This window comes from Azospira sp. MPR-E4 (genome assembly GCF_058809645.1).
Genome location: NZ_JBXAST010000022.1, coordinates 1 through 50,054, shown reverse-complemented (window position 1 = coordinate 50,054; position 50,054 = coordinate 1). Strand labels below are relative to the sequence as shown.

Genomic DNA, 50,054 nt, shown 5'->3' with positions numbered 1-50,054 from the left:
GCATACTTCATGTGCGAAAGTAGGTCACCGCCAGGCTCCCCTTACAACACCCCAGCTACCTCGTGGCTGGGGTGTTTCTATTTGTACCTCACTAAATTCCCTCCATCCCAAATTGTTTAGATTTCTGTGCCGCCGGCTCTTGCCGAGTCCAGATATCGGCTTGCGACATCGAGATTTCGCGGAGGACTGGTTACTCGTTCGAGTGACGGAAAAAAAGCGCTGGTGGGCGAGAAACGCCGATCAGCTATGTTAGAATTCGCACCGGCGGGTCTCCCCGCATTGCAGGGTGGTGAACCTGGTCAGGTCCGGAAGGAAGCAGCCACAGCTACTTACTGCAAGTGCCGGGGGTAAGGCTCGCCACTTTCATTTCCGGCAGCCGCCATGGGCGGTCGGGTGCCGCTGTCGTGCGAGACTATTCGGCATGAGCTATCAGGTTCTGGCGCGCAAATGGCGCCCTCGAAGCTTTTCCACCCTGGTCGGCCAGGAGCATGTGGTCCGTGCGTTGACCCATGCCCTCACCGAGCAGCGGCTCCACCACGCGTATCTCTTCACCGGCACCCGAGGTGTCGGCAAGACCACCTTGGCCCGCATCCTGGCCAAATCCCTCAATTGTGAATCCGGCATCTCGGCGACTCCCTGCGGGCAATGTTCTGCCTGCCAGGAAATCGATGCGGGTCGTTTTGTAGATCTTCTCGAGGTCGATGCGGCCACCAATACCCGGGTCGATGAGATGCGCCAGCTGCTCGAGAACGCGGTGTATGCGCCTACCCGGGGCCGCTTCAAGGTCTACGTGATCGACGAAGTGCACATGCTCTCCAATTCGGCCTTCAACGCCATGTTGAAGACCCTGGAAGAGCCACCCGAGCACGTCAAATTCATCCTGGCGACCACCGATCCCCAGAAAATTCCGGTGACGGTTCTTTCCCGCTGTCTGCAGTTCAATCTGAAGCAGATGCCGCCCCAGGCCATCACCGGCCATCTTTCCCACATCCTTGAGGCTGAATCCGTCCCCTTCGAGGCGCCGGCGTTGGCTCTGCTGGCCCGCTCTGCCAACGGCAGTATGCGTGACGCCCTTTCGCTGCTCGACCAGGCGATTGCCCATGGCACCGGCAAGGTGGAGGAGTCCCTGGTGCGCGACATGCTCGGCACCGTGGATCAGGATTACCTGTTCACCCTCTTGGAAGCCATGGCCCAGGGCGATGTCAGTGCCATGCTGAGTGTGGCCGATCTGATGACGGAGCGCAGCCTATCCTTCGACAGTGCCCTGCAGGATCTGGCTGCCATGCTGACCCGTCTGCAGGTGGCCCAGCTGGCCCCGGCCGCCATTGCCGAGGATACGCCGGACCGCAGCCGCTTGCTCGCACTGGCAGGTGCCATCGACGCCCAGACGGTGCAGTTGGCCTACCAGATCAGCGTGCATGGTCGCCATGAACTACCCATGGCGCCCGACCCCCATGCCGGTTTCGTCATGACCCTGTTGCGTCTGCATGCCTTTGCGCCGCGCCAGCCTGGGGAGGGCCCATCCCCGGGAAAAGCGTTGGCCGCCCCGCGGGCGCAGGCTCCCGCGGTTAAGGCGGCTCCTTCCCGAATTTCCGTCCCGGCCCGAGCTGCAGAAGCCCCCGTCGTACAGCCGGTAACCACTCCTGCGGAGATGATGCCGGCGGCACAGGTTGTCGCCGCTGATAGCGAGGCTCCAGGTGACTGGCAGTCGATTCTTGACAGCTTGCAGTTGTCCGGTATGGCGCGGGCCCTGGCCCAGCACTGCGAGTTGCTGAAGCTGGGCGGGGAGGTGGTGCAATTGCGCTTGCCGCCGGCCCATCGCCACCTGATCATGAAGGCGGCCCAGGATCGGCTGCAGCAGGCCCTGGGCGAATACTGCGGCCGACCGCTGCAGTTGCAGATCGAAGTGGCCGAGGTGAGCACGCTGACGCCGGCGGCGATCCTCCAGCAGGAGCGGGAGGAGCGCCAGGACCGGGCTGTCGCCGCCATCGAGCAGGATCCCTTTGTGCGCGAGGTGATCGACATCTTCGACGCCACGCTGATTGAATCATCCATCAAACCCATCTAGTCGAGGACCACGAAAATGATGAAAGGCGGCATCGCCGGCCTGATGAAGCAGGCCCAGCAAATGCAGGAAAACATGAAGAAGGCCCAGGAAGAGCTGGGTCGCGTCGAGGTGGAAGGTCAGGCCGGTGCCGGCATGGTCAAGGTGCTGATGACCTGTTCCCACGACGTGCGCCGTGTCACGATCGACCCCTCGGTCATGGACGACAAGGAAATGCTGGAAGACCTGATCGCCGCCGCCGTCAATGACGCAGTGCGCCGTGGCGAGGAGCTGAGCAAGGAACGCATGTCCGGCTTCACTGCCGGCCTCAACCTGCCCCCCGGATTCAAGCTGCCCTTCTGATGAGCACCCCATCCAGCCTCGAAGAACTGATCGAGGCCCTCCGCTGTTTGCCGGGGATCGGGCCGAAATCGGCCCAGCGCATGGCCTACCATCTGCTGCAGCGGGACCGCAAGGGCGCCCGCCGCCTGGCAGACGGCATGTCCCATGCGCTGGAGGCCATTCGCCATTGCAGCCGCTGCAACACCTTCACCGAGTCCGATGTCTGCGAGCGCTGCGCCTCCACCAAGCGGGATGCCAGCCTGCTGTGCGTCGTCGAAACGCCGGTGGACATGAACATGATGGAGCAGACCCAGGCCTACAACGGGCTCTACTACGTCATCATGGGGCGCTTGTCGCCGCTGGACGGTGTCGGTCCCCGGGAGCTGCAGCTGGACCGTCTGCTGGCCCGGGCCTGCGATGGCGAGGTCCAGGAGGTCATCCTGGCCACCAATTACACCAACGAAGGCGAAGCGACCGCTCACTACGTCAGCGAACTGCTGCGCAGCAGGGGCATCAAGGTGACCCGGATCGCCCGGGGGGTGCCGGTGGGTGGGGAGCTGGAGTACGTGGATGCCGGCACCCTGGCCCAGGCCATGCGGGAGCGGAAAAACGTGGAAGCCTAGCCCTGGCGGGTCCGATTCTTGACCGGGCTCAGGTTTGGAGCGGCTTTCGACGCATTTGACGACATTGAGTTCCCGGCCCGGTTCCAGTCCGTAGGTGGATTCGAGTATAATCTTCCGGTTTTGTTCGGCCAGGATCATTTTTGCCTCGCCGAAGGCGTTACCGAATTGCTGTTCTGAATTTTAATTTCAACGTTCTAGGGATCTGCGCTATGAGCAAAGAGAACAAAGTGGACTGCGGCAGGCGGCGTCTGATCGTCGCTACCGCGGCCGTGGGCGGGGCCGGGGCGGTGGCGGCACTCGTGCCGTTCGTCGCCAGCATGCTGCCGTCCGAACGCGCCAAGGCAGCCGGCGCTCCGGTGGAAGTGGATATTTCCAAGCTGGAACCGGGTCAGATGATGACCGTGGAATGGCGTGGCAAGCCGGTGTGGATCATCAACCGCACCAAGGACATGCTGGACACCCTGCCCAAGCTGGCCGATGCCGTCGCCGATCCCAAGTCCGAAAAAGAGCAGCAGCCCGCCTACTGCCAGAACGAAACCCGCTCCATCAAGCCCGAAGTGCTGGTGGCCGTGGGTATCTGTACCCACCTGGGCTGTTCTCCTTCCGCCAAGTTCAAGCACGGCGCCGAAGAGGGCATGTCCGGTGACTGGCTGGGCGGCTTCCTGTGCCCCTGCCACGGTTCCACCTTCGACTTTGCCGGCCGCGTTTACAAGGCCAAGCCGGCTCCGACCAACCTGGAAGTTCCGCCGCACATGTATCTGTCCGATACCCGCATCCTGATCGGCGAAGACAAGAAGGGGGCGTAAGGAATGGCTGCCAATACCAATTTCGAAAAGTACAAGTCCGACGGTTCCATCGGCGGCAACGTGCTGGAGTGGGTCGATGCCCGCTTCCCCGCCACTTCCATGTGGAAGGGCCACCTGTCCGAGTACTACGCACCGAAGAACTTCAACTTCTGGTACTTCTTCGGCTCCCTGGCCCTGCTGGTCCTGGTGCTGCAGATCGTCACCGGCATCTTCCTGGTGATGCACTTCAAGCCGGATGCTTCCCTGAACGCCGCCGGCGTGCCCGTGGCTTTCGCCTCCGTCGAGTACATCATGCGCGACGTGCCCTGGGGCTGGCTGATCCGCTACATGCACTCCACCGGTGCTTCCGCCTTCTTCATCGTCGTCTTCCTGCACATGTTCCGCGGCATGCTCTACGGTTCCTACCGCAAGCCCCGCGAGCTGATCTGGCTGTTCGGCGTCGGCATCTTCCTGTGCCTGATGGGCGAAGCCTTCTTCGGCTACCTGCTGCCCTGGGGCCAGATGTCCTTCTGGGGCGCCCAGGTGATCGTGAACCTGTTCTCCGCCATTCCCCTGATCGGACCGGACCTGTCCGTCTGGCTGCGCGGTGACTTCGTGGTGGGCGATGCAACCCTGAACCGTTTCTTCTCCTTCCACGTGATCGCCATGCCCCTGGTGCTGATCGGCCTCGTCGCCGCCCACATCCTGGCCCTGCACGAAGTCGGTTCCAACAACCCCGACGGCGTCGAGATCAAGAAGCTGAAGGACGAGAACGGCCATCCCCTGGACGGCATTCCCTTCCATCCCTACTACACCGTCAAGGACATCGTCGGCGTCGTGGTCTTCCTGATGGTCTTCTCCTGCGTGGTGTTCTTCGCACCCGAAGGCGGCGGCTACTTCCTGGAATACAACAACTTCATTCCGGCCGATCCCCTGAAGACCCCGCCCCACATCGCTCCGGTGTGGTACTTCACCCCCTTCTACTCCATCCTGCGCGCCATGGTGTGGCCGATCCTGGGTCTGGATGCCAAGTTCTGGGGTGTGGTGGCCATGGGCGCTTCCGTGGTGATCTTCGCCTTCCTGCCCTGGCTGGATCGCAGCCCGGTCAAGTCCATCCGCTACCGCGGTCCGATCTACAAGACCTTCCTGACCCTGTTCGTGATCTGCTTCGTGATCCTGGGCTACCTCGGTACCCAGCCGCCCTCCTACTGGGGCGAGAAGGTCTCCCAGGTTTGCTCCCTGATCTACTTCGGCTTCTTCCTGCTGATGCCGTGGTATTCCAAGGTGGACAAGTACACGCCGGAACCCGAGCGTGTGACCATGAAATAAGGACGAGAGCGACATGAAAAAACTGCTTACTGCATTGCTCTTCGCGCCCCTGATGGCGCTGGCCAGCGGCGCCGCCGTGCATCTGGACAAGGCTCCGGACGTTTCCGGCGACAACGCGGCCCTGCAAAACGGCGCCAAGCTGTTCGTGAACTACTGCCTGAACTGCCACGGCGCCTCCTTCATGCGCTACAACCGGCTGACCGGCATCGGTCTGACCGAGCAGCAGATCAAGGACAGCCTGCTGTTCACCGCCGACAAGGTGGGCGAACCCATGCGCGTCGCCATCCGTCCGGACGAAGCCAAGCAATGGTTCGGCGCCACCCCGCCCGACCTGACCCTGATCGCCCGTGCCCGCGCTTCCGAAGCCGGTCCCGGCGCCGACTGGCTCTACACCTACCTGCGTTCCTTCTACCGTGACGACAAGCGTCCCACCGGCTGGAACAACGTGGTGTTCGAGAACGTCGGCATGCCGCACATCCTGTGGGAACTGCAGGGTCAGCAAGTGCTGAACCACGAGACCCACAAGCTGGAACTGGCCGTGCCCGGCAAGCTGTCCGCCGCCGAGTACGACAAGCAAATCGCTGACCTGGTCGGTTTCCTGGTGTACATCGGTGAACCCGTTTCCGGTCTGCGCAAGCAGCTGGGCATTGCCGTCCTGCTGTTCCTCGGCGTGCTCTTCGTCGTTGCTTACGCTCTCAAGCGCGAGTACTGGAAAGACGTGCACTAATCCGCCTGACATTCAGGCTACGGCATCGCCGATCGGGGCTTTTCCCGGCGGCGGTGCCGATTCCTTTTTGAGGTAACGAGTCATGATGAACCTCTACTCCGGCACCACCGATCCCTTCAGCCACCGCTGCCGCATCGTCCTGTTCGAAAAGGGCATGGACTTCCAGGTGATCGATGTGGACCTCTTCAACAAGCCCGAAGACATTGCCGTCATCAACCCGTACAACCGGGTGCCGGTGCTGGTCGAGCGCGAGTTGATCCTGTACGAACCCAACATCATCAACGAATACATCGATGAGCGTTTCCCCCATCCCCAGCTCATGCCGGCCGACCCCATCATGCGGGCCCGGGCGCGCCAGCTGCTGTCCACCATGGAACGGGAAATCTTTGCCTACATCGAGCCCCTGGAAAAGAACGCCAAGACCGCCGACAAGGCGCGGACCGAAATCCGCAACCGCCTGACCGAGCTGGCTCCCATGTTCGCCAAGCAGAAGTTCATGCTGGGCGACGAGTTCTCCATGCTCGACGTGGCCATCGCCCCCCTGCTGTGGCGCCTGGACCACTACGGCATCGACCTGCCGAAGACCGCCGCGCCGCTGATGAAGTACGCCGAGCGCATCTTCAGCCGCCAGGGCTTCATCGATGCCCTGACGCCTTCCGAAAAGGTGATGCGCAAGTAACGAACTGACGGGGGCGCCGCCACGGTGTCCCCGTCTTTTCTCCAGGCCGGCGCCTGCGGTGCCGGTGCGTCGGCCGGACCGGTCGGCGCCATTCAGCGGAAGACTGTCATGCAACTGCCCTCCACCAAGCCCTACCTGATCCGCGCCATTTACGAATGGTGCGTGGACAACGGCTTTACCCCCTACATCGCAGTGGCCGTGGATGACCGGACCCTGGTGCCCCGCGAGTACGTGCGGGACGGCCAGATCGTCCTCAACATCAGCGGCGACGCCACTTCCCACCTCAACATGAGCAACGAGCTGATCAGCTTTGCCGCCCGTTTTGGCGGTGTGGCCCGGGATCTGTCGGTGCCGGTGGGCAATGTGGTGGCCATCTACGCCCGTGAAAACGGGGCCGGCATGGCCTTCGAGGTGGATGAAGAAGTGGAAGGCGAGGGCGAAGTGGTGGCGGATGTCGGCGACGAGACCCCGCCGGAGCCGCCGGCTGCACCGCCCAGCGGCCGTCCCCACCTGCAGCGGGTGAAGTGAGCGGGGGCTTTCCCTCCCGGGTACTCCCCGCCGCTCCACCGGAAACCGCCTCGCGCCCCAAGCCGAGGCGGTTTTTCTTTGGCGCACCAAGCTGGCGCGGGATGCGCCAAGCTGGGGCCGAAATCCAGCCGTTCGCCTGGCGGATTCGCTGTTGTTTATTAGTAACCCATTGATTATTAATGGTGGCATGGCTGTTGCTGTGTTGGGGCAGGAGCCCAGACCATGCCAAATGAAAGCCACTTCCCCCCCAGTGTCACCCCTTCCACCTGCTGCTACTGCGGCACCGGCTGCGGCGTCCTCATCGACAGCCGCGACGGCCGCATCACCGACGTGCGCGGCGACCCGGAGCACCCGGCCAACCAGGGGCGCCTCTGCGCCAAGGGGGCGACCCTGCACCTCACCGCCGCCCCCGGCACCCTTCAGGCCAACCGGGCCCTCTATCCGGAAGTGCGCACCCGCCGCGACCAGCCGCGCCAGCGGGTGAGCTGGGAGCAGGCCATGGCCGTGGCGGCCCGCCGTTTCGCCGCCGTCATCGCCGAGCACGGACCGGAGGCGGTGGCCTTCTACGTCTCCGGCCAGCTGCTGACCGAGGACTACTACGTCTTCAACAAGCTGGTGAAGGGCTTCATCGGCAGCAACAACATCGACACCAACTCCCGCCTCTGCATGTCCTCCGCCGCCTCCGGCTACAAGCTGACCCTGGGCGTGGACGCGCCGCCCAATTGCTACGAGGACATCGGCCTGGCCCAGTGCCTGTTCATCACCGGCGCCAATCCGGCCGCCGCCCATCCCATCGTCTTCCGCCGCATCGAGGATGCCCGGGCAGCCAATCCCGAACTCAAGATCATCGTCGCCGACCCCCGCCGCAGCGAGACGGCCGCCATCGCCGACCTGCACCTGGCCCTGAAGCCCGGCACCGACATCGCCCTCTACAACGCCATGCTGCACGTGCTGCTGGCCGAGAACCTGGTGGACCGGGACTACATCGCCGCCCACACCGAAGGCTTTGCCGCCCTGGAGGCGATTGCGGCGGACTACAGCCCCGCCGCGGCGGCCCAGATCTGCGGCATCCCAGCCGAGGACATCGTCCAGGCGGCGCGCTGGTTCGGCCTCTCCAAGGCCAGCCTGTCCCTCTGGTGCCAGGGCCTCAACCAGTCCCGCCACGGCAGCCACAACAACGCCGCCCTGATCCACCTGCACCTGGCCACCGGCCACATCGGCCGGCCCGGCGCCGGCCCCTTCTCCCTCACCGGCCAGCCCAACGCCATGGGCGGCCGGGAAGTGGGGGGCATGGCCAACCTGCTCTCAGCCCACCGGGATCTGGGCAACGCCGAGCACCGGGCCGAAGTGGCCCGCTTCTGGGGCGTGCCCGAGGTGCCGGCCAAGCCCGGCCTCACCGCCGTGCAGCTGTTCGAGGCCGTGGGCCGGGGCGAGGTCAAGGCCCTGTGGATCGCCTGCACCAACCCGGCCCATTCCCTGCCGGACCAGGCCCGGGTGCGGGCTGCCCTGGAGACGGCGGAATTCGTGGTGCTGCAGGAAGCCTACGGCGACACCGACACCGCCGCCTACGCCGACCTGCTGCTGCCCGCCGCCAGCTGGGGCGAGAAGGAGGGCACGGTGACCAATTCGGAGCGCCGCATCTCCCGGGTGCGGGCTGCCGTGGCGCCGGCCGGCGAGGCCCGGGCCGACTGGGCCATCGCCGTCGATTTCGCCCACCGCCTGGGGGACGAGCTGGGCCGGGGCGAAGAGGCCCGCCGCCTGTTCCCCTACCGCCGTCCCGAAGCCATCTTCAACGAGCACCGGGACAGCACCCGGGGCCGGGACCTGGACATCACCGGCCTCTCCTACGGCCTCCTGGAGCAGCGCGGGCCCCAGCTGTGGCCCTTCCCCGAAGGGGCCGAGGCCGGCCTGCCCCGGCTTTACGCCGACGGCCGCTTCCCCACGCCTTCCGGCCGCGCCCGCTTCGTCCCGGTGCAGCACCAGGAGGTGGCCGAGCCCACCGATGTGGATCAGCCCATCAGCCTTCTCTCCGGCCGCCTGCGGGACCAGTGGCACGGCATGAGCCGTACCGGCACCGTACCGCGCCTGTTCCACGGCGCCGAGGAGGCGGTGCTGGCCATGCATCCCTGCGACCTGCGCCACCGGGGTCTGGAGGACGGCGACCTGGCCCGGGTCAGCAACGGCCGCGACAGCCTGGTGCTGCGGGTGGCCGCCGTGGCCGGCCTGAAGCAGGGCCGGGCCTGGCTGCCCATGCACTGGGGCAGCCGGTTCATGCACGGCGCCGGCGTCAACGCCTTCACCGGCCCGGCCTGCGATCCCATTTCCCTGCAGCCCGAGCTGAAGCACGCCCCGGTGCAGGTGGAAAAGGCCGACCTGCCCTGGCCCCTGGCCGTGGTGCGGGCCGGAGAGGGGCCCGACGCCCTGGCCTCCAGCCTGGCCCTGCTGCAAAGGGCGCGCCGCCTGTTGCCCCGCTTCCCCTACGCCAGCGTCGGCCTCTATGGCCGCGGCCAGCCCCTGGTGGTGTTCCGCGCCGCGGCAGAGGCGCCCCTGGACGAGGCCCAGATCCGGGAGATCGACGCCCTCTTCGACCTGGAGCGGGAGGAGGGCGCCATCGTCTACGCCGACCGCCGCCGCCACATCGGCAAGCGGGCCCTGGCCCGGGACGGCCACCTGCTCGGGGTGCGCCTGGCCGGCGAGACCCAGGCCCTGGCCTGGCTCAAGGACGCCATCTCCGACGACGTGCTGGACCCGGACCTGCTGCGCTGGGCGGTGGCCCCCATCAGCACGCCGCCGGCCAAGCTGCTGCGCGCCAGCCCGGTGGTGTGCAAGTGCGCCGACATCACCCAGGCCCAGATCGAGGCCGGCATCGCCAGGGGCCTGGACCTGGACGGCCTGCAGAACGAGCTAAAATGCGGAACCTTCTGCGGCGGCTGCCTGCCCGAAGTGAAGAAAATCATCGTTGCCAAGACATCCCCCCAGGCTGCCTGAGGGAAAGACAAGGAAAACCGGGGAGACGCCCATGAATTACGCCCACTTCATCAAGGAACTCGGCCGCGGGGCCGAAGGCCCCAAGGACCTGACCCAGGAGGAGGCCCAGCTGCTCTACGGCGCCATGCTCGACGGCGGTGTGCCCGAACTGGAACTGGGGGCCATCACCATCGCCCTGCGGGTCAAGGGCGAGAGCGCCGAGGAAATGATCGGCTTCCTGGCCGCCGCCAGCGAGCGGGTGCATGCCCTGCGGCCGCCCCCCGGGCGCATCCGGCCGGTGGTCATTCCCAGCTACAACGGCGCCCGCAAGGGGGCCAACCTGACGCCCCTGCTGGCCCTGCTGCTGCAGCGCTTCGGCGTGCCGGTGCTGGTGCACGGCCTGCTCGAAGGCTATGGCCGGGTCACTTCGGCCCACGTCTTTCGCGAATTGGGCCTGATGCCCTGCGCCAGCCACAGCGCCGTGCAGCAGGCCATGGACGGCTACGGCGTGGCCTTCGTGCCCCTCAACGTGCTCAGCCCGGGGCTGCACAACCTGCTCTCCCTGCGCAGCCGCCTGGGCCTGCGCAACAGCGCCCACAGCCTGGTGAAGATGCTCGACCCCTTCAAGGGCGGCGGCGTCCTGCTGGGGGCCGCCACCCATCCGGCCTACATGGACCTGATGCGCGACATCCTCTCCTACGGCGGCGGCCGGGCCCTGCTGCTGCGGGCCTCGGAAGGGGAGCCCTTCGCCAACCCCAAGCGCCGCCCGCGCATCGAGTACCTGCACGAGGAGCAGTGCGAGGTGCTGTTCGAGGCCGAGCACGAAAGCCTCAAGGCCCTGCCCAACCTGCCGGAGGAGTGCGACGCCAAGGTCACCGCCCAGTGGATCCGCAAGGTGCTGGACGGCCAGGCCAGCCTGCCCCTGCCTTTGGCCAACCAGCTGGCCTGCTGCCTCTACGCCAGCGGCTATGCGGAAGACTTCAACCAGGCCAAGGCCATCGTGGCGGTGGAAGGCAACGGCCTGACCACGGTCTAGACCGTCCCGGCCCTGGCCGTGGCGCGATTGCGCCACCGGCCGCCGCCGTGGGGCCGCGCCCCGCCCGAACCCGCCGCCAGGCGGGTTTTGTTTTTCGGGCTCAGCCCTGGCGCCGCTTCCAGTCGTCGGTGAGCAGGCCGGCAAAGCCCCAGTTTTCCTCGGCGATTTCCTGGATCACGATGTGGGTGTGTTCCGGCTTTTTGCCCAGCACCCGCACCAGGCTGTCGGTGACTTCCGCCACTAGGCGGGCCTTCTGTTCCCGGCTGGCGCCGGCGGTGATCTGGATATTGACGTAGGGCATGGGATCTCCTCGGGTCGGTTGGGGGCCGGCCATGGTGCCATGGAATAGGCGTCGGCGGATGCTCCGGTCATCGCCGCCGGGCCTTGCCGGCCCTCCGCCGCCCGCCGCCGATGCAGGCCCGGCGGGGCCTGGGGCCAATTGTCGTGCAGATGACAATCTCCCGCTGCGTCCCTTCCTAGACTGTGGCCAGCCCGTCAGCGAACGAGGCCCGAACCGGAGCATACCGGTCCCCTACCAGGCGGCATCGAGACACCAAAGGAGATTGTGGATGAAGGCGCTACGGCGAGCCCTCACGGGGCTCTATTTCGTTTGTGGGGCCCTGCTGGCGACGTCGCTTCATGCCCAGCAGGGCAATGTCATCAAGCTGGGCCAGTCCCTGCCCCTCAGCGGGCCCCTGGCCGAACTGGGCAGCGAGTACCGGGACGGGGCCCAGGCCTATCTCAAGTGGATCAACAGCAAGGGCGGCATCCACGGCCGCCGTATCGAGCTGGTGACCCTGGACGACGGCTACGTGGTGGAAAAGAGCGTGGAGAACGCCAAGCTGCTGCTGGACAAGGAGGGCGTCTTCGCCTTTCTCGGCATGTTCGGCAGCGCCAACTACACGGCCCTGATGCCCCTGGTGAACGAGCGGGGCGTGCCCTCGGTGGCGCCATACACCGGGGCCGACGAGCTGCGGGAGCAGGCCTCGCCCCAGACCTTCTGGCTGCGGGCCAGCTACGGCGACGAGACGGAAAAGATCGTGGACCAGCTGACCACCCTGGGCATCAACCACATCGCCGTCTTCTACCAGAACGACGCCTTCGGCAAGGCCGGCCTCAAGGGCGTGGAAGTGGCCCTGAAGAAGCGCAACCTGAAGGTCATCGCCAGCGGCAGCTTCGACAAGGTGAAGAACGACGTCACCGAGGCGGTCAAGGCCATCGCCGCCGCCGACACCCAGGCCGTGGTCATGATCAGCACCTACAAGCCCACCGCCCTGTTCGTCAAACAGATGCGGGCCACCGGCAAGCAGCCCCAGTTCTTCGCCCTCTCCGTGGTGGGCTACAAGGCCCTGCAGGCGGAGATGGGGGCGGAGGCGGCGGGCATCGCCATCTCCCAGGTGACGCCCTATCCCTGGAGCGCCTCCAGCGGCGTGGTGCGGGAGTTCGACGCCCTGCCGCCGGCGCTGAAGCCCAAGGGCGGCATCACCTACACCAACCTGGAAGGCTTCATCGCCGCCAAGGCCATGGTGGAAGGCCTGCGCCGGGCCGGGCCCCAGCCGACCCGGGAAAAGCTGGTGAGCGCCCTGGAATCCATGGCGCCCTGGGATGCGGGGGGCTTCCTCCTGGATTTCTCCGGCAAGCACCTGGGCTCCCGCTTCTCCGAAGTGACCATCGTCGGCAACAGCGGCCGGCTGCTGCGTTGAAAAGTGGCCTGCCCTGGCAGCCAGCAGGGACGGGCTTGAACGACAAGGGGCGGCTGCAAAGGCCGCCCCTTCTGCTTTCCAGGCCGGTGCTCCTCAGCCCCTGGCGTACTGGCGGATGAAGGCGCAGCAGTCGGCCAGGGCCGCCGTGGCTTCGGGGAACAGGGGCGCCACCGCCGGGTAGCAGTGGAACATGCCTTCCCCCAGCTCCAGCCGCACCTCCACGCCCGCCGCCCGGGCCTTGGCGGCGAAGCTGATGGCGTCGTCGCGCATGATCTCGGCACCGCCGGCGTGCAGCAGCAGGGGCGGCAGGCCCTGCAGGTCGCCGAAGAGGGGCGAGATGAGGGGCTCGCGCCGGTCCCGCTCGCCGGCGTAGTAGCGGCTGAAAACCTCCCAGCAGCCGTCCGGCGCCAGGGGGTCCGATTCCTGGTAGGAGGGGCCGCTGCTGGTGAGATCGGTCCACGGCGACAGGGCCACCGCCGCCGCCGGCAGGGGCCGGCCCTTGTCGCGCAGGGCCAGCAGGGCCGCCAGCAGCAGGCCGCCGCCGGCCGAATCGCCGGCAAAGACGGCCCTGGCCGGGTCCTGGCCCCGGGCCAGCAGCCACTCCCAGGCCGCCAGGGCGTCGTCCAGGGCGGCCGGGAAGGGGTGCTCCGGGGCCAGCCGGTAATCGAAGACCAGGGCCGGCACGCCGCTGCCGGCGACAAACTTGGCCACCGCCGCCCGATGGGAGCGGTGGGAGCCCATGACGTAGCCGCCGCCGTGGAAATAGAGCATGGCGCTGCCGCCGGCGTCGTCTCGGGGGCGGATCCACTCCAGGCTCATGCTGCCCAGGTTGAAGCTGTCCACCGCGATGTCGGGGGGCAGCTTGCCGAAGATCACCCCGGATTTTTCCACCTGGGCCCGCAGGGCCGGGATGGAGGTGTCAAAGGTGATGGTCTCGCGCCGGGCCTTGAGGCGGAACCAGTGGCGGTGCTTGAGCAGGAAGATGACGGCGCGGGCTTTGAGGCTGGGCATGGCGGATCCGGTGGGCAGGGCAGGGTACGGCGGTGGCCTCCCGGTTGTGCGGGAGGGGCGGGAAGGGGCATTATCCGCCAGTTTTCCCGGCGTCATGCGCCCCATGCCGAACCTTTGCCGCGAGCCTGCCTTGTCATCCGCCCCGATCCTCTCCCTGCTGCCGCTCCATTACGCCGCCCTCAGCCTGCTCACCCTGCTGGTGTACGCCTGGGACAAGTCGGCAGCCCGGCGCCGTGCCTGGCGCATCAGCGAGGCCACCCTGCACGGCCTGGCCCTGCTCGGCGGCTGGCCGGGAGCCTGGCTGGCCCAGGCCTGGCTGCGTCACAAGAGCCGCAAGCAGCCCTTCCGTACCTGGTTCTGGCTGACGGTGGCGGTCAATCTGGCGGTTTTGGCCTTGCTGCTGTGGCGGCTGGGCCAGGACCGCGGCTTTCCCTTTTCCATGCCGGCCATCCCCGTGCCGGGCTGAGGTCGTGAGGCGCCCATGATGAAATTCCGTGTAGTCCGGTCCCTGGTTTTCTGTCTGCTCCTGCTGGGGGGCGGCGTTGCCGCCCGGGCGGAAACCGCGGACGAACGGCCCGAGTGGGGCGTCTTCTTCGCTGCCGCCGAGGCCCGCGGCACCATGGTGGTGGCGGACCGGCGCGGCGGCGGCCACCGCCTGTGGCGCTACGATGCGGAGCGGGCGGCGCGGCGCTATGTGCCCGCCTCCACCTTCAAGATCGCCCATGCCCTGATGGCCCTGGAGAGCGGCGTGCTGCGGGACGAATTCCAGGTCCTGCCCTGGGACGGGGTGCAGCGCGCCATCCCGGCCTGGAACCGGGACCAGGACCTGCGTTCCTCCATGCGCGCATCCGTGGTCTGGGTGTACCAGGACTTTGCCCGGCAGATCGGCGAGGCCCGGGCCCGGCGCCTGCTGCAGGCCATGGACTACGGCAACGCCGAGCCGTCCGGCGGCGAGGACGGCTACTGGCTGGACGGCAAGTTGCGCATTTCCGCCGAGGAGCAGGTGGCCTTTCTCGAGCGCCTCTACCGCAATCAGCTGCCGCTGGCCCTGGCCCACCAGCGGCTGGTGAAGGACGTGATGATCGTGGAGGCCGGCCGCGACTGGATCCTGCGGGCCAAGACCGGCTGGGACGGCCGCATCGGCTGGTGGGTGGGCTGGGTGGAGTGGCCCCAGGGGCCGGTGTTCTTCGCCCTCAACCTGGATACGCCGGGGCGGATGGCGGATCTGCCGAAACGGGAAGGGGTGGCCCGGGCCATCCTGGCGGCCATCGGCGCCCTGCCGGCGGCGGCGCCGGTTTTGCCGAGTGGGGCGAATGCCTCGAGTGCGATGACCGGGGCCGTGTCTCCCGCCACGCCCGGCACCGCCCTGCCAGGCAAATAGGACTTGCCTAAGGGGCCTGCCATGGCGGTGAGGCCCGCGGGATAAGGCTCCCGGCGATGCTGTCGCCGTCAGGCCCGTCCCGCCTGGTTCCCAGCCGGGTGCTGCCCGAGCCGACGGTTTACAGCCCCAGGCCCTGGCCCAGAGTCGTTTCCCCCACCACGTGCCGGTAGCGCCGGTAGCCGTTGCGGCCGCCGGACTTGGCCTGGTACATGGCCCAGTCGGCGTGGCGCAGCAGGGTTTCCGCGTCCTTGCCCGCCTCCGGGTAGAGGGCGATGCCGATGCTGGCGGAAACGTGGCCCTCGCCGTTCGGCAGGGGGAAGGGCCGGTTCATGGCGGCGACGATCTTTTCCGCCACCTGTTCCGCATCCTCGGCCCCCGCCACCTCCGCCAGGAGCACGGCGAATTCGTCGCCCCCCAGGCGGGCCACCGTATCGGCCTTGCGCAGGCAGCCCCGCAGGCGGGCCGCCGCTTCCTGCAGCAGCCGGTCGCCGGCGGCGTGGCCCAGGGTGTCGTTCACTTCCTTGAAATGGTCCAGGTCCACGAAGAGCAGGGCGAAGGCCCGCTCCTGCCGTTCCGACTGGGCCAGCAGCTGGCCCAGGAGGTCGTTGAAGAGGACCCGGTTGGGCAGGCCGGTGAGGCCGTCGTGCAGGGCCTGCTGGCGCAGCTTCTCCTGGTAGGCCTGGCGCTCGGTGATGTCCCGGGCCAGGGTCAGGATCAGGCGGCGGCCGCCGGAGGCGAAGGCGCCGATGCGCATCTCCACCGGGAATTCGTGGCCCAGGCGGTGGCGGTGGCGGCCTTCCTGGGTCACCGGGGCGTTGGTGTCCAGGTTGTGCCACAGCTGGTGCAGTTCGGCGGCGGGAATGCCGACCTCGAAGGCGTCCATGTTGCTGCCGATCAGCTCCTCCCGGGGCAGGCCCAGGCTGTCGCAGGCCTGCTGGTTCACGTCCTCGATGCGGCCGCCGGGGTCGTGCAGGAAGAGGGCGTCGCCGGCCCGTTCCACCAGGTTGCGGAAGCGCCCTTCGCTTTCCCGCAGGGCCCGGGCCTGTTCCTCCAGGCGCTGCAGCTGGCGCCAGATGAGGCCGATGAAGAGGGAGCAGAGGACGATGCTGCCCAGGCCCATGAGGATGATGTGCAGGGTGGTGGCGCGCCAGGGGCGCAGCAGTTCGCTTTCCTCCTGGGAGACGGAGACCAGGATGGGATAGCGCTTGGCCTCGCGGAAGCTTTTCAGGCGCTGGCGCCCGTCCATGGAGCTGGTTTCCAGCAGGGTGCCGCTGGCGCCGCGGCCGGGAGTGCGCAGGAACAGGTCCTGTTCCGGGTAGGCATGGCCCAGGCTGTCGGGCATTTCCGGGTAGCGGGCGAGCAGGGTGGCGTTGCTGTGGTAAAGGGCCACGGCGCCGCCGGGCAGGTGCAGCACGGAGCGGTAGAAGGAGACCACATCGGCCAGGCTGACGCTGGCCAGGATGACGCCGGCGAAATGGCCCCGGGGCCCCACCAGACGGCGGGAGAAGATGAGCCGCTGGGAGCCGTCGAGCAGGGTGCGGGTGGGGGGCGAGATGAGGGGCTCGGCTTCGGCCGTGTCGCGCAGGCGGCGGAAGTATTCCCGCTCCCGCACGTTCATGGCGGGTACCGGGTGGCGGGCCGAGTGGGCCAGCACATTGCCCTGGGCGTCCACCAGCACCAGGTTGGTGACGAAGGGGGTGGCGGTGACCTGGCTGCGCAGCAGCTGGTGCAGGCGCCGGGCCTGCTCCTCGCGCCGGGCCGGGTTTTTCTCCGCCACCAGGGGCGGCATGGCGGCCACTTCCTGGCGGGCGTTGAGCAGGGCCTGGTCGGTGGCGGTGATGGCCCGCTCCATCTGTTCCAGCAGGGCCAGGTTGAGGGTGCTGAGGTTGTCCCAGGCGGCGTTGTAGAGGCGTTCCCGGGTTTCGCCGATTTCCCGGAAGACCAGGCCGATGATGATGGCCACCAGGAGCAGCCAGCCGACCAGCAGGCTGCGTCCGGGACGCACCAGGGGCGGGCGGCTGGGGGGGGCGGTACTGTTTTCGGGAGCCATGGCGTTCTCCATTGGGATGGGGCGCACGAAGCACTCGTCTGTCGGCCCATTCTGGCATGGGCCCGGACTTCCTCAAATAGGCCTTTGGGCCAGCAGGGGACCGGCGGCGGGCGGCAGCCGAGGGATGGTGCCGGGCGCCCGCTGGCGGGGCAGGGCGGGGCGGCGATGCACCAGTTGTGTGCGGCGGCGCGGGCGGCGGGTTTGGTGTTATCCCATTTAAATCATGCGCTTACGGAATGGCATGGCGATTGCTAAATCTCCGGCGTACTCCTGTCGCCTGGGCGGCGGGACTGCCGGTGGTGTGGCCCTCGGGGTCAACGTGAAGCACTGCCCTTCAATGTTTTCTCTCGCTGCCTGATGGCGTTGCGGGAGGGCACGACGGCGTACCGCAATGGCGCGGGCGCAGTCCGAGGCCCGTCCCGCACCCCGGAAGCCGGCGACCGAAGGAGTGCTTCATGAACAAACCCAAACTGGTGCTGGTGGGCAACGGCATGGCCGGCGTGCGCACCCTGGAAGAGCTGCTGAAGATCGCCCCGGACCACTACGACATCACCGTCTTCGGCGCCGAGCCCCATCCCAACTACAACCGCATCCTGCTTTCCCCGGTCCTGGCCGGCGAGATGACGGTGCCCGAGATTGTCCTCAACGATCTGCAGTGGTACGCCGACAACGGCATCAAGCTGCACCTCAACAAGAAGGTGACCAAGGTGGACCGGGTCAGGCGCCAGGTCGTCGCCGAGGACGGCACGGTGGAGTCCTACGACCGCCTGCTGCTGGCCACCGGCTCCAACCCCTTCATGCTGCCCATTCCCGGCAACGACCTGCCGGGGGTGATCGCCTATCGGGACATCGCCGACACTGACGCCATGATCGAGGCGGCCAGGACCCATCGTCACGCGGTGGTCATCGGCGGCGGCCTGCTGGGCCTGGAAGCGGCCAACGGCCTCAAGCTGCGGGGCATGGACGTGACCGTGGTACACGTCGGCCCCTGGCTGCTGGAGCGCCAGCTGGACGAGGTGGCCGGGCGCATGCTGCAGCAGTCCCTGGAGGAGCGGGGCCTGAAATTCCTGCTGCAGAAAAACACGGAAGCCCTCATCGCCGGTGAGAGCGGCCGGGTGGCAGCCATCCGCTTCAAGGACGGCATGCAGATTCCCGCCGATCTGGTGGTGATGGCGGTGGGCATCCGCCCCAACACGGCCCTGGCCGAGTCTTCCGGCATCCACTGCAACCGGGGCATCGTCGTTTCCGACACCCTGCAGACCTACGATCCCAAAATCTACGCCGTGGGCGAATGCGTCAGCCATCGCGGCATCGCTTACGGCCTGGTGGCGCCGCTGTTCGAGCAGGCCAAGGTCTGCGCCAACCACCTGGCGGGCTACGGCATCGGCCGCTACCAGGGCTCGGTGACTTCCACCAAGCTGAAGGTCACCGGCATCGACCTTTTCTCCGCCGGCGACTTCATGGGCGGCAGCGACACCGAGGACATCGTCCTGCACGACCCGGCCGGCGGCGTGTACAAGCGCCTGGTGCTGAAGGACAACAAGCTGGTGGGCGGCGTGCTCTACGGCGACACGGCGGACGGTTCCTGGTACTTCCAGCTGCTGCGGGAGGGCAAGGACGTCAGCCAGATCCGCGACCACCTCATGTTCGGCCAGAGCAACCTGGGGGACACGGGCCACCAGGGCCACAACAAGGCCGCCGCCATGGCCGACAGCGCCGAGGTGTGCGGCTGCAACGGCGTCACCAAGGGCGTCATCGTCAAGGCCATCAAGGAGAAGGGGCTGTTCACCCTGGACGAGGTGCGCAAGCACACCAAGGCTTCCGCTTCCTGCGGCTCCTGCACCGGCCTGGTGGAGCAGATCCTGGCCTCCACCGTGGGCGGCGCCTACCAGGCCGCCAGCAGCGCCGAGAAGCCCATGTGCGGCTGCACCGAGCACAGCCACGGGGCCGTGCGCCAGGCCATCCGGGAGCGGCACCTGACCTCCATTCCGGCGGTGATCGAAGCCCTGGCCTGGAAGAATCCCAACGGCTGCGAGAAGTGCCGCCCGGCCCTCAACTACTACCTCATCTCCACCTTCCCCCACGAGGCCAAGGACGATCCGCAAAGCCGCTTCATCAACGAGCGGGCCCACGCCAACATCCAGAAAGACGGCACCTATTCGGTGGTGCCGCGCATGTGGGGCGGCGTCACCACGCCCAACGAGCTGCGGGCCATCGCCGACGTGGCGGACAAGTACCAGGTGCCCATGGTCAAGGTCACCGGCGGCCAGCGCATCGACCTGCTGGGGGTGAAGAAGGAGGACCTGCCCCACATGTGGGCCGACCTGGCCCAGGCCGGCATGGTCTCCGGCCACGCCTACGGCAAGTCCATCCGCACCGTGAAGACCTGCGTCGGCAGCCAGTTCTGCCGCTTCGGCACCCAGGACTCCACCGGCATGGGCATCGAGCTGGAGAAGATGTTGTTCGACATGTGGAGCCCCCACAAGGTGAAGCTGGCCGTCTCCGGCTGCCCGCGCAACTGCGCCGAATCCGGCATCAAGGACGTGGGCATCATTGCCGTCGATTCGGGCTGGGAAATCCACGTCGCCGGCAACGGCGGCATCAAGACCGAGGCGGCCCAGTTCCTGTGCAAGGTGGCCACCGCCGAAGAGGTCAAGGAATACTCCGGCGCCTTCCTCCAGCTCTACCGGGAAGAGGGCTTCTACCTGGAGCGCACCGTGCATTACGTGCAGCGGGTGGGCCTGGACCACGTCAAGCGCCTGGTGGTGGAGGACGAGGACAACCGCAAGGCCCTGCACGCCCGTCTGCTCGATTCCCTCAAGGACGCCGCCGATCCCTGGGCCGAGCACCAGGAAGCCCCGGCCCGCCGCGAATTCGAGCCCCTGGCCTTCTGAGCCGGCAGGCCGGCACGATTCTCTCGGTGTTCTCTGTGCCCTCTGTGGCAAAAACGGTTTTAAGGAACGAAAAATGAGCCAATGGAAAAACCTCTGCGCCCTGGAAGACATCCCCCTGCTGGGTTCCCGGGTGGTGCAGCACCCGGGCGGCGATATTGCCGTGTTCCGCACCGACGGCGATGCCGTCTTCGCCCTCCACGACAAGTGCCCCCACAAGGGTGGGCCCCTCTCCCAGGGCATCGTGCACGGCCAGCGGGTGACCTGCCCCCTGCACAGCTGGAACATCGAGCTGGCCAGCGGCGAGGCGGTGGCGCCGGACCAGGGCTGTACCGCCCGCTTCCAGGTGAAGGTGGAAGACGGCCGGGTCTGGCTCCAGGCCTGACGGGGAAACGACCATGCCCGGAGAGGCAGAAGGGACGGGCCTGACGGCCATGCCACGGCGGAAAAGTCCGTCCCTGCTGCCTCCTGGCAATGGCATGGAACCAATGGCCGTTCCGGCGGCCGAAGCAGGGGGCGTCGCGGCCTTTGCCGGCTGCGGCAAAAGGCGATATCGATCAATTCCCTCGCCCCTTGCCTTCACCCATAATCCAGACATGACCCAAACTGCCCTCATCCTTTTCGGCCACGGTGCCCGGGACCCCCAGTGGGCCGAGCCCATGCAGCGCGTGCAGCGCGCCATCCAGGCGCGGGAGCCCCAGCGCCGCGTCGCCCTGGCCTTCCTCGAATTCATGGAGCCGACCCTGGAACAGTGCGTCGCCCAGCTGGCCGACGAGGGCGTCACCAGCATCCGCCTGGCGCCCATGTTCATGGCCCAGAGCGGCCACCTGAAGCGGGACCTGCCCCTGCAGGTGGAAGCCGCGGCACGCCAGCATCCCCAGCTCAGCATCCACATCGCCGGCGCCATCGGCGAAGCTCCGGGCGTGATCGACGCCATGGCCGAGCACATCCTGGCCCTCGACTAGGTCTTTTCAGGAATCCACCTACCCATGCTGCGCGTTCTCGTCATCGATGAATCCCAGAGCCGGGCCGCCGACATCTGCGCCGGCCTGGTCAAGGCCGGCCACCAGGTGGCGGCTGTGCTGGCCTCGTCCCTGGACCTGGCGGGAAGGGTGGAGGAACTGAAGCCCGACGTCATCCTCATCGAAACCGACAGCCCCAGCCGGGACACCCTGGAACACCTTTCCGCCATGAACCGGGACATGCCCCGGCCGGTGATCATCTTCGCCAACGACGACGATTCGGGCCTGATCCGGGAGGCCATGAAGGCCGGCGTCTCCTCCTACGTGGTGGATGGCCTGGACCCGGCCCGCATCAAGCCCATCGTCGAGGTGGCCCGGGCCCGCTTCGAGGAAACCCTGGCCCTGCGCCGGGAGCTGGCGGAAACCACGCAGAAGCTGTCCGACCGCAAGATCATCGAACGGGCCAAGGGCCTGCTCATGAAGACCCGCAAGATGGAAGAGGAAGAGGCCTACCACGCCCTGCGCCGCCTGGCCATGGACCGGGGCCAGAGCATCTCCCGGGTCTCCCAGGACGTCATCGAGATGGCCAAGGTCCTGCTCTGAAGGCCGGGCCGCCGGCCCACCCCTGGCTTTGACCCGGGTGATGCCGGGTTTGATTTGCATCCTGGCCCCGGTTCCCCGTCCGGCGCCATACTGTCTCCCATCACCCTTTCCGGGAGTCCGCCATGAAACGCCATCCCGCCCTGTTGCAGTTGTCCCGCGAACACCACACCGCCCTCAAGCTGTCCCTGGATTGCCGCAAGGCCGTGCTGGCGGCCGACCAGGGGGCCATGAACGCCCTGGCGGGCCAGATGTCGAGCCTCTTCGCCGCCGAGCTGGAACCCCACTTCCAGCGCGAGGAAGAGGAATTGCTGCCCTGGCTGGAAGCCGCCGGCGAGCACCTGCTGGTGGCCCGCACCCTGGCCGAGCACGCCCAGCTGCGGGGCCTGGCCGAGCGCATCGGCCGGGGCGACCGGGGCGCCCTGGAAGCCTTCGCCACAGCCCTGAGCGACCACGTGCGTTTCGAGGAACGGGAGTTGTTCGAGAAGGCCCAGGAGTACCCGGCCTTCGCCGTCGGCTGAGGTTGTGCCGGGGCGTGGCCCCGGCGGGGGCGATGGCGCCCTGGTCTAGTGGATCAGGACCAGGGCCAGGATGACGGTCCACGCCGGCAGGGCGCAGACCATGATGACGCCGCAGAAGAGGGTGGCCAGGCAGTCGTCCTCCACCGCCAGCAGGCGGCGGATGCAGCGGTACATGGCGTAGCTGGAAAGGGCCAGGGCGACCATGCCGGTGATGAGGATGAAAATCAGGCTAGGCACGGCCAGGGCCAGGGAGGCCAGCCACAGGGGAATGGTGCTGAGGGTCACCACCAGGAAGGCCTGGCGCCGGTTCACCGGCACCTGGAAGAAGCGCCCGGCCAGGTGGGCGACGCCCGCCAGCAGTGGCACCATCAGCAGTTCCCAGGCCAGGATGAGCAGCAGGCGTTCCCAGCTGGGGGCAATGAAGCCGGCGATGATGCGGTTGCCGTAGGCGTTGCCGGCGAAGTTGGCCATCACCGGCAGCAGCAGGGAGAGGGGCAGGGCGATGAGGAGAAAACTGACGGCGGCGGAGGGTAGATGCTCCACGTCGTCCCAAAGGATGTCGTGGTTTTCCTGCGTGCCTGCACTGCCCATCATCCAGCCCGACAGTAGACGCGGGGCTTCCATGGGCTGTTGCTGGATATCCATGTTTCCCTCCCGCTCCCGATACGTGCGGGAGCATTGTTTTGTATTGCATGCCATCAACAACCCGATAATCATAAGAACATCGGATGCCAGTGTCTTTAGGCGTTTGGTCATAGATGGGGTCGGCGCTTTCGCCGTTCCCCTTTCCTCTCCCGCGGTCGCTCCCCATTCCGCTGTCCTTCCGCCGCTGTCGCTGCAACCGCCGGCCCGGGTTCCCCCTTCTTGTGCGGCGGTCACGCCATGGCGCACCGCAGCAGTGCGCTCCGGTGCCGCGGATGGATTTTTTCGGGGCGGTGGGAATGTGGCTATCTATATGAAGTAAAGGTGAATTCCAGATATTTTTGCTGCCTGGCACGGTGGTTGCTGAACTAGGTCGTAAGTCGGACCAATGGCGGTTCGAGCAACGCCGGGCAGCGCAGTGAAGCCCTGACCGGCAAACGGACAAAGGCGTCCATCCGCGTGTTCTCTCTCCTCTCACGCGGGTGTGACGCCTTTTCTTTTTTCTGAGGTCAAGGAGCATGGAATGTCCAAGCAAAAGCAATTCGAGGCACCCGATGCCGTGGCGGCGGAACGCCGCGAGTTCGTCAAATCCGCCGGCCTCCTGGGCCTGGGAGCAGCGCTCATGGGCCTGACTCCCGGTCTGCGTGCCGCCGCCTTTGCCGCCGGTTCCGACGCACCGGAAAAGACCGAGGTGAAGATCGGCTTCATCCCCCTGACCGACTGCGCCTCCGTGGTCATGGCCGCGGCCAAGGGCTTCGACAAGAAGTACGGCATCAAGATCGTGCCCACCAAGGAGGCCTCCTGGGCCGCCGTGCGCGACAAGCTGGTGAATGGGGAACTGGATGCGGCCCACGTGCTGTACGGCCTCATCTACGGCGTGCACCTGGGCATCGGCGGGCCGAAGAAGGACATGGCCAGCCTCATGACCCTCAACAACAACGGCCAGGGCATCACCCTCTCCAGCCAGCTGAAGGACAAGGGCGTCACCGACGGCGCCGCCCTGAAGAAGCTGATCAGCAGCGAGAAGCGGGAATTCACCTTCGCCCAGACCTTCCCCACGGGCACCCACGCCATGTGGCTCTACTACTGGCTGGCGGCCCACGACATCAACCCCATGAAGGACGTCAAGACCATCACCGTGCCGCCCCCCCAGATGGTGGCCAACATGCGGGTGGGCAATATGGACGGCTACTGTGTCGGCGAGCCCTGGAACGCCCGGGCCATCATCGACAAGGTGGGCTTCACCGCCGCCACCACCCAGGACATCTGGACCGACCATCCGGAAAAGGTGCTGGGCACCACCGCCGACTGGGCGGCCAAGCACCCGAAGACCGCCGTGGCCGTCACCGCCGCCATCCTGGAGGCATCCCGCTGGATCGACGCCTCCCTGGCCAATCGCCGGGAGACGGCCGAGACCATCGCCGCCAAGGCCTACGTCAATACGGATGTGGATGTGATCCTGGACCGCATGCTGGGCCGCTACAGCAACGGCATCGGCAAGACCTGGGACGACAAGAACCACATGAAGTTCTTCAACGACGGCCAAGTGAATTTCCCCTACCTCTCCGACGGCATGTGGTTCCTCACCCAGCACCGCCGCTGGGGCCTGCTCAAGGACGATCCGGACTACCTGGGCGTGGCCAAGGCCATCAACCAGGTGGCCCTGTACCGCCAGGCGGCGGAGAAGGCCGGGGTGGCCGTGCCCAAGAGCGACCTGCGTTCCTCCAAGCTGATCGACGGCGTGGTGTGGGACGGCAAGGACCCGAAGAAATACGCCGCCAGTTTCAAGGTGCGCGCCTAAGAGCAACCGGCGGCCGTCCCGGCGGGGCCGGGGGCCGCCTCCATCCGTGCATGGGGGAATGATCATGACGACGATGACTTTGATTCAGGGCAACACCGCGCTGGCGGCCAGCCCGACGAACGATGCAACAGACCAGGGAGCAGCCGCCATGGCCATGAATGACAGCAGTGTGGGGAGCGGCCCGGCCGCCTCCGTGACGGCGGCCCCGGTGCCGCCATCGGCGCAGGAGCCGGCCCGGGCTGCCGCCGGCCGGCGCAGCAACGAGACCCTGGTGGGCCTGCTCAAGGTGGTGCTGCCGCCCCTGATCGGCCTGGCCGTCTTCGTCGGCCTCTGGTACCTGGTCTCCATGACCAGCCCCCAGCTGCCTGGCCCGGCCAAGACCTGGGCCTCGGCGGTGCAGCTCTTTGCCGATCCCTTCTACCAGAACGGGCCCAACGACATGGGTATCGGCTGGAACATCCTCAACTCCCTGCAGCGGGTCGGCATCGGCTTCGGCATGGCCGCCCTCATCGGCATTCCCGCCGGCTTCCTGCTGGGGCGCTTCGATTTCCTCAACCGCATGATGTCGCCCATCATCAGCCTGCTGCGGCCCGTCTCGCCCCTGGCCTGGCTGCCCATCGGCCTGCTGGTGTTCAAGGCGGCCAACCCGGCGGCCATCTGGGTCATCTTCATCTCCTCCATCTGGCCCATGATCATCAACACCGCCGTGGGCGTGCAGCGCATTCCCAAGGACTACCTGAACGTGGCCCGGGTGCTGGACCTGCCGGAGTGGAAGGTGTTCACCAAGATCCTCTTTCCCGCCGTGCTGCCCTACATGCTCACCGGGGTGCGCCTTTCCATCGGCGTCGCCTGGCTGGTGATCGTCGCCGCGGAAATGCTCACCGGCGGCGTCGGCCTGGGCTTCTGGGTGTGGGACGAGTGGAACAACCTCAACGTCGAACACATCATCATCGCCATCTTTGTCGTCGGCCTGGTGGGGCTCCTGCTGGAGCAGGCCCTGGTGCTGCTGGCCAACCGCTTCAGCTACGAGGAGAAGTAAGCATGGAAAAATTCGTCCAGATCGAAGCCGTCGGCCAGACCTTCGACACCAAGAAAGGCAAGTTCGTCGCCCTGCGCGACGTGGATCTGTCCATCCGCCAGGGGGAGTTCATCGCCCTCATCGGCCACTCCGGCTGCGGCAAGTCCACGCTGCTCAACCTCATCGCCGGCCTCACCCGGCCTACGGATGGTGCTCTCATCTGCGACGGCCGGGAGATCGCCGGCCCCGGGCCGGAGCGGGGGGTGGTGTTCCAGAACCATTCCCTGCTGCCCTGGCTGACCTGCTTCGACAACGTCTACCTGGCGGTGGAGCGGGTTTTCGCTGCCAAGGAGGGCAAGGCCAAACTGAAGCAGCGCACCCACGACGCCCTGGCCCTGGTGGGCCTGACCCACGCCGAGACCAAGTTTCCCCACGAGATTTCCGGGGGCATGAAGCAGCGGGTGGGCATTGCCCGGGCCCTTTCCATGCAGCCCAAGGTGCTGCTCATGGATGAGCCCTTCGGCGCCCTGGATGCCCTGACCCGGGCCAAGCTGCAGGACGAACTGATGAAGATCTGCGAGGCCACCCAGGCCACCGTGGTCATGGTCACCCACGATGTGGATGAGGCCGTGCTGCTGTCGGACCGTATCGTCATGATGACCAACGGCCCGGCCGCCACCATCGGCGAAATCCTCAGCGTGGAACTGCCGCGGCCGCGCAACCGCCTGGCCCTGGCCAACGACCCGAAATACATCGCCGCCCGGGCGGCGGTGCTGGAGTTCCTCTACGAGAAGCAGGCCCACAAGGAAGTGCTGGCGGCCTGAGGCGTGGTCCCGGATCTCTGCCGCCGGGCGGCGATCCGGGGCTCACGGGCCGGATCGCCGCTGCCGGCGCAGGTGGGTGGAAGCGGCACAAGGACTGCCGCTGGATGCTGGGAAAAGGTGGGATTCGGTCGCCGGGGAGAGTAGAAGGCGCCGAATCCCGGCCGGCTTGGGGCCGGTCAATAGCGCCTCAGGCTCTGGGCGCCAAAGGGTGGCTGGTCTGGAAGTGCTGGTAGGTGCGGGATAGCTCGTTGGCCCGTTCCACTTCCCCGTGTTCCAGGGCGGTGGCGATGTTGTCCAGGAGCATGGAGTGCAGATCGCGCACCCCTTCTTCCGTATGTAGCAGGGTGTCGCACAGCTCGGCGGCGACGATGACGGGAATGTGCTCGTGTTGGGCGATGGCAGAAATTTCTTCCTGCTCCATGTCGCAGAAGTCGAGGCAGTCTTTTAAGGACAGCATGGGATTCTCCTCCTGTGTTGCTAAGACGGTCTGTCGGGCTCGGCCCCGGTGTTGCCGGTCGGGCGGCCAGGAAAGCATTTTGTTGTTGTAGGACCGTCCCCCCTTTGTGCGGGTGTAATGGGTGGGAGAACACCCTCATGTTAGTCCACTGGCGAAGATGTGCAAGGGGTCAGGGGCCCTGTATTCATGCGGCTCTGCAGCAATTCCGCCAGGGCCTGGCGCAGGCGCCCGGCACAGGCAGGGGCCGACCATTCCTGCACGTATTCCCGAGCTTCCCGGGCCAGCCGCTGGCGTTGTTCCGGGTTCTGCAGCAGGTTGGCCAGGGCCTCGGCGAACTCCGCCGGATCGTCGGGCGGCGAGACGGCGCCCCGCGCCGGCATGAGGATGTCCCGGGTGCCCATGATGGAGAGGGCCACCACCGGCACCCCCTCGGCCATGGCCTCCAGCAGTACCAGGCCCTGGGTCTCGGTGCGGGAGGCGAAGACGAAGGCGTCGGCCGCCGCATAGCAGGCCGGCAGCTCGTCCCGGCGGTGCAGGTAGCCGACGAAACGGACCTTGTCGCTGGTGCCCAGGGCCTCCGCCAGCCGCCGCAGACCCGCCAGGGCCGGGCCCTCGCCGGCCACCACCAGATGCAGTTCCGGCAGGCGCAGCAGGGCCAGGCGGTGGGCCTGAAGGAGGAAGTCGATGTTCTTTTCCCCCGCCACCCGGCCGACGAACAGGGCCACCGGCGTTTCTGGCGCCAGGCCGAGGCGCTGGCGGAAGGCGGCGCCGTCGCCCTGGCCGAACTGTTGCAGGGGAATGCCGGTGGGTACCACCCGCAGAGGCGTGGTGACGCCGTAGCTTTGCAGGCGCTCGGCCATGGCGGTGGAGGGCACGATGACCCCGTCCAGGGCATTGCACTGGCGCCGGGAAAAGCGCCGGGTCAGCCCCCGCAGCATGCCCTTGGGCAGGAAGGGGATGTAGTGGTGGAAATATTCCTCGAACAGGGTGTGGTAGGTCTCGACGCAGGGAACCCCCAGCCGCTTGGCCAGGGCGGTGCCGGCGTAGTGGGCGACGAAGGGGGTCTGGATGTGGATCAGGTCGATGTCCATGCCCCGAAGTTGTTCCTCGTGGGCCAGGATGGTGCGCAATTCCATGCGCCGGTCTTCCGGGTCCAGGGGCAGGCGATGGGAGGCGATGCGGATGATGCCGGGCTCGGCCTGGGTGCCCGGGTAGTCGGGCACCATGAGGGTGACCCGGTCCCCGGCGGCCTCGAATTCCCGGCGGAAAGTCTCGATGGAGGTGGAAACCCCGTTGATGCGCGGGAAATACACATCGGAAAGCATCAGTACGTGCATAGCGTCTTCCCAGGGAAAAATCCGACCATACGATGCGGGGGTTACGCTGCCGTTTCCGTTTTGTGGCAGGTTTTTTGCTGCATTTTTTTCCCAGCGCCTGTCTGCTTGCGCCGGATAATCCAGCTTGTCAGCAACCCGTCATATTGCGGCTTGATGATTATGATTCGTATAATGCCTTTCGCTCTGTGTGGTGGTATCCGACCGTGACCGTGGTTTCTTCCCTTGTCCAGCCTCCAGCGCTGTTGCCGGACCTGCCTGTCTTCTCCCATGAAGACGGGCTGGACCTGTTGCACCAGTCCCTGCCCCTGCAGGAGAAGCTGGAACGGATTCACGACCACCTGCGCCAGTCCCTGCCATTCATCGACCGTATCGCCGTCGCCTCCTACGAGCCCCTGACGGACAACCTGAAAACCTTCCTCCATTCCAGCGACGGGGAAGCGCCCCTTTCCTTCTACGAGAGCAAGCTGTCGGCCTCCTCCTCCCTGACGGAAATCGCCACCTCCCGGCGCCCCCGGGTCATCAACGACATGGATGTGCTGTCCCAGGATCTGGTGCGGGAGCATTCCCGGCGGGTGCGCAGCAGCGGCTACGGCGCCAGCTACACCATGCCGGTGGCCCATAACGGCGCTCTCTACGGCTTTCTCTTCTTCAATTCCCGGCAGAAGTGGGTGTTCGACGCCCAGGCCCTGCACCACCTGAATATGGTGGGGCACCAGCTGTCCCTGGTGGTGGTCAACGAACTGGCCTGCCTGCGCACCCTGATGGCCTCGGTGCGCACCGTGACCCAGATCGCCCAGATCCGGGATTTCGAGACGGGGGCGCACCTGGAGCGCATGGCCCACTACTCCCGCATCATTGCCCAGGAAGTGGCGCCCCGCTTCAAGCTGGACGATGCCTTCGTCGAGTACCTGTACCTTTTCGCACCTCTGCACGACATCGGCAAGGTGGCGGTGCCCGATTCCCTGCTGCTCAAGCCGGGCCGGCTGGAACCCGAGGAGTTTGTGCAGATCCAGCAGCACACGGTGAAGGGGCGGCAGATCGTCGATTCCATGCTGGAAAATTTCGGCATCCAGGGCATGCAGCGTTCGGAAATGCTGCGCAACATCGTTCTTCATCACCATGAGTCCCTGGACGGCAGCGGCTATCCCCATGGCCTGCGGGGCGACGACATCCCGGTGGAGGCCCGCATCGTCGCCGTGGCCGACGTCTTCGATGCCCTCACCAGCGAGCGCCCCTACAAGGAGGCCTGGAGCAACGACCAGGCCTTTTCCATGCTGGCCGAGATGGCCGGGCGCAAGTTCGACCACGACTGCGTCGATGCCCTGCTGCGCAACCGCAGCGAGATCGACCGCATCCAGGGCCAGTTCGCCGAGGACTTCCTCGGCTGAGGGGCCGCCCCCTAGTGGGTGGTGCGGGAGAAGAGCTGGATCACGGCGACGCCGGCGACGATCAGGCCCATCCCCAGCAAGGCAGGAGCGTCCAGACGCTGGTCGTACACCAGCCAGCCGATGAGGGAGACCAGGGCGATGCCCACGGCCGACCACACGGCATAGGCGACGCCCATGGGAATGACCCGGAGGGTCAGGGATAGAAAATAGAAGGCGAGGCCGTAGCCGGCCACCACCACCAGGGAGGGCAGGGGCCGGGTAAAGCCGGCGGCGGCTTTCAGGGCCGAGGTGGCGATGACTTCGGCGACGATGGCGGTGGCCAGGTGCAGCCAGTGCATGTCACAGACTCAGGCGTCCGCCGGCCAGGCTGCCGGCCATCTGCAGGCGGGTCACGGTGGGCAGCAGGTTGAGCCCGGTTTCCCGCTTCAGCGTTTCGGCCCGGGACCGCAGTTCGTCCAGACCGACGGCGACCGGATTGCCGGATGCGGCGAAGGCAATGGCGTTGCCGCTGTCGCAGGAGGGGAAGACCAGGGCGCGGCCGTCGAAGGCCTGGCGCAGGCGTTCGGCGCTGGCGGCAAAGCCCCGGTTGCGTCCCAGCAGGTTGATGCTGAGCAGGCCGTCGGCCGTCAGCCGTTCCCGGCAGTGCTGGTAGAAGGGGGCGGTATCCAGGCCGCCGGCCCGGGCGTCGGGGTCGAAGCCGTCCACCAGGATCAGGTCGTACTGTTCCTGGCCGGCGGCCATGAAGGCGGCGCCGTCATCGATGTGGATGGTCAGGCGTGCCGGGTCCTGGGGTAGCTTGAAGTGGAAACGGGCCACCAGCTCCACCTCGGGATTGATCTCCACCACGGTGATGCGGGTCTGGGGCAGGTGGCGGTAGATGTACTTGGTCAGGGAGCCGGCGCCCAGGCCGATCAGCAGGGCGTGGCGGGGCCAGGGCGTTTCCTGCCGCAGCAGCAGGCCGGCCATCATTTCCCGGGTGTAGGCCAGTTCCAGGTTCCACGGCCGGGCGATGCGCATGGCCCCCTGGACCCAGTCGGAACCGAAATGCAGATAGCGGACGCCGGCTTCTTCGCTGACGTCGATGTCATGACGCGGATGGCTCATGGGAGTGGTCGCTGGTCAAAGGGGCCACATCTTGGCCCGGATGGCCGCTTTTGGCTAGTCCCGGCGGGGAGCCGTTCCGCCTCAGTTGATCCGGGGCAGGCCGGTGCTTTGCACGGTGCGGGCCAGGGGCGGCGAGAGCTGGGAGAGGAAGTGGACCTGGATCAGGAGGCCTTCACCCGCCGTGCTGACGGCCAGCATGATGTCCCGGTAACGGGGGCCTTCGGGGCCGTTGAGAGGGTTCTCGTCGAAGACGCACAGGTCGATGCCGCTGCCCGGGGAAAAATCCTCCCGGTTCCTGGTCAGGGGGCCGAAGATGCGGGACTTGATGCCCATTTCCGCCAGCAGTGCCACCGCCCGGTTGGCCGCGGCGGCACTGCGCTCGCGGCAGAGCCGGTTGCGGTACTGCTGCCGCTTGTCGCCCGGGCCAAAGTCGCCGCCGGGCAAGGCTTCCTGAATCAATGGTGCCGGAGAGGTCATGGTGGTATCGCCTAGTTGAGCATGGCCATGGCCGAGAGGGTGAAAAAGGCTCCCCCCAGGGCCAGTAGGACCAGCCAGGTGCGGCGATAGCTCTTGTTCAGCAGCGCGTCGATTTCGGCAAAGTCGAACAGGTGCCCGTCCTTGCCGGTGGCGACCGTTTCATTCCCTTTTCTGCCTTGCCGGTGGCGGCTCCGGTGTTTGGCCATGACTCCCTCCCGTATCTGTGGCGGATGAATCCATAACTGGGTACTCGAACTGCCAGAAGTGTCGTTTTAAGGTGAGTTGCAGGGGCTGTCATTGCCTGCGCCCAGGCTGCTGCGGCCGTGCTCGAGGATGTGCAGGCGCATCTTCGGCGTCAGCTGCTCCAGCCACAGGACACGCACGCCCAGGGGGCCGGCCACGTCGCGTATGGTCTGGCCGACGGTGGAGGCCAGTTCCCCGTCCGCCGCCGCCGGCTCCACGATGCAAAGTTCGATGGGGGAGGGATAAGGCAGTTTTTTGCCGGGCTGGGTCAGTTTTCCGAAAACCCGGGCGGAAACGCCAATATCCTTGAGGGCGTCCAGGGTCTGGTTGGCTGCCACCCGGCAACGCGCGTGGTGGATGCGGTCCCGGTAGGCCAGCACCTGGTCGATCTTGATCACCAGGGGGGAACCCTGGTCGTCCAGCCCCGTCAGTCTTGCGCTTGTGACTGGCATCGGCCGGCTCCTAGCGGAGAACAAAAAGCAGGGACATCAGTCCAAAAGAGGCGAGAAAGCCCGCGATCATGTACCAGGTGTGGCGGATGCACTGCCGCACCATGAGCTCCACCGCCTCCGGGTCCAGAGGGGGATGGGGGAACTGCTGCGGCTTTGTCGCGGAGGGCGGACTGCTGTTCTGCCTGGCGTTCATCGCGGGGACCTCAACTGTCGAAATGTTCTTTTGATCCTGATCTGCGTTCGGTGGTGGCTGGTGGCCTGTTGCTATAATCGATTGCGAATATTCATCTGCCGCTTCCGGTCATCTTTTTCCGTGTTATATGCCGAAGAAATTGGGGAAGCAGTGCCCTGTCTCCCATCGCTGGAAACTGTCGCAACAGTGTGATTCAGGGGAAAAGCCCGTGTTTCTTCGGGATTACCTAAGGTTTACCCGGGTTGTTGGGCGGGGGAAAAAGGCGATACATTGAACTGCCTGCGGAGGCGCAGCGCCGGAGGCCGGCAAACTAGGCTGGCCGGCCTTCCTGTCTGTGCTCCCTTGAACAGTCTGGGAATCGGTGTTGCCGATTCTTGCTGTCTTGCTCTCCCGGTGCCCAGGTAACCCTTGTGCGAAAAGTCGGCATGGGCCGATTTTCCTGATAACAAAGGATAACTATGACCACGATAGTATTTAATGCCAAATATGGAATGTTGTCAATGCCATATTTGGATGCATACGGGTTGGCGCCCGGGGCCTTCATTAATTGTTAACAATCTGATTTATAAAAAGATAATAATGGCTCCTGGAATATTGCTTGGGCAAAGGTTGAAGGAAGTGAGGGCAGTCTTGGGCCTGAAACAGGTCGAGATATGTTCCATATCTGGTATTCCTTTGAGCACCTACCGCAAATACGAGATCGAACTGGCTCTGCCCGGCGCCGAAGCCATCGCCGGCCTGATCCGCGCCGGGATCAATGCCAACTGGCTGCTTACGGGCCAGGGCTCGATGCATCTGAACGACCAGTCTGTGCCGCCCGAATCCCTGCGCCTGGCCCGGGCCATACAGTCCGTGGAGGAGCGGCTGGCGGTCCTGGGGGCCACCATCCCGCTGCAGAAGCGGGTGCATCTGATCCTGCTGGTCTACGACCTGCTGGGGGAGGATGGGGAATTGAAGCCGGAGCGGGTCAACAGCCTGGTCGAGCTGGCCGTGTGAGAGGACAGCCGGCAGGCTGGGCTGCCGACAGGGGCCGGCTGGGGGCCGGCCCGGGGCGCTGTCAGGTGATCTTCACCACGATGTCGTGCAGGGTGTTGGCGCAGTTGGCCATGCGATCGGCAGCGTTGGAGAGGTGACGGTAGATTTCCCGCCGCTTGAACATGGTGATGTAGTCGTTGCCCTGGAAGAGGGCGGCGATGGCGCGGCGGTAGGACTTCTCCGCCTTGCGCTCGGCCTTGCGCGCCATGTCCGCATCGAGGGCGGCGGCGCCGGGCTGGGTGGCCAGCTTGGTGAAGCCGGCGACCAGGGCATCCACCCCTTCCTTCAGGTGCAGGGCCATTTCCAGGTCGAACTTGTCCGGCGTCACTTCCAGCACGCTCATTTCACTGACCGTGGTCTTGCAGTAGTTCACCACCTCGTCCATGTCCAGGATCGCCCGGTAGATGTCCTCCCGGTCGATGGGGGTGGAAAAGGCCTCGTTCAGGGTGTGCAGGTTGCGGATCTTCAGCCGGTCCGCCTCGTGCTCGTCCTGGCGGATCTGCTGGCCGATGGCCGCATCGCCGGTCTCCATGTATTCCACCAGCAGGTTGGCCGTGTGGTTCACCTGGATTGCCTGTTCTGCCAGCAGGCGGAAGAAATCCGGCACCTTGGGAAAGACCCGGTCGAAGAGGCGGCGGAAGATGGGCTTCTGGCGGTCGTCGTCGTTGCTGTCCATGGTGGTTCTCCTTAAGCCGGCCCGAGGAACAGGCGCAGCACGGCGTAGATCAGGATGGCGGCCAGCGCGGCGCCGGGAATGGTGATGACCCAGGTGGTGGCGATTTCCTTGGCCTTGCTCCAGCGCACCGCCCGGGGCCGCTCCGAGGCGCCGATGCCCATGATGGAGGTGGCCACCACGTGGGTGGTGGAGACCGGGGCGCCGGCCAGGGAGGCGGCGAAGATGACGGCGGCCGAGGTCAGCTGGGAATTGAGGGCGTGCAGGGGGCGCACCCGGTAGATGGCGAAGCCCAGGGTGCGCACGATGCGCCAGCCACCGGAAAGGATGCCCAGGGTGATGGCCGAGGCGCAGGCCAGGATGACCCAGAAGGGCACCGTGAAAGTGGGGATGAAGCCGCCCAGGAGAAGCACCAGGGTGAGGATGCCCATGCTCTTCTGGGCGTCGTTGGCGCCGTGGGAGAAGGCCAGGCCGGCGGCGGTGAGGAACTGGGCGCCTTTCAGGCCCCGGTTGGCGGCAGGCTTGGCCGCCAGCAGCAGGGCGTGCATCAGGCGCTGCACGGCGTAGCCGCACCAGAAGCCGATCAGCGGGGAGAGCAGCAGGGCCAGCAGGACCTTCATCACGCCGCTGACATGGCCGTTGTGGAACAGTTCGCGAAAGCCCCACACCACCTGGTCGGCGCCGGCGGACACCACCACCACGCCCACCAGCCCGCCCACCAGGGCGTGGGAGGATGAGGAGGGAATGCCGCGCCACCAGGTCAGCAGGTTCCAGACGATGGCGCCGAGCAGGCCGCACAGCAGGATGGTCAGGGCGCTGGCCGGATCGATGCCGTCGAGGCGGACGAAGGAGCCGATGGTGTTGGCCACCGCGGTGCCGCCCAGGAGTGGGCCGAGGAATTCGAAGATGCCGACGATGATCACCGCCTGGGCCGGGGTCATGGCCCGGGAGGCGATGACGGTGGCGACGATGTTGGCGGCGTCGTGGAAGCCGTTGGTGTAGTCGAAGCAGAGCACCACCACGACGGTGGCGACGGCGAGCCAGAAGAGGAGGTCCACGTTGTTGTTCTCATTGTGTCGGTGGTATGACGGACATTACCCCAGGATGGCCGTCCTGCAAATCCCCCGACCCGGTGCTGCGCCGCACCAGAAGCCGATCTTCAGCGCACGATGGAGAAGCCGACGCGGACCTGGGTCTCCCGTTCCCGGTTGTAGTCCAGCAGGCTCTCGCCGTAGCCGGAGAAGAGCTGGAAGTGGAGGAAGCCGCCGGCCCGGGCGAAGATGCTTTCCCGCAGCGGGTAGGAGAGGTCCAGCTGGGCGTTGCCCTTGCCCGCCGTGCCGCGCCGCACCTGGGCCGCCAGCATCCAGCCGTCGTCCTTGCCGTAGCGGGCGATCCAGTCGGCGTGGCCGCGGTAGCGGGCGATGTCCGGGTTGTCTTCCTTGTCCAGGTAGCCGTAGAACTTGGGCGAGAAACTGAGGCTGGTGCCGCCGTTGAAATCCCAGCGCCAGGTGGGCTGGGCGAAAAGCATGTCGATGGAGCGGGAACTGCTGCCGTCCTTGCCGTTGGATTCGTGCTCGTAGCCGGCCCGCAGGCGGGCGGGGCGCAGGCCCGAGTTGCCTTCCCCCAGGCTCCACTGCCAGAACAGGCTGGGGCGGTAGCTGGTGTCGCGGAAGGGCTTGGATTCCTCCGCCAGGTCCCAGATGGAAGTCTGGGTGTAGCCGAAGTGCAGGTTGCGCAGCCAGGGCAGGGCCTGGCCGATGGCGCCGTCCGGCTCCACCAGGCGGTACTTGAAGCTCAGCTGGAAGCGGGCATTGACGCCGCCGCGGCTGCCCAGGACCAGGTACATGGGCTCGTTGGCGGAGATCACCGGCTCGTCCGGATAGTCGTTGGCGGCGACGCCTTCAGGCTGGGTTTCCGCCGCCGGTGCCGGTGCGCCGGGGGCCGGCGCCGCCGCCAGCAGGGCCAGGCGGTTGGAGTCCCGGTCCGCCAGTTCGACACGCACCAGGCCGGCGATGTCCTCCGGCAGCTGGGCCTGGTAGGGCCGCCGGGCACCGTCGGGCGAGACGGCGCCGGCCGGCCGCAGGGGCAGGTTGAGGATGCGTTCGCCAACCACCAGGCGCAGGCTCATGGCGCCGGGCCAGCCTGCAGCCGCTGCCGGCTTGGCGATCTCCAGGCGCAACTGGCGGCCGGCGGTGGCGTTTTCGTCGTCGCTGGCGATGAGCCAGGCGGGCGCCGCCTGGAGCGGGCCGGCGCCCGCCAGGGCGGCCAGCAGGAACAGGCGGGGAGCGGCGCTCATCTTCTTGGGGCGGCGGGAAGTCATGGCCGGATGATGGCAGAGGATGGCCGTCGGGCAAAGCCCCGACTGCCGTAAAAGCAGGTAATCAGGCCGGCGGCAGGTGCTTGTGCATCAGCACGGCGCTGCTCGGGCAGGTACTGCGAAACTGGGCGTGGGCGGCGATGCCGGCGGGGGCCTGGCTGCGGGGTGCCACGCTGTAGCCGCGGGCGGCGAACCAGTCCCGGGCCGTGGTGGTGAGGAGATAGACATCGGTGATGCCGGCCTGGGCCGCCTCGGCCTCCAGGCGGCCTACCAGGGCCTTCGCCAGCCCAGTGCCCCGGGCCTCCGGGCGGACGGCCAGGGAGCGCAGCAGGGCTGCCTGCTGCCGGTATTCCATGGCGCCGCAGGCCAGCAGCTTCTGGCCCCGGCGATAGAGGCGGAAGGCCGGCATGAGGTCCGGGCCGAGATCGTCCGCGGCCAGGCCGCAGGCCTGCAGCAGGGCTCGCACCGACTCCAGGTCGGGCTCGCCGCCGCGGCGGAAATCAGCTGCGGCGCTCATACCAGTCCTTGCTGCCGTTGGCGATGCGCACCACCAGCAGCATCACCGGCACTTCGATGAGCACGCCCACCACCGTGGCCAGGGCGGCGCCGGAGGCAAAGCCGAAGAGGCTGATGGCCGCCGCCACCGCCAGTTCGAAAAAGTTGGAGGCGCCGATGAGGGCCGAGGGACAGGCGATGTTGTGCTTTTCTCCCAGGGCCCGGTTGAGGCCGTAGGCCAGGGCGGCGTTGAACAGCACCTGGATCAGGATGGGCACGGCGAGCAGGGCGATGACCAGGGGCTGGGCCAGGATGGCCTCGCCCTGGAAGGCGAAGAGCAGCACCAGGGTGGCCAGCAGGGCGGCCATGGACCAGGGGCCGATGCGCGCCATGGCCGCGTCGAAGGCCGCCGGGCCCCGGGCCAGCAGGGAGCGGCGCCAGGCCTGGGCCAGCAGCACCGGGATGACGATGTAGAGCACGACCGAGGTGATGAGGGTGGCCCAGGGGACGGTGATGGCGGATAGTCCGAGGAGAAAGGCCACCAGGGGGGCGAAGGCCAGCACCATGATGCTGTCGTTCACCGCCACCTGGGACAGGGTGAACAAGGGGTCGCCGTTGGTCAGGCGGCTCCAGACGAAGACCATGGCGGTGCAGGGGGCCGCCGCCAGGAGGATGAGGCCGGCGATGTAGCTGTCGATCTGTTCGGCCGGCAGCAGGGGGGCGAACAGCTGGCGGATGAACAGCCAGCCGAGAAAGGCCATGGAGAATGGCTTGACCAGCCAGTTCACCAGCAGGGTGACGCCGATGCCCCGCACGTGCTGGCGCACTTCGCCGAGGGCGGAGAAATCCACCTTGACCAGCATGGGGATGATCATGACCCAGATCAGCAGGCCCACCGGCAGGTTCACCCGGGCCACCTCCAGCCGGCCGACGGCCTGGAAGAACTGGGGCAGGGCCTGGCCGAGGAGAATGCCGGCGACGATGCACAGGCCCACCCACAGGGTCAGGTAGCGTTCGAAGAGGTTCATGGCTGGCCGGGGGGCCGGGCAGGGCTGGTTCATGGCGGGGCTTTCGTTGATGGGGCGGGGCTGGCGGTCAGGGCGGCAGGCCGGTCAGGGGAGGAGCTGGCCGATGCGTTGCAGTTCGGCCTTGAAGCGTTCCGGATCGGTCGCCAGTTGCTGCAGGGGCAGGGTGAAAAAGGCTTCGATGCGGTGGCGCAGGATGCGATAGGCCGCAGCGAAGGCGGCCTCGATTTCCGCCTCGCTGCCGCTGGCATGGGCCGGATCCTCCACCCCCCAGTGACAGCGCAGCGCCGGCCCCAGGTAGGCCGGGCAGGTCTCGCCGGCGGCACTGGCGCAGACGGTGATGACCAGGTCCGGCACCTCGGGCAGCTGCTCCCAGGACTTGCTGTGGCAGGCGGCGGTTGGGATGCCTTCCCGGGCCAGCAGGGCCAGGGAGCGGGGATGGACCTGGCCGGTGGGTTGGCTGCCGGCGCTCATGGCCCGCCAGCCGGCCGGGGCCAGATGGTTGAAGGTGGCCTCCGCCAGGATGGAGCGACAGGAATTGCCGGTGCAAAGGAAAAGGACGTTCATGGCTCAGGCTTGCTCCTGGTCGTTGGGCGGTTGCCCCTGCAGGGCCGGCAGCAGGGCGGGAGAGCAGCCGGCCGCCTGGCCCAGGGCGGCGCACTGTTCCGGATGGCCGCCGCAGCACTCGGCGGTGAGGTAGGCGATCAGTTCCAGCATCAGGGGCAGGTTGGCCCGGTAGCGCTGGAAGCGCCCTTCCTGGGTGACGCTGACCAGCCCGGCCTGGGCCAGGCCTTTGAGATGGAAGGACAGGTTGTTGGGCGGCAGCCCCAGGGTGGCGGCAATTTCCCCCGCCACCATGCCGGCGGTGCCCTGCTTCACCAGCAGGCGGAAGGCCTTCAGGCGGATGCCGGAGGCCAGGGATTCGAAAACGGTGGTGGCGATGTCCTGGTTCATGCTGCAATTGTACAAGAACTATTGAAATGTATGTGTGACGGTGGCGATGAAGGCGGGGACGGCGGCAGGGGCCGACGGTGAATGGCCCGGGCAGGCGGGCGGCGCAGGAGGAAAGATGGCCGGCAACTGGCTCGGCAGCCGGCCCCGCAAGCGGGGCGAGCAATGGGCCGGCAAGTGATCTGCTAGTTGGGCTCAGGCCGGGATGGACTGCAGGGGCAGGCGGATTTCCACCTGAAGTCCGCCGTCGGGGCGGTTGCTGGCCCGGATGCTGCCGCCGTGGGCCTGGATGGCGCGGCGGGCGATGGCCAGGCCCAGGCCGTAGCCCCGCTGCTGCTCCCGGTCGGCGCCGCGGAAGAAGGGGACGAAAATGGCGTCCAGTTCCGCTTCGGGCACGCCCGGGCCGGCATCGGCGACGCGGACCCGGAGGCTGTCCCCGTCCCGTTCGGCCTCCACCGTGACCCGGGTGCCGGGGGCGGTGTATTTGATGCCGTTGCGGATGACGTTTTCCAGGGCCCGGCCGAGCAGTTCCGGGCGGCCGCGGATGAAGGCCGGGGCCTCGCCGCAGCGGTCCTGGAAGTCCACGTGGCGGCCCTGGGCTTCGGCCTCGAAGGCGGCGTCGCCCACGATGCTGTGCAGCAGGGCCGGCAGGTCGATCTCGTCTTCCAGGGGACCGGAGGTGCCCGAGTCGAGGCGGGCCAGGGTCAGCAGTTCATCCACCATCTCGTCCAGGCGCTGGGTTTCCCGCTCGATGCGCTCCAGGGCGCCGGCGATGCGGCTGGGTTCCTGGTGCACCAGGCCCACCGCCGCCTGCAGGCGGGCCAGGGGGGAGCGCAGCTCGTGGGAGACGTCGTGGAAGAGGCGGCGCTGGGTGGCCATCAGGGCTTCCAGCTGCTGAGCCATGGCGTCGAATTCCTGACCCAGTTCGCCGATCTCGTCCTTGCGCTTGGCGAACTCCTGTCCCAGGCGGGTTTCCAGGCGGCCGGCGGCGACGGCGCGGAAACCCTGGCGCAGGCGGCGGATGGGGCCGACGATGGTCCACGCCAGGAGGGCGCTGAAGGCCAGGCTGGCCACCAGGCCGGTGGCGATGAGCAGCCAGGGCAGGGGGGGCTTGGGACCCATGTTCCGGTGGGGCGGCGGCGGGCCGCCGGGTTCCCCCAGCAGGTGCGCTTCCGGCGGGCCGCCGCCGGGGCCGAAAAGGTCCTCCGGGCGGAAGGGGCCGCCGGGCATGAAGAGGAGAATGGGGGAACTCATGGAGCGCTGCGCCAGGCGCCAGGGACCGGGCTGTCCGTCACGGATGCCCTGGCGGGCCTTATTCAGCGCGCCTTCCGGGACAGGCCGGCCGAGGAGGTCCGTCCCCTGGGCGTCTACGGCATAGATGGGCTCCGGATGGCTTTGCTGCCAGTCCCGCAGCAGCTGCTTGAGGGACTCCTCCCCGTCGTGCTGCAGCAGGCTGGCGGCGACGCCGAGCATGAAGGTCGGCGGCTGGCCGGGCCGGCTGCCCTGCTGCTGCTCGAATTCGGCGGAACGGTGCAGCCAGATGAGACCGCCGACGATGATGTTGGCGGTGAGCAGGGTCAGCCAGAAGGTGACGAAGAACTTCCAGAAGAGGCGGCTCAAACCCTACTCCCGGGTGAGCTGGTAGCCGATGCCGCGCACCGTCTGGATCCAGGTGCGGCCGTCTTCCCGCAGGCCCAGCTTGTGGCGGATGCTGCTCATGTGCACATCGATGCTGCGGTCGAAGCGGCTCAAGGGCCGGCCCATGGCCTGCTCCGAGAGGTCCGGCTTGCTTACGGCCTTGCCGGCGTTGCGGGCCAGGACCTGGAGCAGGTTGAATTCGGTGCTGGTCAGGGTCAGGGGCGCCTCGCCCCACTGGGCGGCGCGGCGGGCGGGCCACAGGGTCAGGGGGCCGACCCGGATCTGGGCGGGAATGTCGTCCGCGCTCTCCCTGGTCTGGAAGCGGCGCAGTACCGCCCGGATGCGGGCCACCAGTTCCCGCGGCGTGCACGGCTTCTGCACGTAGTCGTCGGCGCCCATCTCCAGGCCGATGATGCGGTCGATGTCGTCGCCCTTGGCGGTCAGCATGATCACCGGCATGTCGCTGGCGGCGCGGATGCGGGAGAGGGCGTCCATGCCGCTGGCCTTGGGCATCATCACATCCAGCACCGCCAGGGCGTAATCGCCGGAAAGGGCGGCGGCGGCCCCCGCTTCGCCGTCGTGGGCCAGGGTGACGGAAAAGTCCTCCCGCTCCAGATATTCCCGGAGCATGTTGGCCAGTTCGGTGTCGTCGTCTACCAGTAGCAGCTTGGTCATGCTTGTCTCGAATTAACAGGGGATTACGGACGCCATGATAGCCGCCGCAAGTGCCTCTCCGGCCTTGCGGTTACAAGTTTTACCAGCCTTTACAGTGGGCGAACCGCCCTTTACCGCCGCCGGTACGACCATGGCTCCATGTCGAGACCGCCACCTCCGTCACGGAGCAGCCAGCTTCCCGACCTTCCCACCGTTTTCCCCTGAGGAGTCCGATCATGAATCTGCGATCCACCGTTGTCTCGGCCCTGCTGGCGCTCAGCCTGGCCGCTTCCTTCTCCGCCCGCGCCGACGGCCCCATGGCCGTACCGGGCCATTGCCCCATGCTGCCGCCCGAGGGCGAACACCGCTACGGCGATGGCCTGGGCCCGGGGGGCTTTCCCGGCGCCGATTTCGGCCCGGCCATGCTCTTCCCCCGGGAGATCCAGCTGAGCGAGGCCCAGAAGGACAAGCTGTTCGACCTCTTCCTCAACCAGGCCCGGGTCATGCGCGACAAGGGCAAGGCTTTGCAGAAGGCCGACGCGGACCTGCGCGCCGCCGCCGGGGGCGACGAAGGCCGCCTGCGTAGCCTGGTGGATGCCCGGGCCAAGGCCTGGGCGGAAGTGACCCTGCTGCGCCTGCGCGGCGAACGCCAGGCCCTGGAGGTGCTGACGCCGGAACAGCGGCGCCAGGTCGAGGAACTGCGGCAGAAGCGGGAGCGGCAATGGGAATCCGGTCGGGGCGGCGAGCCTGTCTCTCCGCGCGACGGTCGTCCCGAATCCCGGCCCGAACCCCGCCGGAGCTGACATGGCCTTGCGCAATCCTCCCTTCGTGCCGCGCCGGCGCTTCCTCTCCCTTGGTGGCGGTGCCCTGCTGCTGAGCATGCTCGCCGCCTGCGGCAATTCCCGGCCCCGGCCCGACGACAGCGCGGAACGGCGCCTGGCCGAGCGGGGTTATCGCCCGGAACGGCATTTCGGCAGCGAAAGCCTGCGCCAGACCTGGTTCCTGGAGGAGGACAGCGTCGATGTGGCCCTGCTCATGCCCAGGGAAAGCGGCCCCTTTCCCCTGCTGCTCTACATGCCGGGCCTGGGGGAGAGTGCCGATGCCGGCCTGGCCTGGCGCCAGCAGTGGGCGGAGGCGGGCTATGGCGTGCTCTCCCTGCAGGGTGAAGAGCAGGGGCCGGCGGCCCTGCGCAGCGAACGGGCGCGCAATGCGGATTTCCAGAACCTGGCCCGGGAAGCCTTTGCCCAGCCTGCCCTGCAACGCCGGGCGCGCCTGGTGACGCGGGTGCTGGCCGAAGTCCGCCGGCGCCAGGGCGCCGGCCAGGGGCCCTGGACCCGCCTCGATGCGGGCAGCCCGGTGCTGGCCGGTTACGACCTGGGCGCCCAGACGGCCCTGGCTTTGGCCGGGGAACGGGGGCGCAACGGCACCGCCCTGGTGCCACCCCTGGAGCGGGTGGCGGCGGTGCTGGCCCTGAGCCCCCATGTGGACGGCCTGGCCGGCGGCTTCGCCCAGCGCTACGGGGCGGTAGCTGCGCCGGTGCTGCTGGTGACCGGCTCCGACGACAGCGACAGCTATGGCCTGGTGACCAATCCGGCGGCACGGCAGGCTCCCTTCCGCTATTTGCCGGAAGGCCGGGCCACCCTGCTGCTGCTCTACGGCGCCAACCACCGCCTCTTTGCCGGTGGTGCGGATGACGCTGGGGCAACGGCCGGCAAGGGGGCTCCCGATGGCGCATCCGGCGGTGCCGGTGGTGGCATGGGCGGCGGACGGGGTGGCGGCATGGGTGGCCCCGGAGGCGGCATGGGGGGCGGCATGGGCGGTCCCGGTGGCGGTATGGGTGGCGGTCCTTCCGGCGGCATGGGTGGGCCGGGGGGCGGCATGGATGGTGGAGATCGCGGCGGTCCGGGCATGGGCGGCGGCAACGACGGCAAACGCCAGCGCCTCTACGTTCAGCACGTCAGCACCGCCTGGCTGGACGAGCAGGTGCGGCAGGACCCCATCGCCCGGGAATGGCTGGAACGCAATGCTCCCGCCTGGCTCGACGAAGCCGCCCGGCTGCAACGGCGGTGAGCGGCAATATTCTCCAGCCATTCGGCAAGTATTGCCGTTTATGTACGATAGTCTGGTTTTGTCGATTGTTAAGTTTTGTTAAGCATTTCAATTTATTGATTTATAAAGAATCGTTGTTTTTGTTAGTCGTATCTGAGTGGCTAGGTAGAAGCCTTTTCCGGCGCTTCAATCTTTCAAATACTCAAGGTTTTTCGACGCTCGGATTTCTCTTGACCATTCTTAACCATAATTTACCTTTTTAGGCCTAAATTCAGGCCTTTTCAGGCCGAATCCTTGCGTAGGAACTGTAGCGACGGAACTCCCGGTGGCAGTTGTTCTTTGCCCATGGCGGCGAGACCGTCCATTGCATGAATCCGCTTGAGTCATTCCCTGAAAGGAACTGTCATGTCCAGCATTTCCAGCGTAGGCAGCAGCGCGGCGCAATACGCCGGCATCAGCAGCCATCGGCGTCCCGATCCGTCGAAGATGGTCGAGGATATTTTTTCCAAACTCGATACCAAGGGGCAGGGTTACCTGGAGAAGAGCGATCTGGAGTCCGCCCTCAGCGGTCTCGGTTCCGACTCTTCGGCCAGCGTGGACGACGTCTTCAGCACCCTGGACGGGGACGGGGACGGCAAGGTCACCAAGGACGAGATGTCCTCCACCCTGCAGAAACTGGCCGACGAACTGGACAGCCAGTTCAACGCCAGTCGCATGAGTGCCGCCCAGGGCGGCGGCATGCGCCCGCCGCCGCCTCCGCCTGCAGAAGGCGAAGAAGACGAGGGCTACACCCAGGACGAACTGAGCGCCATCGCCAGTGCCACCGACGACAGCAACCTGTCGGAACTGATGAACAGCCTGGCCGCCAACTTCGATGCTGCCGATGCCAACGGCGACGGCAAGGTGACCCAGCAGGAAGCCATGGCCTACCAGGAGTCCGCCGATGCCGCCGGTTCCGGTAGCGCCACGGCTGCGGCCAACGGCATGCCGCCCCTGCCTCCCGGTGGTCGCGGTGGCGACGAAGGCCTGACCCTGGATCAGGTGAAATCCATGGCCAGTGACACCTCCGACAGCAAGCTGTCGGAACTGCTCAACACCATCTCCAGCAACTTCGATGCGGCCGATGCCAATGGCGACGGCAAGGTGACCCAGCAGGAAGCGATGGCCTACCAGGAGTCCAGCCAGACCTCCAGCGACAGCTTCTCCTCCAGCGATTCCGGCAGCACTTCGGCCTCCAACGAGGCCGCCGTGCTGAAGCGGATCATGGACCTGGTGCAGTCCTACGGCAGCGGCAGTGGCAGCAATTTCTCCCAGCTGCTGAGTTCCATTTCCACCTCTGCCTGAGCAGTCAGCCGTTCCCTTTGCCGGGGGCGTCCCGAGTCAGGGACGCCCCTTTTCACTTTTGGGGAGCCGGTGCTTTTGCGGTTATGCTCTTGCGCCCATGCGCCCCCTGCTGCCCCTGATCCTGCTTCTTCTGCTGCTGGCGAGCCCCGGCGGGGCCGTTGCCGGGGGCGTGCTGCAGTTGCCGGTCGAGGCCCGGTCCCTGGCCCTGGGCGAGGGCTATCTGGAGATGCTGGAGGATCCCTCTTCCACGCTGGACATCGCCGCGGTCAGCAAGGACGGAGCGGCCCGCTTCCGCCCCCTGCCGGGCAATCTGGCTGCCGGTTATGGCGGCAGCGCCATCTGGTTGCGCTTCACCCTGGAGCGGTCGGCGGAGGCCCGGGGCGACTGGTTGCTCGAGGTGTTGCCGCCCTATCTGGACGACTTGCGACTGTTCGAGCCCGACGGGGCCGGCGGCTTCCGCCAGCGCCAGGCCGGCGATCGGCAACCTTTCGCCGCCCGGGAGGTGGCTTACCGGGGCTTCGTCTTCAACCTGCAGGTGCCGCCGGGGCGCAGCACCTACTATGTGCGCCTCTCTTCCACCAGCACCCTGGCCGCCATCCTCTCCCTGTGGCCGGCCGATGGCTACACGGCAGAGGTGCAACGCGAATACCTGCTGTTCGGCGTCGGCAACGGCCTGATCCTGGCCGCGGGAATTTTCAGCCTCTGTGCCTGGCTTTACATCCGCGAACCCCTGCATCTGAACTTCGCCCTGCTGGCCTTCCTGCAACTGACCGTGATTTTCACCATGCAGGGGTTCGCCGCCCAGTACCTGATGCCACACCATCCGGCCTGGGCGGACAGCCTCATCGGCATCCTGGTGGGGCTGGGGACGGCCCAGACCTATCGCTTCTTCGACCTGCTGCTGCAGCTGCGCCGTCACTTCCCCCGCATCAGCGCCTTTTTCCGGATGTGCATTGTCATTGCCCTGCTCACCGCCCTCAGCGTACCCCTGGGCTGGTACCCGGTGATGGCGCCGCTCCTGATGCTGACCGGACTGATCAGCAACGCCCTGGCCTACTGGCCCTGCCGCCAGCGCTGGCGCCAGGGGGGGCTGGGCAACTGGATCGAGGTCATTGCCCTGGGGCTCTACATCGGCGTCAGTTCGGTACATCTGGTCGGCATCCTGGGGCTGGGGCCCGTTTCCCTGGCGCTGATCAACGGCCATTCCCTGGTCACCCTGGTCTATCTGCTGCTGCTCGAGTTCGGGGTGCTGCTGCGCATCAGCGATGCCAACCGGCGCCATCTGCAGGCCGAGGCCGAAGCCCAGCGGGAGCGCCTGCAACGGGAAGAACAGGGCCGCTTCCTCGGCATGATCGCCCACGAACTGCGGACGCCCATTTCCATCGTTTCCGCCTCCCTGCAATCCCTGGAGATGCTCGACAGCCATCCGGAGGAACCCCGCCAGCGCCGCTACAACCGCATCCAGCGCGCCGTGCAGCGCATGGATGGACTGCTGCAGGCCTGCCTGGCGGAGGAGCGGATGATGAGCGGGCGCTGGCTGGCCCAGGTGGAACGCCTGGACCTGCTGCAGTTGAGCCGCAATCTGCTGGATGACTTCAGCGAGGACGTGCGGGAGCGGGTGACGATTCAGGCGCCGCTTGCTGCGCCGTGCATCCACGGTGACAAGGTCATGCTGCGGGTGGTCCTGCGCAACCTGCTGGAAAATGCCCTGAAGTACGGTGCCGGGGAGCAGCCGGTACGTATCGACATAACGCCGGCGAAAGAAGGGGAGGGCGACGGCTGGAACTGGCGCATCAGCGACGGCGGCCCCGGCGTGCCCCCGGGGCTGGCGGAAAAGATCTTTGAAAAATACTATCGGGTCGGCGAGTCCTCCGGCACGCCCGGCCTGGGGCTGGGGCTGTACCTGTCCCGCCGCATCGTCATGCAGCACGGCGGCCGGCTGTACCTGGACACCGCCCGCAATCCCGGCGCCAGCTTCGTCTGCTGGTTGCCCCTGACCATTCCCGACCACCTGGAAAGCGAAGACTCATGAAGCATATCGTCGTCGTCGAAGACAATGAGGACCTCCTGGATGAAGTGCTGTTCCACCTCGGGCGCCAGGCCGCCTACCAGGTGAGCGGCGCCCGGGACGGGCGGGAACTGGATGCCTGCCTGGCAGCGCATCCCGCCGACGTGGTCGTGCTGGATCTGGGATTGCCCGGGGAGGATGGCCTGACCATCGCCCGGCGCCTGCGGGACCAGCCGGGGCTGGGCATCGTCATGCTCACCGCCCGGGGCGGGCTGGAGGACCGGGTGACCGGTCTGGAGACCGGTGCCGACGCCTATCTGGTGAAACCGGTGGACATGCGGGAACTGGTGGCCGTGGTGGATAGCGTGCTGCGCCGCCTGCCGCCCCGGGAGGAGGTGCCGGAGGAGGGGTGGGTCTTCTATCCGGCCCGCTGGCAGGTGCGCAGCCCCGGCGGCACCCTGCAGACCCTGACGGCGGCGGAAAACCGGGTGCTGCAGGTGCTGGCCGAGGCGGCGGGGCAGACGGTGCCGCGGCACCAGCTGGCGTCGGTACAGGGCAAGCCGGCCCTGGACTTCGACTACCGCCGCCTCGAATCCACCATCAGCCGCCTGCGCCGCAAGCTCGATGCCGGCGACGGCGAGTCGCCGGTGCGGGCAGCCCGGGGTCAGGGCTATGCCTTCATCGACAAAATCCGTATCGAACCCTGAGAGCGGTTTTGTCTTCTCGCCCGGTCGTGCAACGGCAGGGCCTTCATCCGTGAAATATTCCGCACTGCCTGAAAAAGAATGGCCCGGCTGACAGCCTTCGCCAGCATAAAACAGGCTAGGTCAGCCTTATTCGCCAGCGTTTTTTTACCATTCTTCAAAGCACCCGTTCCGGCGGGAGATGTAACCTTTGGAGAATTATTAGATGGCGAAAAAGCCCTTCCGGATTGCCCCTTCCGTTCTTGCCCCCATGGCCCTGGCGGCCCTTTTCTCCGGTTGCTCGACCCTGCCCGAGGTTTTCGACCGGAGTGAGCAACAACAGCTGGCCCAGGCCGACCGGGCCGCATCCCAGATCGGGGTGGAGCCCCTCACCCAGCCCCTGACCCTGGCTGAAGCCGTGGCCCGGGGCCTCAAGTACAACCTGGACCACCGCAGCCGCCTGATGGAGCAGGCCGTGGCCATGGGCCAGGCCGATCTCAGCCGCTTTGACATGCTGCCCAAGCTGGTGGCTTCCGCCGGCTATTCCGAGCGGGACAACGACAGCATCTCCCGCGCCAAGGATTCGGTCACCGGTCTGCCTTCCCTGGCCAATCCGTACATCTCCTCCGACCGGGCCCACACCACCACGGACCTGGGCCTGACCTGGAACATCCTGGATTTCGGCGTCAGCTACTTCAACGCCAAGCAGAACGGCGACCGGGTGCTGATTGCCGCCGAGCGCCGGCGCAAGGCCATGCACAACCTGATCCAGGACGTGCGCAGCGCCTACTGGCGCGCCGCCTGCGCCCAGAAGCTGGAAGGCGAGTTGCGCCAGACCATCGCCATGGCCGAGGCCGCCCTGGGCGACTCCCGCCAGGCCGAGGCCGAGAAGCTGCGCAACCCCATGGATGCCCTGCGCTACCAGCGCACGGTCCTGGAAAACCTGCGCATCCTGGAAAGCATCCAGCAGGAGCTTTCCGCCGCCCGCATCGAACTGGCCGCCCTCATCAACCTGCCGCCCGGTTCCGTCTTCCGCCTGGCCGAGCCGGCCGCCGACGAACTGACGCCCCGTTTCCAGGCTCTGCCCGTCGAGGTCATGGAAGAGGCCGCGGTGAGCAACAACGCCGACCTGCGGGAGCATTTCTACAACGTGCGCATCGCCGTGGCCGAAACCCGCAAGTCCCTGCTGCGGCTCTTCCCCGGCCTCAGCTTCACCTACGCCCGGAAGCACGACAACAACTCCTATCTGATCAACCAGAGCTGGCAGGAAACCGGCATGCAGCTGAGCTGGAACCTGTTCAATGTGCTGTCCGCGCCGACGGCCATCAACCTTTCCGAGGCCTCGGAAAAGCTGGCCGAGCACAAGCGCATGGCGGTGCAGATGGCCGTCCTGGCCCAGGTGCACCTGGCCCGTCAGCAGTACGAGAATGCCTACCGCCTGTTCGAGCGTTCCGACGCCATCTGGGGCGTGGACAAGCGCATCTTCGAGCACAGCGCCAACCGGGAGGCGGTGCAGGCCCAGAGCAAGCTGGAGCGCATCTCCAACAACACAGCCGCCATCGTCAGCCTGCTGCGCCGCTACCAGGCCCTGTCCCAGGTCTATGCCGCCAACGGCAAGCTGCAGGCCACCCTGGGCCTGGAACCCCGGGTGGACGACCTCAACGCCATCAGTCTCGGCGAACTGGTGCCGGTGGTGGCCAAGACCATGGGCAACTGGAACGAGAGCCTGCTGCAACAGCAGGCGGCTGCCCCCGCCCTGGCCGTGGCAGCCATCAAGGCCGAGGCCGCCGTTGCGCCGGTATCCGCTGCGCCCGCGCCGCTTGCGGTCGAGCCGGTTGCCGCTACCGTCGCTGCCCCGGCCCAGACGGCCGAGCCGTCGGCCGCCATTGAGGCGGCTTCTGCCGAGGCGCCCCGCCGCTTCTTCCTCGGCAGCTTCGTCCTGCCCAGCCGGGGTCCCTCCCTCAACTGGAAGAGCGAGGCCGCGGCCGCCGTGGCCTGGGCCGACAAGGCCGACGAGGCCGAAGCGATCGCCAACGGCCGCCTGATCCTGGGCGTACCCAGCGACGGCAAGCGGGAAGCCCAGGTCGAATGGTCCATTACCGACGTGAGCGGCCGCCCCCTGGGACGGGCCAGCTACAGCGGCCAGGTTTCCAAGCCGGCGACCAACGAAGAATGGCGCCAGTTGAAACAGGGAGCCCTGGCCGCCCTGGCCCGGGCCCAGTACGTCCAATGAGGCGGCCTCTCCGGACCACCCTGGCCCTGAGCGCCGTCCTGGCGGCCTGGGGCGCCTGCCTGCCCGCTCTGGCCCAGCCCGCGGCCAACGGTGCGGCAACGGCCCCGACCGCGCCTGGGGCCGGCCGTGGTGGCGCCCTGGAGCGCCAGGAAATCCGCGCCCAACTGTCGCCCCGGCGCTACACCACCCTGGGGGCCGAACTGGGAGCCAAGATCAACCGCATCGCGGTGAAGGAGGGCGAGCACTTCAAGGCCGGCCAGCTCCTGGTCAGTTTCGACTGCTCCCTGCAGTCGGCCCAGCTGCAGCGCGCCCGGGCCGCCCTGGCGGCGGCGGAGCGCACCCATGGCGCCAACCGCCGGCTGGCCGAACTCAATTCGGTCGGCAGGCTGGAACTGGATACCTCCGAAGCCGAAGCTGCCAAGGCCCGGGCCGACGTCAATCTGATGCAGGCGACCCTGGCCAAATGCAGCCTCAGCGCGCCCTTTGCCGGCCGCGTCGCCGAGCAGCGGGTGCGGGAGCAGCAGTTCGTCCAGCCCGGCCAGGCCCTGCTCGACATCCTGGACGACAGCGCCCTGGAACTGGAATTCATCATCCCCTCCAAGTGGCTGGCCTGGCTCAAGGCCGGCACGGCCTTCAAGGTCCGCATCGACGAGACCGCCCGGGAGTATCCGGCCCGCATCACCCGCATCGGCGCCCGGGTGGACCCGGTCAGCCAGTCGGTGAAGGCCGCCGCCGTCATCGACGGCAGCTTTGCCGAGCTGATCGCCGGCATGAGCGGCAAGGTGCTCCTCGTGGCCCCCGCAGCCCCCTGATTGTTGCCCCATTTTTCTGACG

50 protein-coding genes and 1 other RNA gene are annotated in these 50,054 nt (G+C 67.0%); 31 read left to right on the top strand and 20 right to left on the bottom strand.

The window, feature by feature from the left end; all coding sequences use genetic code 11:
• Positions 1-263: 263 nt before the first annotated feature.
• The 11 genes from ffs to ybiB all read left to right on the top strand — a co-directional run bounded on the left by ffs (position 264) and on the right by ybiB (position 11,060).
• An RNA gene (gene ffs, locus AC1RTA_RS08820) (signal recognition particle sRNA small type) lies at positions 264-362 on the top strand.
• Positions 363-421: 59 nt separating this feature from the next.
• On the top strand, positions 422-2,068 hold the full coding sequence (dnaX, locus tag AC1RTA_RS08815) for a DNA polymerase III subunit gamma/tau (protein WP_492784529.1): 1,647 nt from the start codon (positions 422-424) through the stop codon (positions 2,066-2,068).
• A 15-nt stretch (positions 2,069-2,083) separates the two neighbouring features.
• Entirely contained in the window at positions 2,084-2,407 is a 324-nt protein-coding gene (locus AC1RTA_RS08810; RefSeq protein WP_014236884.1) for a YbaB/EbfC family nucleoid-associated protein, read from the top strand.
• On the top strand, positions 2,407-3,009 hold the full coding sequence (gene recR / locus AC1RTA_RS08805; RefSeq protein ID WP_130458057.1) for a recombination mediator RecR: 603 nt from the start codon (positions 2,407-2,409) through the stop codon (positions 3,007-3,009). Before AC1RTA_RS08810 ends, recR begins: the two co-directional genes overlap by 1 nt.
• A gap of 209 nt (positions 3,010-3,218) precedes the next feature.
• Positions 3,219-3,815: a ubiquinol-cytochrome c reductase iron-sulfur subunit gene (gene petA / locus AC1RTA_RS08800; protein WP_014236886.1), complete on the top strand. Its 597-nt coding sequence runs from the start codon at positions 3,219-3,221 to the stop codon at positions 3,813-3,815.
• 3 nt (positions 3,816-3,818) lie between these two features.
• On the top strand, positions 3,819-5,123 hold the full coding sequence (locus tag AC1RTA_RS08795) for a cytochrome b (RefSeq protein WP_014236887.1): 1,305 nt from the start codon (positions 3,819-3,821) through the stop codon (positions 5,121-5,123).
• Positions 5,124-5,136: 13 nt separating this feature from the next.
• Entirely contained in the window at positions 5,137-5,850 is a 714-nt protein-coding gene (locus AC1RTA_RS08790; RefSeq protein ID WP_014236888.1) for a cytochrome c1, read from the top strand.
• A gap of 82 nt (positions 5,851-5,932) precedes the next feature.
• Positions 5,933-6,529: a glutathione S-transferase N-terminal domain-containing protein gene (locus AC1RTA_RS08785; protein WP_014236889.1), complete on the top strand. Its 597-nt coding sequence runs from the start codon at positions 5,933-5,935 to the stop codon at positions 6,527-6,529.
• Positions 6,530-6,637: 108 nt separating this feature from the next.
• Complete coding sequence (locus AC1RTA_RS08780) at positions 6,638-7,057, top strand: ClpXP protease specificity-enhancing factor (RefSeq protein WP_492784528.1); 420 nt, start codon at positions 6,638-6,640, stop codon at positions 7,055-7,057.
• Positions 7,058-7,279: 222 nt separating this feature from the next.
• Positions 7,280-10,045: a nitrate reductase gene (locus AC1RTA_RS08775; protein ID WP_492784527.1), complete on the top strand. Its 2,766-nt coding sequence runs from the start codon at positions 7,280-7,282 to the stop codon at positions 10,043-10,045.
• A gap of 31 nt (positions 10,046-10,076) precedes the next feature.
• Positions 10,077-11,060 carry a DNA-binding protein YbiB gene (ybiB, locus tag AC1RTA_RS08770; RefSeq protein WP_492784526.1) on the top strand — a complete coding sequence of 328 codons (984 nt, stop codon included), beginning with the start codon at positions 10,077-10,079 and terminating at the stop codon, positions 11,058-11,060.
• 100 nt (positions 11,061-11,160) lie between these two features.
• Here the strand turns inward: ybiB and AC1RTA_RS08765 are convergent, their stop codons facing one another.
• Positions 11,161-11,394 carry a tautomerase family protein gene (locus AC1RTA_RS08765; protein ID WP_130458059.1) on the bottom strand — a complete coding sequence of 78 codons (234 nt, stop codon included), beginning with the start codon at positions 11,392-11,394 and terminating at the stop codon, positions 11,161-11,163.
• A gap of 235 nt (positions 11,395-11,629) precedes the next feature.
• Here AC1RTA_RS08765 and AC1RTA_RS08760 point away from each other — a divergent pair, with 235 nt between their 5' ends.
• Positions 11,630-12,763, top strand: coding sequence for an ABC transporter substrate-binding protein (locus AC1RTA_RS08760; protein ID WP_492784525.1), 1,134 nt, complete (start codon positions 11,630-11,632; stop codon positions 12,761-12,763).
• Between the two features lie 93 nt (positions 12,764-12,856).
• Here AC1RTA_RS08760 and AC1RTA_RS08755 read toward each other — a convergent pair whose 3' ends face one another.
• Positions 12,857-13,774 carry an alpha/beta hydrolase gene (locus AC1RTA_RS08755; protein ID WP_492784524.1) on the bottom strand — a complete coding sequence of 306 codons (918 nt, stop codon included), beginning with the start codon at positions 13,772-13,774 and terminating at the stop codon, positions 12,857-12,859.
• Positions 13,775-13,904: 130 nt separating this feature from the next.
• Here AC1RTA_RS08755 and AC1RTA_RS08750 point away from each other — a divergent pair, with 130 nt between their 5' ends.
• On the top strand, positions 13,905-14,240 hold the full coding sequence (locus AC1RTA_RS08750) for a DUF1294 domain-containing protein (RefSeq protein WP_492784523.1): 336 nt from the start codon (positions 13,905-13,907) through the stop codon (positions 14,238-14,240).
• An 18-nt stretch (positions 14,241-14,258) separates the two neighbouring features.
• On the top strand, positions 14,259-15,155 hold the full coding sequence (gene blaOXA / locus AC1RTA_RS08745) for a class D beta-lactamase (RefSeq protein WP_492784522.1): 897 nt from the start codon (positions 14,259-14,261) through the stop codon (positions 15,153-15,155).
• 118 nt (positions 15,156-15,273) lie between these two features.
• On the opposite strand, the gene AC1RTA_RS08740 is transcribed toward blaOXA, so the two are convergent.
• Positions 15,274-17,205: a sensor domain-containing diguanylate cyclase gene (locus tag AC1RTA_RS08740; protein ID WP_492784521.1), complete on the bottom strand. Its 1,932-nt coding sequence runs from the start codon at positions 17,203-17,205 to the stop codon at positions 15,274-15,276.
• A 455-nt stretch (positions 17,206-17,660) separates the two neighbouring features.
• Here AC1RTA_RS08740 and nirB point away from each other — a divergent pair, with 455 nt between their 5' ends.
• From nirB to AC1RTA_RS08715, 5 genes are all read left to right on the top strand, one after another.
• On the top strand, positions 17,661-20,099 hold the full coding sequence (nirB, locus tag AC1RTA_RS08735; RefSeq protein ID WP_492784520.1) for a nitrite reductase large subunit NirB: 2,439 nt from the start codon (positions 17,661-17,663) through the stop codon (positions 20,097-20,099).
• Positions 20,100-20,172: 73 nt separating this feature from the next.
• Complete coding sequence (gene nirD, locus AC1RTA_RS08730) at positions 20,173-20,481, top strand: nitrite reductase small subunit NirD (RefSeq protein WP_014236900.1); 309 nt, start codon at positions 20,173-20,175, stop codon at positions 20,479-20,481.
• Positions 20,482-20,692: 211 nt separating this feature from the next.
• On the top strand, positions 20,693-21,061 hold the full coding sequence (locus tag AC1RTA_RS08725) for a sirohydrochlorin chelatase (RefSeq protein ID WP_130458066.1): 369 nt from the start codon (positions 20,693-20,695) through the stop codon (positions 21,059-21,061).
• Between the two features lie 24 nt (positions 21,062-21,085).
• Entirely contained in the window at positions 21,086-21,661 is a 576-nt protein-coding gene (locus tag AC1RTA_RS08720) for an ANTAR domain-containing response regulator (protein ID WP_492784519.1), read from the top strand.
• A 122-nt stretch (positions 21,662-21,783) separates the two neighbouring features.
• Complete coding sequence (locus tag AC1RTA_RS08715; protein WP_492784518.1) at positions 21,784-22,179, top strand: hemerythrin domain-containing protein; 396 nt, start codon at positions 21,784-21,786, stop codon at positions 22,177-22,179.
• A gap of 45 nt (positions 22,180-22,224) precedes the next feature.
• On the opposite strand, the gene AC1RTA_RS08710 is transcribed toward AC1RTA_RS08715, so the two are convergent.
• On the bottom strand, positions 22,225-22,824 hold the full coding sequence (locus AC1RTA_RS08710; protein WP_165397422.1) for a Yip1 family protein: 600 nt from the start codon (positions 22,822-22,824) through the stop codon (positions 22,225-22,227).
• 520 nt (positions 22,825-23,344) lie between these two features.
• Here AC1RTA_RS08710 and AC1RTA_RS08705 point away from each other — a divergent pair.
• The 3 genes from AC1RTA_RS08705 (at position 23,345) to AC1RTA_RS08695 (ending at position 26,464) form a co-directional block, all read left to right on the top strand.
• Complete coding sequence (locus AC1RTA_RS08705) at positions 23,345-24,622, top strand: CmpA/NrtA family ABC transporter substrate-binding protein (protein WP_492784517.1); 1,278 nt, start codon at positions 23,345-23,347, stop codon at positions 24,620-24,622.
• Positions 24,623-24,770: 148 nt separating this feature from the next.
• On the top strand, positions 24,771-25,661 hold the full coding sequence (ntrB, locus tag AC1RTA_RS08700; protein ID WP_492784516.1) for a nitrate ABC transporter permease: 891 nt from the start codon (positions 24,771-24,773) through the stop codon (positions 25,659-25,661).
• A 2-nt stretch (positions 25,662-25,663) separates the two neighbouring features.
• Positions 25,664-26,464, top strand: coding sequence for an ABC transporter ATP-binding protein (locus AC1RTA_RS08695; RefSeq protein ID WP_492784515.1), 801 nt, complete (start codon positions 25,664-25,666; stop codon positions 26,462-26,464).
• 187 nt (positions 26,465-26,651) lie between these two features.
• Here the strand turns inward: AC1RTA_RS08695 and AC1RTA_RS08690 are convergent, their stop codons facing one another.
• Complete coding sequence (locus AC1RTA_RS08690; RefSeq protein ID WP_014236908.1) at positions 26,652-26,921, bottom strand: hypothetical protein; 270 nt, start codon at positions 26,919-26,921, stop codon at positions 26,652-26,654.
• Positions 26,922-27,061: 140 nt separating this feature from the next.
• Positions 27,062-28,258: a glycosyltransferase gene (locus AC1RTA_RS08685; protein WP_492784514.1), complete on the bottom strand. Its 1,197-nt coding sequence runs from the start codon at positions 28,256-28,258 to the stop codon at positions 27,062-27,064.
• Positions 28,259-28,500: 242 nt separating this feature from the next.
• On the opposite strand from AC1RTA_RS08685, the gene AC1RTA_RS08680 reads away from it, so the two are divergent.
• Positions 28,501-29,646, top strand: coding sequence for an HD domain-containing phosphohydrolase (locus AC1RTA_RS08680; protein WP_232058825.1), 1,146 nt, complete (start codon positions 28,501-28,503; stop codon positions 29,644-29,646).
• Positions 29,647-29,657: 11 nt separating this feature from the next.
• Here AC1RTA_RS08680 and AC1RTA_RS08675 read toward each other — a convergent pair whose 3' ends face one another.
• The 5 genes from AC1RTA_RS08675 to AC1RTA_RS08655 form a co-directional block, all read right to left on the bottom strand.
• On the bottom strand, positions 29,658-29,984 hold the full coding sequence (locus AC1RTA_RS08675; protein ID WP_492784513.1) for a DMT family transporter: 327 nt from the start codon (positions 29,982-29,984) through the stop codon (positions 29,658-29,660).
• Between the two features lies 1 nt (position 29,985).
• The gene (locus AC1RTA_RS08670; RefSeq protein ID WP_492784512.1) at positions 29,986-30,750 is read right to left on the bottom strand and encodes a fused MFS/spermidine synthase; all 765 of its coding nucleotides are present in this window, start codon (positions 30,748-30,750) and stop codon (positions 29,986-29,988) included.
• An 81-nt stretch (positions 30,751-30,831) separates the two neighbouring features.
• Positions 30,832-31,227 (bottom strand): hypothetical protein, encoded by a 396-nt coding sequence (locus tag AC1RTA_RS08665; protein WP_014236913.1) that lies wholly within the window; start codon positions 31,225-31,227, stop codon positions 30,832-30,834.
• 11 nt (positions 31,228-31,238) lie between these two features.
• Positions 31,239-31,433: a hypothetical protein gene (locus AC1RTA_RS08660; protein ID WP_130458072.1), complete on the bottom strand. Its 195-nt coding sequence runs from the start codon at positions 31,431-31,433 to the stop codon at positions 31,239-31,241.
• A gap of 66 nt (positions 31,434-31,499) precedes the next feature.
• Positions 31,500-31,922, bottom strand: coding sequence for a hypothetical protein (locus tag AC1RTA_RS08655; RefSeq protein WP_130458073.1), 423 nt, complete (start codon positions 31,920-31,922; stop codon positions 31,500-31,502).
• Between the two features lie 868 nt (positions 31,923-32,790).
• Between AC1RTA_RS08655 and AC1RTA_RS08650 the strand changes: the two genes are divergently transcribed.
• Positions 32,791-33,111, top strand: a complete 321-nt coding sequence (locus AC1RTA_RS08650; protein ID WP_043798011.1) for a hypothetical protein — start codon at positions 32,791-32,793, stop codon at positions 33,109-33,111.
• Positions 33,112-33,172: 61 nt separating this feature from the next.
• Here the strand turns inward: AC1RTA_RS08650 and AC1RTA_RS08645 are convergent, their stop codons facing one another.
• The 9 genes from AC1RTA_RS08645 to AC1RTA_RS08605 form a co-directional block, all read right to left on the bottom strand.
• Positions 33,173-33,826 (bottom strand): DUF47 domain-containing protein, encoded by a 654-nt coding sequence (locus AC1RTA_RS08645; protein ID WP_492784511.1) that lies wholly within the window; start codon positions 33,824-33,826, stop codon positions 33,173-33,175.
• A gap of 11 nt (positions 33,827-33,837) precedes the next feature.
• The gene (locus AC1RTA_RS08640; RefSeq protein WP_492784510.1) at positions 33,838-34,881 is read right to left on the bottom strand and encodes an inorganic phosphate transporter; all 1,044 of its coding nucleotides are present in this window, start codon (positions 34,879-34,881) and stop codon (positions 33,838-33,840) included.
• Between the two features lie 101 nt (positions 34,882-34,982).
• Positions 34,983-36,143 (bottom strand): phospholipase A, encoded by a 1,161-nt coding sequence (locus AC1RTA_RS08635; protein ID WP_492784509.1) that lies wholly within the window; start codon positions 36,141-36,143, stop codon positions 34,983-34,985.
• A gap of 61 nt (positions 36,144-36,204) precedes the next feature.
• On the bottom strand, positions 36,205-36,657 hold the full coding sequence (gene arsN2, locus AC1RTA_RS08630) for an arsenic resistance N-acetyltransferase ArsN2 (RefSeq protein WP_492784508.1): 453 nt from the start codon (positions 36,655-36,657) through the stop codon (positions 36,205-36,207).
• The gene (arsB, locus tag AC1RTA_RS08625; protein WP_014236922.1) at positions 36,641-37,696 is read right to left on the bottom strand and encodes an ACR3 family arsenite efflux transporter; all 1,056 of its coding nucleotides are present in this window, start codon (positions 37,694-37,696) and stop codon (positions 36,641-36,643) included. The genes arsN2 and arsB overlap by 17 nt, the downstream gene beginning before the upstream one ends.
• Positions 37,697-37,747: 51 nt before the next feature.
• On the bottom strand, positions 37,748-38,227 hold the full coding sequence (locus tag AC1RTA_RS08620) for an arsenate reductase ArsC (protein WP_492784507.1): 480 nt from the start codon (positions 38,225-38,227) through the stop codon (positions 37,748-37,750).
• A gap of 3 nt (positions 38,228-38,230) precedes the next feature.
• The gene (locus tag AC1RTA_RS08615) at positions 38,231-38,614 is read right to left on the bottom strand and encodes an ArsR/SmtB family transcription factor (RefSeq protein WP_492784506.1); all 384 of its coding nucleotides are present in this window, start codon (positions 38,612-38,614) and stop codon (positions 38,231-38,233) included.
• A 192-nt stretch (positions 38,615-38,806) separates the two neighbouring features.
• Positions 38,807-40,231: an ATP-binding protein gene (locus tag AC1RTA_RS08610; protein ID WP_492784505.1), complete on the bottom strand. Its 1,425-nt coding sequence runs from the start codon at positions 40,229-40,231 to the stop codon at positions 38,807-38,809.
• A gap of 3 nt (positions 40,232-40,234) precedes the next feature.
• The gene (locus AC1RTA_RS08605; protein ID WP_014236926.1) at positions 40,235-40,924 is read right to left on the bottom strand and encodes a response regulator transcription factor; all 690 of its coding nucleotides are present in this window, start codon (positions 40,922-40,924) and stop codon (positions 40,235-40,237) included.
• A 215-nt stretch (positions 40,925-41,139) separates the two neighbouring features.
• Here AC1RTA_RS08605 and AC1RTA_RS08600 point away from each other — a divergent pair, with 215 nt between their 5' ends.
• The 7 genes from AC1RTA_RS08600 (at position 41,140) to AC1RTA_RS08570 (ending at position 50,032) form a co-directional block, all read left to right on the top strand.
• On the top strand, positions 41,140-41,706 hold the full coding sequence (locus AC1RTA_RS08600; RefSeq protein ID WP_492784504.1) for a Spy/CpxP family protein refolding chaperone: 567 nt from the start codon (positions 41,140-41,142) through the stop codon (positions 41,704-41,706).
• Between the two features lies 1 nt (position 41,707).
• On the top strand, positions 41,708-42,973 hold the full coding sequence (locus AC1RTA_RS08595; protein ID WP_492784503.1) for an alpha/beta hydrolase family protein: 1,266 nt from the start codon (positions 41,708-41,710) through the stop codon (positions 42,971-42,973).
• Positions 42,974-43,357: 384 nt separating this feature from the next.
• Positions 43,358-44,296 carry an EF-hand domain-containing protein gene (locus AC1RTA_RS08590; RefSeq protein ID WP_492784502.1) on the top strand — a complete coding sequence of 313 codons (939 nt, stop codon included), beginning with the start codon at positions 43,358-43,360 and terminating at the stop codon, positions 44,294-44,296.
• A 97-nt stretch (positions 44,297-44,393) separates the two neighbouring features.
• Positions 44,394-46,328, top strand: a complete 1,935-nt coding sequence (locus AC1RTA_RS08585; RefSeq protein ID WP_492784501.1) for a sensor histidine kinase — start codon at positions 44,394-44,396, stop codon at positions 46,326-46,328.
• Positions 46,325-47,011: a response regulator transcription factor gene (locus AC1RTA_RS08580; protein ID WP_492784500.1), complete on the top strand. Its 687-nt coding sequence runs from the start codon at positions 46,325-46,327 to the stop codon at positions 47,009-47,011. Before AC1RTA_RS08585 ends, AC1RTA_RS08580 begins: the two co-directional genes overlap by 4 nt.
• 202 nt (positions 47,012-47,213) lie before the next feature.
• Positions 47,214-49,220 (top strand): TolC family protein, encoded by a 2,007-nt coding sequence (locus AC1RTA_RS08575; RefSeq protein WP_492784499.1) that lies wholly within the window; start codon positions 47,214-47,216, stop codon positions 49,218-49,220.
• On the top strand, positions 49,217-50,032 hold the full coding sequence (locus AC1RTA_RS08570; RefSeq protein WP_492784498.1) for an efflux RND transporter periplasmic adaptor subunit: 816 nt from the start codon (positions 49,217-49,219) through the stop codon (positions 50,030-50,032). The genes AC1RTA_RS08575 and AC1RTA_RS08570 overlap by 4 nt, the downstream gene beginning before the upstream one ends.
• Positions 50,033-50,054 lie beyond the last annotated feature (22 nt).

Excerpts from the sequence above, each read along its gene's own strand:
- AC1RTA_RS08615 (WP_492784506.1), bottom strand. The coding sequence starts at position 38,614 with ATGAACCAGGACATCGCCACCACCGTTTTCGAATCCCTGGCCTCCGGC.
- dnaX (WP_492784529.1), top strand. The coding sequence starts at position 422 with ATGAGCTATCAGGTTCTGGCGCGCAAATGGCGCCCTCGAAGCTTTTCC.
- AC1RTA_RS08600 (WP_492784504.1), top strand. The coding sequence starts at position 41,140 with ATGAATCTGCGATCCACCGTTGTCTCGGCCCTGCTGGCGCTCAGCCTG.
- AC1RTA_RS08755 (WP_492784524.1), bottom strand. The coding sequence starts at position 13,774 with ATGCCCAGCCTCAAAGCCCGCGCCGTCATCTTCCTGCTCAAGCACCGC.
- AC1RTA_RS08570 (WP_492784498.1), top strand. The coding sequence starts at position 49,217 with ATGAGGCGGCCTCTCCGGACCACCCTGGCCCTGAGCGCCGTCCTGGCG.
- blaOXA (WP_492784522.1), top strand. The coding sequence starts at position 14,259 with ATGAAATTCCGTGTAGTCCGGTCCCTGGTTTTCTGTCTGCTCCTGCTG.
- petA (WP_014236886.1), top strand. The coding sequence starts at position 3,219 with ATGAGCAAAGAGAACAAAGTGGACTGCGGCAGGCGGCGTCTGATCGTC.
- ntrB (WP_492784516.1), top strand. The coding sequence starts at position 24,771 with ATGGCCATGAATGACAGCAGTGTGGGGAGCGGCCCGGCCGCCTCCGTG.
- AC1RTA_RS08775 (WP_492784527.1), top strand. The coding sequence starts at position 7,280 with ATGCCAAATGAAAGCCACTTCCCCCCCAGTGTCACCCCTTCCACCTGC.
- AC1RTA_RS08585 (WP_492784501.1), top strand. The coding sequence starts at position 44,394 with ATGCGCCCCCTGCTGCCCCTGATCCTGCTTCTTCTGCTGCTGGCGAGC.
- arsB (WP_014236922.1), bottom strand. The coding sequence starts at position 37,696 with ATGAACCAGCCCTGCCCGGCCCCCCGGCCAGCCATGAACCTCTTCGAA.
- AC1RTA_RS08665 (WP_014236913.1), bottom strand. The coding sequence starts at position 31,227 with ATGACCTCTCCGGCACCATTGATTCAGGAAGCCTTGCCCGGCGGCGAC.
- AC1RTA_RS08695 (WP_492784515.1), top strand. The coding sequence starts at position 25,664 with ATGGAAAAATTCGTCCAGATCGAAGCCGTCGGCCAGACCTTCGACACC.
- AC1RTA_RS08645 (WP_492784511.1), bottom strand. The coding sequence starts at position 33,826 with ATGGACAGCAACGACGACGACCGCCAGAAGCCCATCTTCCGCCGCCTC.
- AC1RTA_RS08780 (WP_492784528.1), top strand. The coding sequence starts at position 6,638 with ATGCAACTGCCCTCCACCAAGCCCTACCTGATCCGCGCCATTTACGAA.
- arsN2 (WP_492784508.1), bottom strand. The coding sequence starts at position 36,657 with ATGAGCGCCGCAGCTGATTTCCGCCGCGGCGGCGAGCCCGACCTGGAG.
- AC1RTA_RS08605 (WP_014236926.1), bottom strand. The coding sequence starts at position 40,924 with ATGACCAAGCTGCTACTGGTAGACGACGACACCGAACTGGCCAACATG.
- AC1RTA_RS08790 (WP_014236888.1), top strand. The coding sequence starts at position 5,137 with ATGAAAAAACTGCTTACTGCATTGCTCTTCGCGCCCCTGATGGCGCTG.
- AC1RTA_RS08620 (WP_492784507.1), bottom strand. The coding sequence starts at position 38,227 with ATGAACGTCCTTTTCCTTTGCACCGGCAATTCCTGTCGCTCCATCCTG.
- recR (WP_130458057.1), top strand. The coding sequence starts at position 2,407 with ATGAGCACCCCATCCAGCCTCGAAGAACTGATCGAGGCCCTCCGCTGT.
- AC1RTA_RS08685 (WP_492784514.1), bottom strand. The coding sequence starts at position 28,258 with ATGCACGTACTGATGCTTTCCGATGTGTATTTCCCGCGCATCAACGGG.
- AC1RTA_RS08575 (WP_492784499.1), top strand. The coding sequence starts at position 47,214 with ATGGCGAAAAAGCCCTTCCGGATTGCCCCTTCCGTTCTTGCCCCCATG.
- AC1RTA_RS08810 (WP_014236884.1), top strand. The coding sequence starts at position 2,084 with ATGATGAAAGGCGGCATCGCCGGCCTGATGAAGCAGGCCCAGCAAATG.
- ybiB (WP_492784526.1), top strand. The coding sequence starts at position 10,077 with ATGAATTACGCCCACTTCATCAAGGAACTCGGCCGCGGGGCCGAAGGC.
- AC1RTA_RS08670 (WP_492784512.1), bottom strand. The coding sequence starts at position 30,750 with ATGAGCCATCCGCGTCATGACATCGACGTCAGCGAAGAAGCCGGCGTC.
- AC1RTA_RS08655 (WP_130458073.1), bottom strand. The coding sequence starts at position 31,922 with ATGCCAGTCACAAGCGCAAGACTGACGGGGCTGGACGACCAGGGTTCC.
- AC1RTA_RS08705 (WP_492784517.1), top strand. The coding sequence starts at position 23,345 with ATGTCCAAGCAAAAGCAATTCGAGGCACCCGATGCCGTGGCGGCGGAA.
- AC1RTA_RS08660 (WP_130458072.1), bottom strand. The coding sequence starts at position 31,433 with ATGGCCAAACACCGGAGCCGCCACCGGCAAGGCAGAAAAGGGAATGAA.
- nirD (WP_014236900.1), top strand. The coding sequence starts at position 20,173 with ATGAGCCAATGGAAAAACCTCTGCGCCCTGGAAGACATCCCCCTGCTG.
- AC1RTA_RS08785 (WP_014236889.1), top strand. The coding sequence starts at position 5,933 with ATGATGAACCTCTACTCCGGCACCACCGATCCCTTCAGCCACCGCTGC.
- AC1RTA_RS08715 (WP_492784518.1), top strand. The coding sequence starts at position 21,784 with ATGAAACGCCATCCCGCCCTGTTGCAGTTGTCCCGCGAACACCACACC.
- AC1RTA_RS08635 (WP_492784509.1), bottom strand. The coding sequence starts at position 36,143 with ATGACTTCCCGCCGCCCCAAGAAGATGAGCGCCGCTCCCCGCCTGTTC.
- AC1RTA_RS08710 (WP_165397422.1), bottom strand. The coding sequence starts at position 22,824 with ATGGATATCCAGCAACAGCCCATGGAAGCCCCGCGTCTACTGTCGGGC.
- AC1RTA_RS08795 (WP_014236887.1), top strand. The coding sequence starts at position 3,819 with ATGGCTGCCAATACCAATTTCGAAAAGTACAAGTCCGACGGTTCCATC.
- AC1RTA_RS08590 (WP_492784502.1), top strand. The coding sequence starts at position 43,358 with ATGTCCAGCATTTCCAGCGTAGGCAGCAGCGCGGCGCAATACGCCGGC.
- AC1RTA_RS08765 (WP_130458059.1), bottom strand. The coding sequence starts at position 11,394 with ATGGCCGGCCCCCAACCGACCCGAGGAGATCCCATGCCCTACGTCAAT.
- AC1RTA_RS08580 (WP_492784500.1), top strand. The coding sequence starts at position 46,325 with ATGAAGCATATCGTCGTCGTCGAAGACAATGAGGACCTCCTGGATGAA.
- AC1RTA_RS08740 (WP_492784521.1), bottom strand. The coding sequence starts at position 17,205 with ATGGCTCCCGAAAACAGTACCGCCCCCCCCAGCCGCCCGCCCCTGGTG.
- AC1RTA_RS08725 (WP_130458066.1), top strand. The coding sequence starts at position 20,693 with ATGACCCAAACTGCCCTCATCCTTTTCGGCCACGGTGCCCGGGACCCC.
- AC1RTA_RS08760 (WP_492784525.1), top strand. The coding sequence starts at position 11,630 with ATGAAGGCGCTACGGCGAGCCCTCACGGGGCTCTATTTCGTTTGTGGG.
- AC1RTA_RS08690 (WP_014236908.1), bottom strand. The coding sequence starts at position 26,921 with ATGCTGTCCTTAAAAGACTGCCTCGACTTCTGCGACATGGAGCAGGAA.
- AC1RTA_RS08595 (WP_492784503.1), top strand. The coding sequence starts at position 41,708 with ATGGCCTTGCGCAATCCTCCCTTCGTGCCGCGCCGGCGCTTCCTCTCC.
- nirB (WP_492784520.1), top strand. The coding sequence starts at position 17,661 with ATGAACAAACCCAAACTGGTGCTGGTGGGCAACGGCATGGCCGGCGTG.
- AC1RTA_RS08720 (WP_492784519.1), top strand. The coding sequence starts at position 21,086 with ATGCTGCGCGTTCTCGTCATCGATGAATCCCAGAGCCGGGCCGCCGAC.
- AC1RTA_RS08675 (WP_492784513.1), bottom strand. The coding sequence starts at position 29,984 with ATGCACTGGCTGCACCTGGCCACCGCCATCGTCGCCGAAGTCATCGCC.